The sequence below is a fragment of the Enterococcus sp. DIV0840 genome (genome assembly GCF_050527835.1).
GTDB lineage: Bacteria > Bacillota > Bacilli > Lactobacillales > Enterococcaceae > Enterococcus_L > Enterococcus_L ureasiticus.
The window spans coordinates 115,344-173,014 of sequence record NZ_CP172876.1 but is presented as its reverse complement, the minus strand read 5'-3'; the positions used below and the strand labels follow the sequence as shown (position 1 = coordinate 173,014).

Genomic DNA, 57,671 nt, shown 5'->3' with positions numbered 1-57,671 from the left:
CTACCGATGTGCCTGTAATGATCTTCAATGAGATACCTAATTCCTCCAACGCTTGCCAAACACCGATTTGATAAGCACCACGGGCTCCGCCACCACCTAATACTAACGCGGTATTATAGCTTAAATCTTTAGTACTTATTCGCCCTTCATCAACCGTATATCCTTGTTTCAAGAAAACTTCTTGTAAATGTAAGGTCAGCGATTGAGAAAAATCAAATGTGATCGTTGGTTGAAACGATTGTTTAAAAAGTTTCTCAATCATTAGAAATATTGCTTTCCAGCTAATTTTTAATGATTCTCGTATCAAAACATTGGTGACGACTCCTTCTTCAACGGTCAAAAACATATACGGAGTCTTTCCTCTATAGATAACATACGCAGTTCCTGAATTTTCTCGTGTTTTTTTATTAAATACTTGTCTAGCCAAAGTATGAGTACTATAAAAAGGCAGTAATAATATGCTTTTAGAAATCTGTTCAGAAAAGTAGTCCAATTGTGAAGCAACCATCTGTTCAATCTTCATTTCAAATCCACCTCCGTCTTTTTAAGTATACCAAAACTACTAACAAATTACTTTTTATTTAAAGTGTATGAAAAAGAAACAATTTTATTTGTTTTTCACGTAGAATAGAAGCGTTACACTTTTGCTTTAACATTGACTTTGCTAAAAAACGATAGTTTAATAGAAGATGGTGTTTTTATTTCGTCAGTCAAAATTTCGAATCACTTGACCCACTTAGTTAATTAAATACAGATTGCCGACATTTTACGTTTACAATTAGCAACTAAAACGTCAACTTTCCAGTTTATTTATAGAAAAGAATAACAAATTACAAAGGATGTTTATATGAAGAAAAGAACCATTTTACTAAAAATTTGCTCACTAATATTAGTTCTAGGCTATTTTTCAGGTCTCTTCACAGCTGCCAGTGCCTACGCTCAAGAAGATATTCTGACAATCACTAAAAATGCAGGTTATCAAACGAATGAATTTTATAAGCCGAAAGCCTCGATCGTAATTGACGCTCAAACAGGGCAAGTTCTTTGGGAAGACAATCCTGATTTAAAATGGAACCCAGCCAGTATTGCCAAATTAATGTCTGTTTATCTGGTATTTGAAGCAATGGAAAAGGGACAATTCACTTTAGATACAACAGTTAAGGCGACAGACAACGACCAAGCTATTTCACAAATCTATGAATTAAGTAACAATTCGATCGTTTCTGGTGTAAACTATCCAGTTCGTGATCTGCTGTATGCAACGCTCGTACAATCATCAAATGTCGCAACAGTGATGCTGGCAAACCTTGTAACAGCTAATGATGAAGCAAAATTTATCCATATGATGAATGATAAAGCCAAAGAACTCGGTATGACAAATTCGACATTTTACAATTGCAGTGGTGCTGAAACAGGTTCATTCAACGGTTACTATAAACCTGAAGGGATCGACCAAAACGCGGATAACGTCACGACAGCAAGAGATTTAGCGATTCTATCTTATCACTTACTGAAAAATTATCCAGATACGGTGACATACACAAGTCCAACTCAAATCACGATCATGGAAAATACGCCTTACGCTGAAGTTTTAGAAAATCATAACTATTCATTACCTGGCCTCGCTTATGGCTATGAGGGGGCAGATGGCTTAAAAACAGGTTCTAGCCCAACAGGTGGCTTTAACTATGCAGCAACTGCTAAACGGGAAAATACGCGTCTGATCGAAATCGTATTAGGCGTGGGAGATTGGGAAGATCAAGAAGGAGAGTTACAACGTCATGCTTTTGGTAACGCGATTTTCGACAAAGCTTTCGCGACATATGAATACAAACAATTACTTACTAAAGGGAACAATACCATAAATAAAGAAGAAATAATTTTAGATCAAGATTTTTATGGTCTTATTCAAAAAAATACCGAACCGACTTTTACTTTATCCGCTGACAAAGTAACAATCGATAACGGGCTTGCACAAGTTTCACCTACAATCAAGGCTCCAAGCGCTACTTTTAAATATGAGAAAAAATTAAAGGCATTACAAAATTCTGTGCTTAAGAAAACAGGTAAGAAAAAAAATGCCTTATCTACTTTTTTTGTTAATGGCTTACTAATTATTTTAGGACTCTTATTTGCAGCTTTATCAAAATTGTTTAAAAAGGGACCTAACCAGTCTAAAAAATTCAACCTTCTATCCACTTTAAGTGTTCTGTTTATTCTTGCAGGAATTATTTTGAGCATCTATACAGTGGTCGTTGGCCCTTGGATTTAACTAAAAAGAATGCAGCTCCTTTATTAGGCAGCTGCATTCTTTTTAGTCCTTCGCCAACATGACTTGACGAAAAATATAGTTTTATAATATTCACACAAATTTGGGTAAGAAAATTGAGAATTAGTCGTTAGTTATTAGGGAATTATTTATTTTTTTTAAGTTGCTTAATTTCTTTTTCGATTTGGTCGATTTGTTTACCTAAAGCTTTTTGCTCATTTTTATCGCGAGATACTTTTTTCTTGTTGATCAATTCTTGTTTTTCTTGGATCAATGCATTGATTTTAGCTGTATTGTCTTCTACAGGTGCTGATGGTGTCGTATTGCCAGTTGATCCACCTGTTGTGCTACCATTTTTTAACGCTTGGATTTCGCGTTCGATTTCGCCAATACGGATACCTAAAGCTTTTTGTTCTTGTGGATCACGGCTAACTTTTTTCTTGTTGATTGCTTCTTGTTTTTCTTGGATCAATGCGTTGATTTTTGATGCTGTGTCTTCACCTGGCGTTGTTGGTGTCGTTGTGTTTCCAGTTGATCCACCTGTTGTACTACCGTTTTTCAATGCTTGGATTTCACGCTCGATTTCACCGATACGGATGCCCAATGCTTTTTGTTCTTGAGAATTACGGCTAACTTTTTTCTTGTTGATCACTTCTTGTTTTTCTTGGATCAATGCATTGATTTTTGCAGTGTTATCTACAAGTTGAGCTGAGTTTGCATGCGCTTGAGTAGCGGTTGCAATAAACCCTGTTCCTCCGATTGATAAAGCTAAACCAGCAACTACTGCACCTTTTACAAATTTGTTCATTCTAAATTCCTCCAAATTTTTTATTCGAACACTACTGTTCATATGATAATAGTTTCGATACACAAATTATACCCACTGTTTCAAAAAAAGTAAACTATTATTTTATAAATAGTAGTATCAGAAATTTTTATAAGTACCGAAAAAAATGATAAAGACTGATTCAACAAGGTTTTTCAGCTTTATTTTTGTAAAAAAATAACTTTAGAAAATAAAAAAATCTAACCTTTTTACTCGAAATCAAGTAGAAAAGTTAGATTTTTACTAGTAATTTTTTAATACTCGTTACATTGATCCTTTAAAGACGTTTGCATTTTTCACAAAATAATCGACTCCAGAATAAATTGTAAATAGCAGACAAACGTACAACATAATTTGATCTAATGGAAACCCAATTGCTGCAAATGGGATATTATTGATAAATAATAATATAATCGCAACCATCTGTGTTGCTGTTTTTACTTTACCAGGCCAAGCAGCAGCCATCACTTCGCCGCCTTCAACTAATAGCAACCGTAATCCAGTAACCGCTAACTCTCTACAAACAATGATCGCTACTACCCAAGTTGGTGCTTTTTGTTGCCCCACTAAAACGATAAAAGCCGTCATCACAAGCATCTTATCTGCTAATGGATCGGCAAACTTGCCAAAGTTGGTAACTAAGCCTCGTGCTCGAGCAATCTTTCCATCTAACCAATCGGTAATACTTGCGACTGCAAAAATAATCGCCCCAACTAACTGAGTAATTGCTAAAGATGTTCCCGCTATTGTAATCGTACCCCAATCCATTGGTATGCTAACGACAGCAATAAAAATTGGAATCATAAATATTCTAATAACTGTTAATTTATTTGGTAAGTTCAATGCCTGTTGCCCCTCTCTTCTCTTCCTTATTTTACGTTATCTTGTAGAAGGTGTCACGAAAAAAGACACATTTTTATTTTAAAGAAAACCTTGTTAGGTATATTTGGTCACGATCTCAATAAATGAGCGAGAAAAATACTTACAACAGCTTGTCATCTATCGTAAATTTTTCTCGCTCATCACCTATGAACAAATAAAATCATTTATTTTCTTTATTGTGGTTGAGACTGCTCTGATTGTTCAGTTTGTGCATACGCTAATGTCAAATTAATATTTCTCGGCCCAATTCCAGCATTATTCGGATTGAAATCAGCTTTTTGACCGTCTAATTTGAATTCCATATACTCTGAAGCACCTAAACTAATAACCACTTGCGCCGTTCCAGCTGGAATCTCAACAGATTTTGGCTGCCCAGGTTGAATGGTTTCTTGGTAAAAGTAGCCATTATCGTTGTTAGCCGCTGTAGCGATATAAACACCGACCCAACAAGGTCCGGTCACAGCGCTAAATTCAAGTTTCCCTGGATTTGCCACATTAACTGCACTCATATTAACTGTTACACCAGATTCATTTTCAAATTTCACTTCTGTTGGTGCCTTTGGCTCCGAAGAAGAGCTTGAACTTGATGCCTCTGTACTACTTGAGGTAGGGGCTTGACTCGATTCAGAACTTGCTTGGGAAGAAGAATCTCTGATGATTTCAGAAGCTGGCGGTTGGATCATTGGTGCCGCCTGCCGATCTTGCCATGTAATGTAAAAAACAACGATTGCAATTGCTAATCCGATCAACGAAAAAATAACTGCAGGTAAACTACGCATAAAGCGTTTGGTTTGGCTGTTTTCATCATACAATTGTGTACGTGACTCATCTAATGTTTCATATTGGATCGTTGTCTCTATGTCTTCTGGTTCATCTATTCCATCGTAAATCTCGACTAATTCATTGCCGTCTAACCCGACCGCGCTTGCGTACTGACGAATAAATGCACGTACGTAAAAAGTCCCCGGCATAGAATCAAAATCATTTTCTTCGATTGCTATTAAATAGCGCTTTTGTGTTTTAGTAATTTGCTGCAGTTCGTCTAATGACATATTCTGCTGCAGTCGTGCATCTCTTAATTTTTTTCCTATATTTACGCTGGCCACTCGTCCATCTTCTCCAGTCTTTCTAATTTATCAGTTTCACCTAAATCGATCAGGCGATTTTTAATCTGCAGTTTATTGTTAAATAAGATACGGTACTTCTGAATAGCTCCCTATCTAACTGCTTTTTTGTAAGTTTGTGATTGTCTTATGTAAAACGTTAGAGTAAAAATAGCACAATTCACTATAATTACTGAATAAAATAGTCGGAAGCATCTATTCATCCAACTCTTCTAAGGATAACATAAAAAAATACTGATGAGGATAACATTTTTGAAAGTTTTTGTCTAAATATCGGACTTTTTTTATTTCGTATACCTGTCACTTCAAATACTTGCATTTCAACTTTAACATCTGATGATTTTTCTCACTCATAAGAAAAATCATCAGTGTCAAAAAAATACATTATTACCGCACTAGCCGTTTCTAATAAACACTTATTATTTTTTAGGATACATGTAAAAGCGGCTCAATCCATCTTTGTTGATAAATGCTTGTGCTACTGCTTTCACGTCAGCTAATTGAATACTTTCAATCACTTCGGGTGTATCAAACAACGTCGTTTCACCATAAAGTGATTGTGAAAATTGGTTTGCGATATATTCTAGTGAGTTTAACGATTGGAAATATTTCCCAATCATTTTCTTCTTCAACAATGATAAGTTCTCATCTGTTACTTCAGAACTTTTGTCGACAGACAGAAGGATCTCTTCAATTCGTTCAGCTAATTGTTCCGGATGGTCACTGTCTCCTCCAAAATCAGCAAAGTGGAAGCTACGGTCTAAATTAAATTCATAGCCAAAACTATCATCTAGTAAACCTTTGTTATACAAATTCAAATAATTTTGCGATGTATTGCCAAATAACAATTGGAACAGTAAATTCGCTGTGGTTTTGTATTTAAGCAACTCTTTGCCATCCGTTGGAACTTCATCTAACCCTTTTAAGCCAACAATAACTTTTGAACGGCTGATAGCCATGGAAAGAGAACTTTCTTTAATGATGTCTGTTGCTGTTTCTGTTGGAAAATGACGTTTGATCGGTTCAGCTTTAGCAAATGTTTTTGCTGACTGGTTTTTGCGGATAAAGGCCATCATTTCTTCTGGATCCATTTTTCCAACAACAAATAATGTCATGTTACTTGGGTGATAAAATGTATTGTAACAAGTATATAAGTCATCTGCTGTGATTTCGCCAATACTTTCCACGGTTCCTGCAATATCAATATGCAGAGGGTGTTTTGGATAAAGATTACCTAATGTGCCGAAAAATAAGCGCCAGTTAGAATCATCCAAATACATTTGGATTTCTTGTCCAATGATTCCTTTTTCTTTATCGACTGTTTCTTTTGTAAAGTAAGGCTCCTGAACAAAATCGATTAAGGTTTCTAAGTTTTTCTCTACTTGATCCGTTGTTGAAAACAGGTAGCTTGTTTTTGTGAAACTTGTAAATGCATTGGCAGAAGCCCCTTGACGACCAAATTGTTGGAACACATCGCCATCTTCTTTTTCAAACATTTTATGTTCTAGAAAATGAGCAATCCCATCTGGTACTTTTACAAAGTCTTTTTTGCCGATCGGCACAAATTCATTATCGATCGAACCATAATTTGTCGTAAACAAGCCATACGTTTTGTTGTACTCTTTTTTAGGTAGTAAATAAACAGTTAATCCATTTTCAAGGACTTCTGTATAGAGAACTTCGTTGATTTGAGGATATTCTTTTTTATTCATCGACTTTTTCTCCTTCCAAAAAGAAAATGGCTTGTAGTTGCACTAATTTTGCAACACGCTGAACATCAGCTAATGTGACAGCTTCCATTCGGCGGATCCACTCGTCATCTTTTAAACGAAGGTGAGGAATCAAATCATTCAAATATTCATTTTCTAAAACTGCACCTGCATTGTCTAAAGAAAGTAAATATTGATTTTTCAACATTGCTTTGGTTTGTTCGATTTCTAAGTCTGTCACATTACCTTGACGGATATTATCTAATTCTACTGAAATCAAGCGTAAAACTTGATTACGATTCTTGCCGTCGATCCCTGTCTGAACACTTAAAAACCCACGGAATGTATCGATACTGCTAGATGCATAATAAGCTAAATTTTCTTTTTCACGTACATTCATGAATAATTTAGAATGTGGAAATCCGCCAAATACACCATTGAAAATTTGTAGCGCAAAATAGTTTTCGTCACCATAATAGACATCCGTATGATAGCCTAAATTTAATTTTGATTGTGCCAATATTTCTTGTTCAGAACGTTCTTCGATCACATTTCTAGACGGTTGTGCATAAAAAATATCTGCAATTCCAGATGCGCGATCTTCAAATGGTAATTTACTAAATAGTGTTGTTACTTCAGCTTCATCCACATCTCCAAGGACAAAAATATCCACTTGGTCCTCTCGGATCATTTGTTGATGATATGCCGCAATACTTTCAGCGGTTTCTTTTTCTAAATCAGCGATAGTGCCGAAACTCGGAATTTTTTGGTCTTCAGATCGGCTGAAATATAAATTTTGTAAAGCCAAAGAAGAATAGACTTGTTTGTCTTCTGAAATACTTTCATAATAAGCTTTTAAATTCTCTTTTTCGCGTTGGAAAGTCTCTGTTTCAAACTGTCCATCAATGACGTTTGGATAAAATAAAATTTCTTTCACAAAATCAACCGCATCCGCTAAGACATGGCTATTTTCCAAGTATTTATCATTAACTAAGTTCATGGAAAGATTCAACCAATGCAAGTTACCTTTCTTGTTCACATTGATCCCAAAACTAGCACCGTATAACTCTGCTAATTTTTCACTTAATTTTACTTGGTCTGGATAATTCAAACTATTGGTTTCCATCAAGCTAGATAGAAGAGTCCGTTTCGTAATCGTTTCTTTATTCAAACGCGTATTAAAACGAACTAAAATACGCACTGTTTTATATTTTTCTGTTGGAACAACATGTAAGTTGACCCCTTTTGCTAATCTGATCGGCATCTTGTCAGCTCCTCTTTGTTTTCATCATAATAAAGCCCAGTCTGAAATACAATCATCTGGCCGTTTTTAAATGTTTTTTTAAGATTTTCTACATCCAATTAATTATAGCACAGCTCAACTGTCTTTCCTTGATGTAAGAGTCTTTCATTTCAGTTTTTTTCATTTTTTCTGTATACTGGATTTGAGAAAGGGAGGTTAAACTTATGATCAAAGAATTTAAAGAATTTATTATGCGTGGAAATGTCCTTGATTTAGCTGTTGGGGTCGTTATTGGTTCAGCTTTCACTGCAATTGTTACACAAATCGTTAACGGATTGATCACGCCGTTAATTAGTTTGATATTCGTATTTACTACTGGAGAAAAAAGTGCAGATGATGCGCTAGGCGCCCTTGTTTTTAACGTCAAAGGTGTAGCTTTCAACATTGGTGATGTGATTAGTGCCCTTATTACATTTTTAATTACTGCCTTTGTGTTATTCCTAATCGTAAAAGCTGTTAATAAGATGAAGAAAACACCACAACCAGAGGAAGAAGAAGTTACTGGTCCTACAACGGATGATCTATTAGAACAGATCCGTGATTTGTTGGCAGCTCAAAATGCCGCGAAAACAACGAATATTTTGAAAGATAATGCTGAAGAGATTAAAAAGTAGCTCTCAACGATTAACACTAACTCAATTTTGTGAATTAGCTTTCCCAACAAATGCATCTGCATTTATTGGGAAAGCTTTTGTTTGTATTAAAATAGTCCGAACATTCCAACAAAGATTGATGTATACTAAATTGATACCATACATCAAGGAGGAAAAATAGTATGAAAAAAAGTTGGATTACATCTGAATCTCTTGTCTACATACTTATTCTGGGGTTTGTCGGGGAAATCATTTTGAAAGATAGCTATCCACGGTTAGGAACACTTATTTTCAATTGCGCACTAGGTATCGCGCTCATAGTTGGTGGCTGGCAATTGAAATTAAAGTCAAATTTGTTAGCTCGAATTGTATTTGCATTAGGTGTATTGTGGTTAGGATATTTATTTTTATATTATGTAATTGGTTTTAATAATCCTCAATTTTAATTTCTAGTACTAATAAAAAAATTGACACACATTTTTCATGCGTGCCAATTTTTTTATTTAGTTTCTCCTCATATGGATATGAGGAATATCATCTTCCAAATACACATCAGAAATAGCTTCAAACCCAAAAGTTCCATAAAAATTTATTAGATGCGCTTGCGCACCAATAATAATGGGACGATTTGGATATTTCTCTTCGACTACTTTCAACGTTTCTTCTAAAAGTCTGTTTCCTAATTTTTTCCCACGATACTCAGGATTCACTATTACTCTACCAAATGTTACCGTATCACCTTGATCAATGATTCGGGTATAGCCTACAATATCTGATCCTTCTTGCAGCCAAGTATGCCAAGCAAACTCGTCAGCGTCATCCACCTCTTGATAAGGACAGTTTTGTTCAACCACAAATACAGCGATTCTAAGCTTTACGATTTCTAAAAATTCTTTAGTCGTCAATTTTGTAAATTCTTTTACATGATACTCCATTTCATTGACCTCCTCAATACGTCAAATAGTGTAAAATAATCGTTTTTAATAATCAAATAAACAACTGTACACCATTCCATAAATTTAATAGCAATACCAAAATAATGACAAGTTGAAACACTTGAGTCACTCGTTTAGAGGAAATTTTCCCACTGATCAACGCTCCCACAAAACCACCCAAAACAGCAGCTGGGATCACGTATAATAAGATAGAGAGATCGAACCGCCCAAAACCCGTTGTTTGTGCAATCGTAAATAATTTTGCTACCTGCGAAAAGAAAATCGTAATAATCGAATAAACCGTTGCTTCTTTGATTGGAATTCCAAAGCACAACATCAATAATGCTACATTGATCGGTCCACCGCCAATTCCTAATAAAGTAGAAATAAATCCTAAAAATAAGCCGACAATCACATACCAGATAGGATGAGATAAATCAAATGAGCGCTCATTGCCAACTTTTGTATAGAAATAAGCAAATAGCAACGTTATGATTGTCAGAATGATTTGGATCAATTGAACATATTTTTCATCAGAAAATAATCGCAACAAGGATTCGAACAACGAATTTCCAGAAATCCCACCTATTATAGAACCTAAAGATACTAATACCGCAATTGGAATTTGCAGCCTTAATCCATTTTTCATCTGCCTAAGCGTAGAAACGATCGACATAGTGAACACTGCTACGCTAGAATAAAATGAAATTGCTGCTACTGGATGGAAGTCCAGCGTATCTAGTACGGGTTTGATGATCACACCACCACCCATACCTGAAATTGCACCAACTGTATTCGCTAAAATAATGACAATAAAATAAATGGTTCCTATATGCACAATTTTTTTCCTCTCCTAAAAGTAATCAACATTTCTTTAGGCTTTTCTTCGTCTGGCAAAATCGACGAATTTGAATTTATCTAATCTATGCCTAGATTCTGTGTATTCAAAACAACGTGTGTCTTCTAAACTCACTACACTACGGACAACGACCACATGAGTATCTTCTTGAATATCCATTAATTTGCGGTCATCTTCCGTTACTGCTTCCACTGTAATTTCTTTTTGAGCGTAGCTGATTGCTAGTCCTAAATCATTTTCAAAATAATCATAGATAGAATCTGCCGCACGTTCTTCAGGCAACTCCTTAACGATTTCTTTAAGTAAATAATCGATATCCACGATCACCACTTCTCCGTCAATCTCCCTTTGTCGAACTAAACGCCAAACCTCAGCATCTTTTTTCCATCCCGTCAAACGAGCCAAAGATTCACTAACAGTCTCTTCTTTTAATTCCACAACTCTAGTGACACTATGTATTTGTTGGGCACTTTGTAGCTCTCTATAACTGATAACACCAGAAATCGGCAAATCGAATTTCCTTACGTTTAAGACGATCGATCCTTTCCCCTGCTGCTTTTGGATATACCCAGCATTGATCAGCAAATTCAACGCTTTACGAATCGTTTCTCTTGAAACGGAATACTGTTCAACTAATTGATTCTCACTTGGCAGCAATGTTCCCGGCTGATAATCTCCATCTAAAATCCCTTTTTCAAGCTCTAAAAATATATCATGAAATTTATTCATGTCCATCCCTCCACCCTAGGATACTCAAAGAAAATGATAGCACATTCTTCCTTAAAAAAATAGCATTCCCAAAAAGTAAGCTTTCAATCTGAAACAATTCTTTTAGATTATCCGACTTGTATTTACAAGCGTTTCATACTATAATGAGAACGAAAACATCAACATGTCTATACAAGTTTAAATAAATCTTAGTCAGGAGCCCTTTATAATGAACTTTCTTTTACTTACACTTACACAAAATAGCTTACATATCCAAGAAAAAGCACAGAACACCTTAATCTCAGAGCACACGTTTCCTTTTTCTGATTTTGAATTTCCTAAAACAGCAGAAATTTTAGCCGCACAGATCAAAGAACTATTCCCAACCGCTACAGGCGCTGTTTTTAGTGAGATAGTCCCTGAATTTTATAGCGAAAATACAAACGTAACAGCTTTAAATGCAAGCATAGAAAATCTGATCAAGCATTTTTCAGAATTATTGAATTTACCAATTCTTACCGTTTCTGAACTAGAAGCGGCTACAGATTTAGCTACAGCATTTAAAGAAAAATCAGAGTATTTAACCTGGAATTTAGATTATTTTGGCTATGCTCCAGGCAAAGAAGAGTATTCAGTTGAATCACTATTAACGATTGGTAATGGCTTTATGGGCTTGCGTGGTACTGTGCCAGAAATGACACTTTCAAAAGAACACTATCCTGCAACTTACATTGCGGGACTTTATAATGAAGAAAAATCAGAAGTCGCTGGTCAAATCGTTGAAAATGAAGATTTTGTCAATACACCAAATAACCAATATATCAGTATCAAAGTAGACGGAGCAGATGACTGGTTGACTCTTGAAAAAGCCACGTTGCATTATTTGCACAGAAATCTAAACTTAAAAACTGGCTTATTTTCTTCTCATATGATTATTGAAGATAGCCACCAGCATCAATTAAAAATAACAGCTAAAAAAATAGTCAATATGGCTAAAAAGAATAATTACAGTATTCAATACTTGATCAAGCCATTGAATTTTTCTAAGGATATTACCGTCAAAACAACAACTGATGGCGCAGTCTACAATTTCAATGTTGAACGATACCGTAATCTAACTGCTAAGCATTTCCATATAACCCAATTGCTTGCAGAAAAAAACAAAGCAATGATTGAGGTCCAAACCAATCAATCGAGAATAAATGTCCAACAAGTAGCAACGATTACGGGTGATTTTTTTGACGCTGATACTGTCAAAAACTCTATTGGTCAAGAAATCATTGAACAAGAAATTACTTTTTATGCGGAGAAAAATACCACGTATACTTTCGAAAAGCAGGTTCAAGTTAAAGCATCTATAGCCAAAGAAAATTGGGAAGCACCTTTACTTCCAGCAACTTCTTTTGATTCAGAATTTACTGAGAGCAAACATGCTTGGGAAACCTTATGGAAAAAATCAGATATTCGCGTTACAGGCGATCTGATGTCCCAAAAATTATTAAGAATCCATACGTATCACTTATTAGTTTCTGCTTCCCCATTTAATAATAATGATCTAGACGTTTCTGTCACTGCTCGCGGTTTGCATGGTGAAGCCTATCGTGGTCATATTTTCTGGGATGAGATTTTTATCCTGCCATTTTATATTCTGCATTTCCCTGAAACCGCGAAACAGCTGTTGATGTATCGTTATAATCGCTTAGGTAAAGCAAAGGAAAATGCTCGTGAAAGCAACTACGCTGGTGCAATGTATCCTTGGCAATCAGGCCTTGATGGTAGTGAAGATACACAAAAGCTTCACTTGAATCCGTTGAATGGGCAATGGGGTGAAGACCACAGTATCCTTCAACGTCATGTTTCATTAGCGATTGCGTACAATGTCTGGATGTATTGGAACAACTCGGGAGATGATCAGTTCATCAAAGAATATGGCGCTGAAATGCTACTAGAAATCGCTAATTTCTGGCGCAGTGCTGCGACTTTTGATGAAACGACCAATCGCTATTATATCGATAAAGTCATGGGACCTGATGAATTTCATGAAGCTTACCCTGACAGTACCGAAAGCGGCTTAAAAAACAACGCCTACACAAACTTAATGGTAGTCTGGTTATTTGAAGAGTTAGAAAATATCCTTTCACTATTAGATACGCAAGAACAAACAGAATTATTTAATAAAACAGGCATCACGCAAGAGCATCTGAAAAAAATGGAAGACATTCGTAAACGTTTATCGATCGAAGTCAATGAAGACGGAATCATCGCTCAATATGAAGGCTATTTTGATTTAAAAGAAATCGATTGGGAAAAAGCCAAAGAGAAATACGGTAATATTTATCGGATGGATCGTATTTTGAAAGCAGAAGGTCAGTCACCTGATGATTATAAAGTGTCAAAACAAGCCGATACCTTGATGTTATTCTACAATTTAAATAAAGAAAAAATTGATGAAATCTTAGCAGAACTTGGCTACGATTTACCTGAAGATTATCTTGAAAAAAATCTTTTATACTACTTAAACAGAACATCACATGGTTCAACTTTATCAAGAATCGTTCATGCGCAATTAGCGGAAGAAGTAGCCTTTCATGATTTGTCTTGGAAGTTATACCAAGAAGCTTTATACTCTGATTATCAGGATATTCAAGGCGGAACGACGGCGGAAGGAATCCACACAGGTGTGATGGCTGCAACTATTTATGTTACTTTGACAACTTACGCTGGAATTGATATCAAAAAGAACCATCTAACGATTCAACCTAATTTACCGCAAAATTGGACTGAGATGATCTTTAATATTGATCATAAAGGGATTCACTATGATTTGATTGTTTCAAAAGATTTTGTTCAAGTTTGTCCATCACAAGATACAACGGTAATTGTCCAAAATCACCCTTACCAATTGCTTGCCCATGACGTCACAACGATCAACTATTAAATATCAGACAGGAGAATACACATGAAAAAAGGTTTTGTTTTTGATTTAGATGGCGTGATTACTGATACGGCCAAATTCCATTATATTGCTTGGAAAGATTTAGCAACCAATTTAGGGATAACAATTGATGAAACATTCAATGAAACATTAAAAGGGATCAGCCGTATGGATTCCTTGGATAAAATTTTAGCTTATGGACACAGAGAAAATGATTTTACTACAGCAGAAAAAGAAGCGTTAGCCAAAAAGAAGAATGATGAATATGTTAAACTCTTAGCTGATCTTTCTGAAGCTGACTTGCTACCTGGTGTTCACGACTTTTTAGTCCAAGCAAAAAAACGTAATATCCCTTGCTCGATTGCTTCAGCTTCGAAAAATGCACCGATGATTTTAAAGAAATTAGGTGTTCTTGATTTCTTCGGACACATCGTTGATCCAGAAACTCTGAAAAAAGGGAAACCTGACCCAGAAATTTTCGTAAAGGCGGCGGAAAGTATCGACGTTGCGCCAAAAGATGCAGTAGGTTTCGAGGATGCACAAGCCGGAATCGAAGGAATCAAAGCAGCAGGAATGTATGCTGTAGGTATTTCTGCAACAGAAGTCTTAGCAGGAGCAGATTTACAGGTTGCTTCATTGACTGAATTAAATATTGAGCAACTAATCAACCAATAAAACCAAAAGAAGAGGTAGCGATAATCTTAACCGCTACTTCTTCTTTTTATCTCTTCATGACGTTAACACAAGTTTCTTCCATTTACGGATTTTAGTTCGGAAATTGGTAAATGGCGCTACAGTGTTGATATGTACCCATTTATATAAGGGCCACATCGCTTTAGTTGTAGCATAGTTTCTCTGACCTGCTTCAAACAACTCCTCATCAGACAATGTTTCCAGCCATATACATACCTGATTGACAGCCTCTCTCAACATTTTCCTTTGCTCCGCGATACTGTATTCACCGTATTTTTTATAAAATGACTGATATAAGCCGCCTAAATTATTCCATTTATATCCTGGCGCAGGAGTTTGTACTATTTTTCCTGCCTGCTCGTCTTGCTCCCACTGAAGAATCAAGTTCACCCAACCAAGCTGATAAGACAAATTTTCAGAAGGCGTTTTATCTACCTCTTCGATCCGTTCATTCTTTAACGCTTCTGGTACTTGTTCAAACTCTTCATCATACTTCTCATATCTCTTTTTTATTTCATCGATCAATTCCTGTTTATTTTCGTATGTACGCATAAGTAGACTCCTTTCGTGTTGCTATTTATTTCTATTTTAAACCTTGTCATAATGTCAAAGTCAAGTATACTAATAAAAAATGACTATCTATTTTAAGGAGTAAAAGAATGTTTAAAATCAGCGAATTTTCCAAACTGACAACGATCAGCCCGCGTATGCTACGGCACTATGACAAGTTAAATTTATTAAAACCTGAGAACATTCAAAAAGAAAATGGCTATCGCTATTACACTCCTGAACAAATCAATCAAGCAAACCAACTTCTTTCACTAAAAAACGTTGGGATTCCGTTAAAAGAGATCAAAGCCCTTTTAGATCATAGTATCGATCAAGAAAACTATTTAGCAAAACATCGAAATTTACTAGAAACTGAATTGGCTGAAAAAAAATTGCAACTGGCCTTTTTAGATCGTTTAGAAGAAAAAAATACCACTTCAAACTTCGACGAAATAAATTATCCCATAGAAATAAAAACGATGAATGATCATTTGGTCCTTTCCTATCGTCAAAAAGTGGATTCTTATTATGATGAAAAACAACTTTGGCAGAAATTATTTTCTAAAGTAAGAGCCCAAGACATCGTGAAATTTGGTCAATCTATTGCTGTTTTCCATAGTGGTAACACTGAAATTATCGATATCGAAGTAATGATCAGTATCCCTGAAAAACTCAGTCCATTTTATCCAGAAGCAAAAATATTCTCCCCAGGATCTACCGCATCTATCGTTACAACTGGCGCTTATTCGACTATGCCAAAAGTTCATGCAGATATGGTTGAATGGCTTGGATTGAATAATTATATACTTGCTGGAAATATGTTTAATATTTATCATTCTAGTCCTGCAACAGAAGAAAGAGAAGAATTATATATTACTGAGGTTTGCTACCCGATAAAATAGTAGCAAGTCACTGTTTTATCGGGTAACTCACAAATAAAAAACTGGCAGAATATTTTTGATCCTGCCAGTTTTTTTAGTTCAATTGTCCTTTTACGATTTTCTCTACCACACAAAATTCCTTATCCAAAAGAATCAAGTCAGCGTCATATCCCACAGCAATCTTGCCTAATTTCTTTTCTCCTAAAATAGTAGCTGGAGTAGTTGAGCCCATTTTGATTGCATCCTCTAGCGGAATTCCCATCTCCACGCTCAGTCTAAGGGCTTCGTTCATCGTGACTGTGCTAGACGCCAATGTGCCATCATTTAAGCGGGCAACACCATTTTCAACAGTGACATGATGTCCGCCAAATTCATAAGCGCCATCTCCCACACCCATAGCTTGTAATGCATCTGTGATCAAAACCACCCCATCCGCTCCTTTTATTTTGTGCAATAGGCGGACGATTCCCGGATGTAAATGAATTCCATCAACAATCGCCTGAACACTGACCGTATCATTTTCAAGAGCTGCAGTAACCAAACCTGGTGCTCGATGATGAATCGGCGGCATTGCGTTGAAACAGTGAGTAATATGCGAAGCGCCTTGTTGAAAAGCCGCTTGTGCCTCTTCATAAGTTGCATCAGAATGTGCAATTGCCACGACTACGTTTTTTTGTTTTAAATAGGTGATCAATTCCAAGCAGCCTGGTAATTCTGGTGCTACGGTAACCATTTTGATCAAATCACCTGCTCGTTCAAAAATCATGTCCATTTCTTTTAAATCTGGGTTTCTAAGATAATTTGGATCTTGCATGCCCTTTCGTTTAACATTTAGATAAGGTCCTTCTAAATGGATACCTACAATCTTTGCTCCAATTTCATGTCCAACCACTTCTTTGGTTCTGTCGATCATCGTCAATAATGCTTCTAACGAAGAAGTGACCGATGTTACTAAAAATCCTGTACAGCCAGTCTCTAAACATTTTTTAGACACTTCTTGAATACTTTTTGTCGTACCATCCATCATATCAAAGTTATTGGCTCCGTGAATGTGGACATCGATCATTCCAGGTATCAACAGTTGGCTTTGACCATCGATTCGATGATCCATGTCCTCATTAGAAAAAGCGTTAGTTTCTGATGCTTCTACCTTTAAAATACTTTCGTTTTCTATCAAGATATCGACTAATTCTAGGCCATCTTCTTGACTTATCATTACGTTTTGAATAAGTGTTTTCATTTTTTTCCACCTTCAACAAGAATAATTTTGACTTCGTTTTTTCGCAATTGTTTGGTGATTGTGTCTGATAGCGGCTTATCTGTGATCAATAGATCGATTTTGGCAAAATCTAGTTTAAAATTGGTCGTATTTCGAGCTTTAGAGCTATCGAGCACTACACACGTTCTTTTCGCATTTTTGATAATGGTGTGTTTTAATTCAATGTCTTCTAATTCAGAGTAAAACAAACCTGTATCACTAATTCCTGACGCACCAATAAATGCGATATCAAAATAAAAATTAGCTAGTTGAGCAATCACTGCTGCACCATGTAATAAGTGAGAGTTAGAATTGAAGTACCCTCCTAGCAAATAGACTTCCTGCTTATTATTGACTTCTGTCGCTGATATGGCATTATCGATCGAATTAGTGACAATCAAGACATTTTCTTGCGTGAGTTCTTTTGCGATAAACTGAACAGTTGTTGAAACATCTAGCCAAATCGTTTGATTCGCTGAAATTTCTTTGACTGCTTTATGAGCAATTCGAATTTTTTCTTGGCTGTTTAAAACTAAACGTTTGGAATAATCTTCAATCTTTGTCTTGATGATTGGTAGAGCAATTCCTCCGCGATATCTTTCAGCTAAACCGTCATTGACGATCAACAAGATGTCGCGACGGATGCTGTCTTTAGATATTTGGAAATAGTCGGCTAACTCGGTTGCATCTAGCTTTTCCTTCTCTTGGAGTAACTCTAAAATTTTTGCGATTCGTTCTTTTTGATTCATACGTTCCCTCCTGATTTATTTTGAGTATAACAAATAAATCATCGTTTGCATATTATTAAGTTTTAAATTCTATTTTTTAAGTTTTGTTAAGTTAAATATTTCTGTGAAAAAAATTCTAATTAAAAAACTACACAAAAAAGCTGAACACCCTTTTACTTTTGGTGTGTTCAGCCGTAATTTTTCTCTATTTAAATGATTCTTTTTTATACCATCCTATTGCTGTTAAAGAAATAAGTAACAGTCCTGTAATCCAAGTCCCGTTCGTGCTTGGATCATTTGTTGCAGGTAATTGTTTCCCAGTTGGTTTTGTTGTTCCGACAGGCTTCGTCGAACCTGTAGTATTTTCAGTGATTTTGACCTCAACCACTTGCGCCCCTTCTTCTACGTAAAACTCGTACCCTGGATATTTTTCAGCCAGCTTTTTCATTGTTTCATCAGACCAGTTATACGTATACATAAATGAGGTAGTACCCGTTTTTAAGGCTTTCCAGTTACCTGCTGAATCAATTTCAATGATCGAAGGGTCCTTGATAATCGGAGCAAATGAACCTGCAGCATCGTTAATTCCTTCAATCGGTTTTACTTTGATTTGTCCAGTATCACCGATTTTTCCATCGATAGAGGTGATATCGATCCTTGGCGTGATATTTAATGTTCCTGCTGGCTTCACTTCTACCTTAACTTGAGTGGCAATATCTCTTGATGTCAACGTGCTACCTGGATTTTTGTCTTGAATCTCTTTACGCGATTCATCTGAAAGTTGGAAATCTAACACAAATTCCACCGTTCCAGTTTTTAAAGCTGTCCATTTTCCATCTACATCTACTGATATTATTCCTTTAGAATTATCTGGAATATAGGCTAGATAGGTTCCTTTTGGATTTGCTACTCCACCCATTGGAGCCACTTTAAATTGCCCAGTTTCACCTATTTTTGCGTTGATTGTTCCAACATTGAAGTTAGGAGTGATGTCGACACTCTTTTCTGTTGCCGCTGTCACTTCAACAGGAACATCCTGAGCGATGTCTTTTTTAACTAATTGTCGATCAGGATATTTTTCTTGGATTTTTTGCAGTGATTCTTTATCCCATTCAAAATCCAATGTTACTATGGTTTTGCCCGACTTCATCCCTTGCCATTGACCCCGTTCATTGATTGAGAGGATACTTTGATCTGCAACAGTCGTTTTGAACGTACCTTTTAGCTCTTTCATTCCTTCGATTTGTTCAACTTCTACGGTACCTTTCCCGCCGATATCTGTTTTAATCTCTTTAGTTTTAAATTTTGGTGTAATATCTATTTCCTTTTTTCCTTCAGTGACTTTTGTTTTTATTTCAGATGTTTTAGTCACTTCTACTTCAGCTTCAGAGCTATTCTCTGTAGCAAATGAAGTTGATGAAAATGACAAACATACTGAATTAAACAAGATTCCCAACATCAAGCCTTTTACTATTTTCATTGATACTCCCTCTATTTTCATTATAATTGATACACTTTCATCTTATCAAATTTTAATTTTAAGAGCAACAACTGTTTTGCAATAAAAAACTGGTCCAAGCTTTTACTTAAACCAGTCGTACATCATTATTTAGGCATTACCTCTGCTGGAATTGCCGATTGATATTTCTTCCCACCAACTGTAGCTTGGTGTTCTGCTTTCGCTTGTGCAACTAATTCAGGATTGATCAATAAATCATAAGCTGTTGTTGCAATTGTTTTACCTGCCGCTAGTAATCCTTTGTGTGCCACAGATGATTTCCCGTTTGCTACCCATTGCCATGAATGCGGCGGCGTTCCTTGAGGTTCACAGCCAACCAACACTTGAGCAGTTGGGCAAACCCAGCTAACGTCACCCACATCCGTTGAACCAGACGTTGCTTCTGAGAAAACCAAGGGGCTGATTTGGTCTAAGACTGGCATTGTTCCAAGTCGTTCTATTTCTTCTTCACTAGCAGTTGGATTGCTTTGTCTTGCTCTAGTTATTAAATTTGCTTTTGTCGCTTCATTTAAGCTGTCATAATATCTTTGGCTATACTCTTGGTCTTCTTTTGTTAAATTCAAGTTGCCGAATTCTTTAAAATTCTCATACATGGCTGTAGTAACCGCTTGGTTTGGCAAGTAGTTAGCACAGGCAGAGTCAAAGACGATTTCAAGCTCTGTTTCAGTCATTAACGCCGCACCTTCTGCGATTTTGTTGACACGTTTGTAGATTTCTTCTGCTTGTTCTAGTTTTGGTGCGCGAATAAAGTAATATAAGCTCGCTGTCGGTTGAACTACATTCGCAGATTCTCCGCCAGCATCCATAAAGGCATAGTGAACACGGCCTTCATCAATGATATGTTCGCGTAAAAATTGAACCCCAATATTCATTAATTCTGCTGCATCAAGCGCACTGCGTCCTTGTTCAGGAGCTGCTGCTGCATGAGCCGAAATACCCTTGAAGTTATAATAAATTTGATAAACAGCTAAACTGCTCAAGCCCCAAGCCATATTTGTGTCCATTGGGTGCCATGAAAGAGCAACATCAAGACAATCAAACACGCCGTCCCTTGCCATGAATGCTTTACCATAACCACTTTCTTCAGCTGGACAACCAAATAATTTAATCGTCCCCGTTAACTTTTCTTGTTCCATCAAATCTTTAACGCCAATAGCACCAGCTAATGCACCCGTTCCAAGCAAATTATGGCCACAGCCATGTCCATTACCGCCTTCGACTTCTGCTTTTTGTTCCCCTAAATCAGCGACTTGACTTAAATTACCTAACGCATCGTATTCAGCTAAGATGCCAATAACAGGGTTGCCACTGCCGTATGTTGCAACAAATGAATATTCCATGTTAGCAACTCCCTTTTCAATTGAAAAGCCCTCTTTTTCTAAAATTTCTAGAAAAGGTTTTACAGATTCTGTAGTAGCAAATCTCGTTTCTGGTGTTCCCCAAATCTGATCTGCCGCTGCGATAAATTGATCTTTTTTTGCATCGATCAATGTTAAAATTTGTTGTTTTGCATTCATTCTTAGTTCTTCCTTTCTTAATTGTATTCAATAGGCTATTTAGTTAAATCATATATATTTTAATTTATCGATCGATCCCAAATAATTCTTTGGCGATTCGTTTTCCAGTTTTTGTTCCAGCTAATCCGCCGATCCCAGTCTCACGAATATCGGCTGGCATACTCCGCCCAACACGATACATTGTTTCGACCACTTCGTCTGCTGGGATCTCGCTTTCAATTCCTGCTAAAGCCATTTCTGCTGCACTGATGGCATTTGACGTTCCTCCTGCGTTCCGTTTAATACAAGGAATTTCTACTAGCCCTGCAACAGGATCACAAGCTAAACCAATCAAGTTATTCAAAGCAATCGCAAAGGCGTGACTGGCTTGTTCTGGTGTGCCGCCCACCATCTCGACTAATGCCACTGCTGCCATTCCAGATGCCGAACCGATTTCGGCCTGACAACCGCCTTCTGCACCTGAAATCATAGCATTATTCGCTGTGACAAATCCAAAAGCCGCCGCTGTAAATAAAAAGTGCAACATGTCCTCTCGCGTTGAGGTGAATTTTTCACTAAAGGCTAACAAAACGCCTGGAACAACGCCTGCCGAACCTGCTGTTGGTGTGGCGCAAATCATGCCCATTGCTGCGTTGACTTCATTAGTTGCGACCGCATAACATAAAGCTTTAACAAAGGTATTATCTGTCAGAACACTTTTATTATCTAAATAAGCTTGTAATTTTTTCGCATCATACCCAGTTAAACCAGAATGCGAGCGCACACCTTGCACACCTTTGGCAGCGGCAGTTTCCATCGTTTCTAAGTTTAGCATCATTTGGTTCATGATTTCGGTTCTACCGCGTCCGGATGTTTCTATTTCTTGTGCGATCATGACCTCGGATATTTTACATTGGTTCTCTTTTGCTCGTTGTACGAGTTCTTCAATTGATTCAAACAAAAAATTCACGTCCTCTAATTTAGCCGGTCGTAGGCAAAACTGCTGTTATTCCCGGTATTTCTCTGATTTTTGCTACTAATTTTTGACTGATGTCACTGACCGTTTCCACAAAGAAAACCGTTTCTTGATTTAACTTCTGAACCTCTATAAAAGCTGGACTTTCCAATGCATTTTCTACACTTGGAAGAGCCGATTTTAGATCTGCGGTAAAAACTAAACCATTGCCTTGGTCTTGATTCAATAAAGTGGAGTGATGGTTGAGCTCAATCAGTTGAATACTACCGCCACCGATAGAAATAGCTGTTAGATTCAATTTTTCTTGTTCATCGATCAACTCTAAATTGACTGTATTCGCATGTTCTGTTTCCTTTGCACTAACTAGAAATTCTATGCTGACTCCTTGTTTTTCCGCAATTTCAATAGCGTCTGGAATACGTTCATCATGTGTTTCGAAACCTAAGACGCCTGCAACGATTGCAACCGCTGTACCGTGTCCTTTATAGGTTTCAGCAAATGAACCGAAAAATGTCACGATTAATTTTTTAGGTGTATGTTTATAAAGTTCTCTTGCCATATTACCGATCCTGACCGCTCCAGCTGTATGAGAGCTGGAGGGACCGACCATGATTGGACCGATGATATCAAAAGCACTTTTGTATTTAAATTTTTTGTCTGACATTACGCTTCTTTTTTCACTCCTAATACACAAAGTCCGCAAAGTAGACTTGCTACTGCCATAAAACCGAATGCCAACGTAAATGAACCACCAGCGGCTTTGATCAATTGGCCTAAGATCATCGGTGCTAAGAATCCACCTAATGTTCCACCAGTGTTGATGATTCCGATTGAAGAACCGATAATCGATGGGTCCATGATTTTATGCGGCCATGTGAAAATCGCGGTAAAAGCACTAACGGAAACCATGCTGACTGAGATCAAACAAATCATTGATACTACTAAATTATTTGATGCAACAAAAGCTGCAACTAGAATAGCTGCTAAAACAGTGGCACTAATTATAAAAATGCGCTCTTTACCTAAAAATAGTTTAGATAATAGTTTTCCTGCAAACATCGTTGCTATGGTTTGAAAAATTGCATTCACAGCTAATAAGTAACTGATTGTTTTAATATCTATCGCAAATTTTTTCGCTAAGAAACTTGGCAACCAAGACATATTTCCATAAAGTAAAAAGTTCAATAATAACATTGCAACAAACAAAACTAAGACATTACGATTTGTGATTACCTGACTAAATTTGATTGCAGGTTTATTGCCACTCGTTTTTTCGCTTGTTGCTTGTTTAGGAACAAATACTCCTACAAGAACTAACGCAACCGCAAATAATGTTCCTAACGCTAAGTAACCATAACGCCAATTTATGTTAATCAAATTGGCTCCTAACGTAAAAGCTAAAATTCCGCCAATACCTGATGTTGATAGAATCAATGATTGAATAAAGGTTCTACGTTCTTGCGGAAAATTATCGGCAATTGATTTTGAACAACTCGGCGGATAGCCGCCATGGCCTAATCCCGCAAAAAAGCGGATAACCATAAATAACATCAAACTGCTAACTGCACCAAATGCGAATGAGAAAATTGAAATAATTGCTAGTGACAACATCAATACTTTTTTTGCTCCGATTTTATCGGCTAACCAACCACCAGGAATTTGCATCAGTGAATAGCCCAAGAAAAAGAACGACATAATCAACCCTGTTTGACCTGTATCCAAAGAAAATTCTTCTGCCATTGTTATAATTGCTGTAGAAATCATGCTCTTGTCCATGTAGATCATCGAATATCCAGCCATTAAGGCAAAAATCAACCCAGCACTACTTTTGTTTACTACTGTTTTTTCAACTTGTGTCTCCATTTTTTTCCTCCATAGCTCAATTATAAGAAAACGTTTTCTATGAATTCATTATATTAAACAATTCACAAATAAAAATTACTTTAATTGCTTGATATGGTCTTAATATTTTGAATATGGAGAGAAATAAACAGGAAGAGCAAAAAAAGACTAGTCTTTTTTGCTCTTCCTTGTACTAATTTAAGTTATTCATTTCCTTTTAACCTCACCTGAGCGACGTTCATTCATTTCATGTTCTTCCGAAATATTTTTTTGTTGTTGGGCAACATCATAAACTCTTGTAGTAGGATCCTGATTAATACCACCTGTTCCTGTATTTACCATCGTTCTCCAGCCTTTTTTAACAGGCGTTTTCCCTTTTGCTCGTAGCTTATCATTTTTTTCTCTAATCCGTTTATGCTTTGCTTGTCGTCGATCATCAAAAAAATCTGAAATTTTATCCATTTTTTCCAATCCGATCACTCCTTAGTGGCCCTATTCTAAAATTCGATTATTAAATCAACGCTGAGAATCGAAGCCTATTTCGTATTTTTCATATTACTCTTTAGATCAGTACAAAGGCTGAAACAAATACAACTGACACGCATTCAACGTCAATGTTGCTTCCAACTCATAACCAAACGAATCAATCTGCTCTTTTTTCAATTCAAACTTAGGGACGATCTTTTGCTCCAAGTATTTCTGCAGCTCATGATCTAACTCCGCTTGACCGCCAACTCTGATCCAATCATTATAAATCCCGCCATGATCTTTATCCAAGACATATTCCCGAATCAAATAATTCCCTACAGGCAGCTCGCTTAAATGAATCCTGACTTTTTTTGTCTGATACTGAACTTGAAATGTATCGACTGAATAAAGCGGATCTAAATAGCTTGAATTGTAAAGTAACAGCTGATACTGCCCTTGATTTCGTGTCAAAATATAGCCGTCTCCGCTAGCAAGCAGTTCTCCTTTTAAATGGTTCAAAAAACGCAATGAAAAGAATAATGGACGCCGTAATTCCTCATAAAGAAAAACAGATAAACTACTGTCTTCTCTTGTATGAGTTTGTCGTTCTTTTACCTTGATGTTCAACCAAAAAGCAATTCCCGTCACTTCTTTTGACAATTCAACAATTGATTCTAAGATCAGCGCTGAACGGAAAAACGTGCCCGAAAAGGTATTGCCTTCGCCTACTAATGTATTCCAATCTGTTAAAAACAACTCGGGGGCCCAATCTGAAAAAACGGAATTAGCTTCTGATTGATGTGCAGTAATGACCGACTTTACTCTACTTAAAATAGCTTGTTGGTACTTTTTAAAATGCAACGCATGTTCCTCTTTGATCAGTGCTGTTGCATAAGGATCTGCATGGAAACTAATAAATTCCGGGAGACAATGCTGGATTCCTTGTTCATCAATAAAAGCTTGATATTGCTCGTATTCTGTTTCATCTAACGAACGCAGTGACATCAATCCTAACTTACAGCAAGGAACTAACTGTTTCAATTTACGATAAAAATAATGATAGCCCCAACGACTACCATGGTTCCAGATCCCGCTTACTTTAGGCAATGACCATTGAAGGTACCACTGATTTACTTCCTCTCGGCCATAGCGATTAACGAAATGACGAATGATTTTCAACTGCTTATCACACCATAACTGAACCTCTTCTTTTTCAGTATACTCTTCAGGTAAATAAAGCTGAATCATCGGTTTCAGCTGGATCTTCACTAAAAAATCGAACCATTGGTTGTTTAAAATATACTCTGATACCATCAAAATATCATTTTCAAAATTCGTTTCTTCGCAAAAACCTTCAAATTGAACTAAATCAAAGGTCAAATCCTGTTGTAAAATGCACAATTCACGCTGTACACCATTTGCTAAGCCTTCTCCAGCAGGACCGATTTTGATGATTTTTTTACTACTGTTATAATTTGGTTGAGGCTCCGAGGGTAACACTAGCTGCATACGTTGCTCAATCGCAGCATTTTCATCAACGATATCTTTTTCTACTAAATACTTTGCCAGCTCTTGTAACGCTGCTGCTCCAGTTATTTCTTGATAATCTGCATTTCCTGCCGTCTGTTTTATCTGATTGCTCGTCAGAGAAAATTTTTTACGAAAACTTGCAGGCGTTACCCCATACTGTTTCTTGAATACTTGGTGAAAATTTTTCGTATTTGAAAAACCACTATTCAAAGCAACCTTGATCACTGATTGTGACGTCAAAATCAAGTTTTCCGCCGCGTGCATCAGGCGAATTTGATTTAAATACTTAGTGAAATTGACCCCCACCTGCTTTTTAAACGAACGAGACAAATGATAATAAGATAGCCCACTTTTTTCAGCTAATGACTCCAATGAAATCGGCTGATCGTAATTCTTTTGAATTTCTTCTAATAATTGATTCATTCGATCATCGGCTAATTCGGTCGCAACTTTTGGAACCGTAACGACTTCTTTTTTAAACTCTTTGACTAATTGTTTCAATACAGTAAATAAATGCTGATAAATTTCCAATTCAGCCTCTTCGTTTTGTTTAAAATAGGCAGCCATTAAATGGACCAAAGCCTCACGCAATCGCTGGAATTTTTCTGCATCAGCGGATTTCGCATCTGTTGAGGCGCAATCGATGTATGGTAGCCAATTTTCTTTAACGTGAGCGATCAATGGGGTTCTCGAAATGCGTAATGACAACAATAGATTTTTATCAGAGCTTTTTACTTGATACTGTTGATGCGGATTAATGACCAATACATCATCTGTATTTAGCTGATAGTCCTTTTCCCCTATCGTTACGATCATACTGCCACTAAGCATGAGAAAAAGTGTTAAATACTCACTGATTTGCGGTGGTGCGTAACTGACTTTCATCAACGACAGATGAAATGGAAATTGCTTGGTCTCTACCATAAACAGCCCCTCCTTACTACTTTGTGTTTTCTTTAACAAAATATAGCATCAAATTCTCGTTGAAACAAGCTGTCTTTTTGGTGGGAAATTGTCTATACTATGGATAATTTAAAAATGATAGCGTTCCAAGATGGGAGGAAAAAATGAAAATCAGTCAGGGCGATGTCTTTAGAAGAAGGGAAAATTTAATTAGACGATTAAAAGAAAGTGACAGTTTGACTGTTAAAGAACTCGCAAAATTTTTTAATGTTTCAGCCGTAACTATTAGGCGGGATTTACTATTTTTAGAAAAGAAAAAGATGATCGAACGTTTTTACGGCGGAGTGAAATTGATTCCTACTAACGAGTTGAAACAACCAGTCCAACTAGAAAAAATAACCTTTCCCGTTATGATTTTTGTCGAGGAAATCAAACCTTTTTTAGTGGATGGTGCACAGCTTTTTATCGGTGCAGGCCTTTTTTCTACTGAACTAATTTATGCACTCTCTTTTTTTGACATCGTTATTTTAACTAATGATGCTACCGCCTTTTCTATTGATCATTCTGATAAAAAAGCCTTGATTTCAATCAGTGGCGGTGAATTGGAGAAAAACACGAATGCCCTTGTTGGTGATTTTGCTACCCATTCCTTTAATAAGGTTGCAGCAGATCTTTGTATTATTGAAGCAGCAGGCTTTAACACACATGAAGTAACGACCAAAACATTGAACGAATCCTTTGTTTATCGGACCATGATCCAGCATACCAAAGGACTAAAAATCGTTTATACTCCTTCCGTTAACTTAGAAACCGTCAGCTCATTCATGATCGATCGAACGTTTTTGTTTGATAGGTTATATACAGATACGTCGATTTCACCTTCCATTTTAACAAGCTATCAAGCACAAGAAATCCCCGTTAAAGTGTTATTTGAATAAAAAAGGTATACTGGGTAGGTTAGCTTTTTCTTAGGTAATCGGTAAAATGAACGCAGACTCTCCTCTTGAACTGTTCATAAAAATTCTTTCATGAACAGTTCTTTTGATTGTATTGAATTTACTCAAACAATCACTTATTCTAGAGCCAAAGAAAACGCTTTATAAAAAAGACAGAATGGAGAAACCAATGACACATACATTTCCAGAAAATTTCCTATGGGGCGCATCGATTTCCGCCCATCAAACAGAAGGTGCCTATACTATTGACGGCAAAGGCTTGAGTGTACAAGACACGCGCCAAAGAGATAATCATGATATCGCAGATTTTACAGTCGCTGTCGATCATTATCATCATTATAAGGAGGATATTGGTTTATTAGCTGAGATGGGCATCAAGGTTTTCCGTTTCTCGATTGCCTGGACACGAATTTTCCCAAATGGACGAGGAGACATCAATCAAAAAGGATTACAACATTATAGCGATGTCATTGATGAATTACTAAAATACGATATTCAACCATATATCACATTGAATCATTTTGATCTCCCTCAAGCTTTAGAAGACGAAGGTGGTTGGAGCGTTCGCAGTACAGTAGATGCCTTTAAAATTTATGCTGAAACCTTGTTTGATGCTTATGGAGACCGCGTAAAACATTGGTTAACGATCAATGAGCCAAACATCATGCTATTAGTCGATAAAAAAATTCTAGGAAAAGAAATTCCGCTGCAAGAAAAATACCAACAATTTCATCATCTAATGATTGCTGAAAAATATGCATTCAAACGATGCCACGAATTAGTTGTTGGCGGACAAATCGGGCCTGTTCCAAATATTTCCTTAGTTTATCCAGCCACTAGCAAACCAATGGACAATCAAGCCGCACTTTATTTTAATAGCGTTCGAAACTGGGCCTATCTGGACTTTTCTTGTTTTGGTCGCTATAACGCTGTCTTTAAAGATTACCTGAACCGTAATAACATAACGATCGACTTTGCCCCAGAAGATAAAGAGTTGATGGAAAATAATTTCCCAGATTTTGTTGCAATGAATTTTTACACGACGGTTACAGTTGAAAAACCAACAGAAAAAGAGGGTATGGCAAACGGGATCAGTGATCAGCAAAGTGAAGACATTATGGAATGGGGCTTTTATAAAGGCTTTACCAATCCTTATTTGAAGAAAAACGAATTCAACTGGACGATCGATCCTGATGGGTTGAAAACAACACTTCAAACACTTTACGATCGTTATCATTTACCGATCATTATTACCGAAAATGGTTTAGGGGCAAAAGATGAACTTACCGAGGATGGCAAAATTCATGATCATTATCGCATCAACTATTTGGAACAACATATCGATCAATGTTTACAAGCAATCGAAGCTGGCGTTGACTTGATTGGTTATAGTCCGTGGTCCGCCATCGACTTGATCAGCGTTCATGAAGGGATTAGTAAACGTTATGGCTTTATTTATGTAGATCGCACAGAACATGATGAAAAAGAACTCACTCGCTACAAAAAAGATAGTTTTTACTGGTATCAAACCTTGATCGAAACGAATCAATTGCCTTCATAAGGAAAGACTAACTATAAGAAGTCAAGTAAAGAATAAAAGAATTAGTCCAAAATTTAATAACAAAAAAGTGCATAACAAATAAGAGAAAGCAAAGGTATTTTTTTGAGTTACATTCGTATTTCGTAAGGTTCGTTCTTTTTGAGAATCGCATGAACGATGTAACATAACTTTCTGGAAACTGCTCCAAGAGCTGTGAGGTGGTGTTTCCCTTCAGAACGTTTCTTTTCGTAGAAGGCTTTAAGAACAGGATCATGTTGTACTGCAATTAAAGCAGCTGAAAATAAGGCTTTTCTAAGATAAGGGGAACCACGTTTACTCATAACGTTATGTGTTGCTTGATATTGACCAGACTGAGAAACAGTCGCGTCTAGACCAGCGTATGCGACTAATTTTGTAGGATTGGAAAATTTACTAATGTCTCCAATTTCCCCAAGAATAGTAGCGCCATTGATTGGTCCGATCCCTGGGATCGTTTCAATGACAGAATGCAGAGTAACCATGATTTTTTTGATTTCAGTTTCAGTATCTTTAATTTGGGCTTCCAGAAATTTAAGTTGTTCAATCATTGATCGTAATTGGAAAGTAAAGGTCTCTTGAGCAAAAGTAATACCAAAAGATCGACTCGCAGCACTTTTTAAGGCATTGGCTTTATCTATCCCTAAACGATTGTGACTCGCTTCTTTAAGTAGTTTCGCAAGAGTATTCGCAGAGATATCATGGAGTGTTTCAGGAGAACTAAATTCAAGTAAAATTTCTTTTGATGCTTTACCAAAAACACCTGATTTACCGAATACTGAGTCATACTCAGGGAAAACTTGGTCTAATACGGCAATGATTTTACGTTTAAAGTCACTCGCTGTCCCAACTAGGTAAGTACGATAACGGGAAAGCTGTTTAAGAGAAAAAATATTTTCATCAGAGAGTGTCATTTCAACAAAGGAACCGAAGCGAATCAGATCTGCAATTAAAACTGAATCAATAATATCATTCTTACGTTTACGAATTTCTGTCCCTTTACGCCACCCATCCGTTTGGATGGGGTTAAGAACATGAATTAAAAACTCTTTTTCATGTAAGTATGAAAAAACCGTTAACCAATAATGACCGGTAGCTTCCATACCTACAGTAAAATCATCTGATGAAGAAGAAAAATCATGAATTTTTCCAAGTAATTTTTCTCCACCTTCAATGGTATTCGGAAAAGAAAATCCTTTAAGAACAACCTTTCCTTCATCATTCATGATTGAAGCAACATGGGAACGTTTCCCAATATCAATTCCAATGTAGAACATAATTATACCGCCTTCATAAGGATTTGGATTGAAATCCACTCAACTGAAAAGCGTTACTACCTTGTTCTAGATACGGAGTAAAGCCAGAAGGCTTTCAACATCTAACTCATTCGTAAACAGCTAAACAGAGAGAGGTGTCAGTCTTTCGATGACGAGCTCATAGACTCAAGGAGAAAACGACATAGCCTCTCAATCCAGTAATTATATTATCTCAAATTTATTGAGTTAATACCTAATGAAAAATAACAATGGTTCATAAGGTTATCCACTAAAATCGGAAGATTAAAACCTTAAATATAATATACAAGGAGAAAAAAATGAATAAAGTATTTACGTTTTTGGAAACAAAGTTGATGCCGCCTTTGAATAAAGTTGCAAACTTGCGCTTTATTCGGGCTATTATGCAGGCTGGGATCATTACGGTGCCATTTACGATCGTCGGATCGATTTTCCTGATCATTAATAATTTACCGCAAATCATTCCGCCATTGGCACCATTTTTTGAGAATACGATCTTGAAATTCGCACCGATCTATAGCGTGGCTACTACTATGTCGATTGGATCGATCGCCATTTTTTATTGTTTGGCGACTGCTTATTATTTAACGGATATTTACCGGAAAGAAGAAAGTGACGGGCTAAGTAGTTTTGTTGGGGCTATTTTAGGATTGTTTGCCTTTTTGATGACGATTATCCAAACTGATATCGTTGATGGCGGTGCCCAGTTGATTCAATCAGAAAGTGAAACGTCAATTGTTTATAATGGGGTCGCACTTGGTGGTTGGGTCACTCGTTTTAGTGGTGTTGGGATTTTTATTGGGATCATCACTGCCGTGATTTCAACTCAAATTTATCGTTGGTGTGTGAAAAAAAACGTTACCATTCGGATGCCTGAAGGAGTTCCTGATGGTGTAAGTAAAGCTTTTGCTTCATTGATTCCTGCTATTTTTATTGCGTTCGTGATGATATTTATTAATACGATTTTAGCGATATTCCATACTGATTTACACGGTTTATTATCAAAACCGTTTGAGTTTGTTAAAGATTTGACCGGTTCTTGGTTGGGTATCATTGTTATTATGTTGTTGATTCATCTGCTTTGGGCTGTTGGGGTTCATGGGACTGCCGTGATTAAAAATAGTTTTATCAATCCGATTTTACTCGTTGCGCTGACTGAGAATGTGAATGGCGGAACCAATATTTTTGCTGGGGATTTCATTAATATGTATATCTTCATCGGTGGTGCTGGTAGTACACTTGGCTTGGTTTTACTGATGATTTTTGTGGCAAAGTCAGACCAGCTTAAGGTACTTGGTAAAGCGGCGGTGCTTCCTGGTTTGTTTAATATCAATGAACCTGTGATTTTTGGGGCACCGATTGTTTATAACCCTTATTTGATCATTCCGTTTATTGTGACACCTTTGATCAATGTGACGATTGCTTATTTTGCTTCATCCGTTGGTTTCGTGAATAAGGTGACGACTGGGATTCCTTGGATTTCTCCTGTGGGAATCGGGGCATTTCTGGGAACTGGTGGCGATTTTAGAGCAGTGTTACTTGCATTGATTAATTTGGCAGTTTCGATTGTTTGTTATTATCCGTTTTTCAAGATGTATGATGGGAAGTTGTACGTAGAACAGATGGCGGCTGTGAAAAAAGATTAAGCTGAATTGAATAAAGATAAAAAAGATAACAGCTCTATTACAGAAACTGTTATCTTTTTTGTTATTATAATTTGTTCTCTACCGAAAACAAACTGCCTTATCCTTCTCCATAAATCTTAGACGCCGTATATCTATTAATCAACGGCGTCAACAAATTCATCACCAAAATCGCCACACCGATTCCACCAGGTAAATCAATACAAATTCTCAACACTGCTGCCAAAACACCACAGCCTATCGCAAAAATATACTTCCCCTTATCCGTCAGCGGCGAAGTCGTATAATCTGTCACCATAAAGACTGCGGCAAAAATCAACGCGCCACTCAACAAATGAGCATTCGCAAAGTCAAAATCAAATGAACTATACAGCAAGATTGCCCCATAAAATGATCCTAACGTGAGAACTGGTACCAACGGATTGATGATTTTACGTGCAATCAAATAAACAGCTGATAAAAGCAAAGCAAACTTACACGTCTCTCCAATCGGTCCACCTAACCCAAATCCCATAAATAAATCAACTAAATCAGGCGTTGATGGAGAAACCTCTCTAGCAAAGTGTCCTAAGTCAACCAATGGCGTAGCTGTTGCCACAACATCTGGTTGTGGTGTGACCCAATTTGTAATCCACGGTGAGAATAATAATTTCAATAACACACGGGCAGCAACCGCTGGATTGAGCCAATTTCTACCAATACCGCCAGTCAATTGTTTTACTACAATAATTGCAATAAAATCGCCAATAAGAAGTGTCCATAGAGGAGCTGTAACTGGCAACGTCAATGCCAAAAGCCACCCTGTGATCACTGCACTATAATCCGTTATCGTCACTTTTCTCCAAACGATTTTCTGAAAAGCAAACTCAAATCCTACACATGCAACAATACTCACAACCACCATCACTAAAGACCATAATCCAAAAAAGTAAGTCGCCGCAATTGTCGGAAACATCAAAGCAATCAATACTTGCTGCATGATCCACTGTGATGTCCATTTTTCTCTAATATGAGGTCCCATAAACGATCCTGTACTTGTATATTTTGTATTTATCATTATCTGCTCCCCAACACTTTCTGTTTTGCTGCTCGGATATCTCCTAAAATATCAATTTTTGATGGACAAATATAAGAGCAGGCCCCACAATCGATACAATTCAATACACCTAATCGCTCTGCTTCTTCAATATCACCTGCTCGATACGCATTACTGATCGAAATCGGCTGTAAATTGACGGGGCAAGCATTCACACATTCTGAACAGCGGATACAATTTTGCTCTTTAGGAATATTTGCTTCTTCTCGAGTCAAAGCAAGGATCAAGGACGTTGTTTTAGTTACTGGTTCATCCAAACTTTGGATCACTTTTCCCATCATTGGGCCGCCATTGATCAGCTTCATTGGGCTGTCAATAAAACCACCACAGGCTTCAATGACATGTTCAATCGGCGTGCCGATTCTTACACGTAAGTTTTGAGGATGTTTGATTGGTGTACCAGAAACCGTCAAAACGCGATCAATCAACGGGCGATTTTCTTTCACTGCATGAAATGTGGCTAATACGGTAGACACATTCATGATTCCAACATTTAAATCAATTGGCAATTTTCCAACTGGTAGTTCTTTTCCAAGGACAGCTTTGATCACGATTTTTTCAGCCCCTTGAGGATAATGATTCGGTAAAATTTTTAGTTTGATCCGCTCATTGTCGATTTTAGCCTCCAAGTCACGGATTGCCTCTTGTGATGAACTTTCTATCGCGATCACACATTGCTTGATCGACAGCATTTCTTGAAGCAGACTGATTCCTTCGATAAAATCATTCATTTGTTCAATAATGATTCTTCTATCAGCTGTTACAAAAGGTTCACACTCGACTGCATTTACAATCAAGGTTTCCATTTGCTGATGCTCTTTTAAAAGAAATTTTACATCTGTTGGAAAACCAGCTCCACCCATTCCAACGATTCCGTTATTTTTGATTGTTTCCACGAGATTTTCACTACCTGATTGCGGTATTTCATATGTATCTTTAAAATCATTTTTGATGACCACAACGGACACTTCATTTACTCCAATGACTCTCTGCTCAATTTTCTCAACGATTCCTGAAATCGAACTATGTATATTGGCTGAAATCAAGCCATCTTTTTCTCCGATCAGTGTTCCTATTTTCACTTTTTGCCCGATAGAGACGATGATCCTTGCTGGTTTACCGATGTGCATATTCATTGGTAAAATAATCTGCTTAGGTGCGCTTAAGTCATTGATGGATTCTAACTTTGTTAACCATTTATTTTTCGGAACCTTGACACCGCCGAGTTTTCTTTTTATTCTAAAAAGCATTGATTTATCTTCCTCCCCGTTCATTTTTGTCTATCTGTAAATAAAAAAGTAATAGACTAACGCGATAGCTACAACAACTAATTGTGTGGTCAAACCCCAAATTTCATATTTTTCTCTTTTCATGACTACTCCTTTTGCATTTCTATTTTTACTATGTATAACACTATTTTGCATATTAAAATTAGCATAGCATCAAATCATATAATCCATAATTATTTTTTTCCACTAGTTGCCCAAAGATGAACTTGCGATTCTTCTATGAATCAATTTTTCCTGAATTTTTATAAATAAAAATCAATAAACCGTTTTCCTACTAGCACAGTTGAATAATTGGATTGAATTTATTGAAAATAAATGATTAACAATCAATATTTTCCTGTTATAAAACTAAATCTGACACTTTCGCATAAAAAAAGCCGACAAACATCATTCTTCTGCATTTTTACATACAGAAAAATAATGTCTGTCGACTTTTATTGATTGATGTTAACGACGTTTCGTTTCAAACAATGGACTGACTGGTTTGTTTTCATGGATACGTTTGATCGCATCACCAATTAATTCACCCACACTGATTTCATCGATTTTATCGATTTTGCGATCATCAGAAAGGTAGATAGAATCTGTTACAACTAAACGTTTGATCGCAGAATCTTCAATGCGCTGTAAAGCAGGTCCTGATAGTACTGGGTGTGTACATGAAGCATACACTTCTTTTGCGCCAGCTTCTTGTAATGCATTGGCAGCTAATGAAATTGTCCCAGCTGTGTCGATCATGTCATCGATCAAGACACATATTTTGCCTTCTACATGTCCAATAATGTTCATCACTTCAGCAACATTCGCTTTTGGACGGCGTTTGTCGATGATTGCAATCGGTGCTTTCAAGTATTCCGCAAGTTTGCGGGCACGTGTCACACCACCATGGTCAGGAGAAACAACGACAACGTCATCCCCTTGAATGCCATGTTCCATAAAGTAATCTGCAATTAATGGAGCGCCCATCAAGTGATCCACTGGAATATCGAAGAATCCTTGGATTTGGACGGCATGTAAATCTAATGTCAACATTCTAGTTGCTCCTGCTTTTTCAAGCATATTTGCTACAAGTTTCGCTGTGATCGGTTCACGGGCACGGGCTTTACGATCTTGACGTGCATAACCATAATAAGGCATCACAACGTTGATTGTTTTTGCACTAGCACGTTTTAACGCATCGATCATGATCAACAATTCCATCAAATTATCATTGACAGGACTACTTGTTGATTGGATGATATAAACGTGAGAGCCACGAATACTTTCTTCAATATTTACTTGAATTTCACCATCACTGAATTGAGTGACAGAAGATTTTCCTAATTCTACACCGACCGCTGCAGCGATTTTTTCCGCTAATGGACGATTCGAGTTAAGAGAAAAGATTTTCAATCTAGGATCAAAATAATGTTTTGACATGAGGACCTCCACTTTCTTTTACTGAACAATAGTTTCCTTATAAATAGTAGTCACTTTTTCAAAATAAATCAAGTGATTTTGAAGCATTCCTCTAAATTAATTCGATTTTCTAATAAAAATCAGCAAGTCTTCACGTGAAAAAAATGAACTCAGTTAAAATATGTGGATTTTGTCATTTACTTTTGAAAAATTAGAGCATTTTCTAATGACAACACACAAGAAATATATTACTATTTAGTTGGACCTAAAAAATGAAAGCGCATTACTTTTCTGTAACGAATCTTGATTAATGTGCTTCGGATTATCTAGTTTTACGAGCTCGTTCAACTTTTACTGTGAAACATAATCAACTATTGTTTCATAGTAAAAGAGTTTCATAGAAACTGTTGATCAATACTTATTATTAAGAGGAGGATTTTTGTGAAAAAGTCAGTTTTGAAAAAAGTACAACTTGGTTTACAGGTATTCATGGTTTCCACTTTACTCGCAGGTACTGGTGCAACGACCGTCTTGGCTATTGAGACTGTATCAAGCACTGAAACCCAAGCAACAAAAGGAACTACTACAGAAAGCTCTACTGTTTCAAGTACAATGCAAGAGGAACAAGAAATTACTCAACAAGTAGCCGCAGATTCAAAAATCAATGCTCAAAAATTGACAATTTTAGGAACCTCAGATGTCCACGGCCAGCTCTGGGACTGGTCATATGAAGATGACAAACAAACACCAGTAGGTCTCTCTCAAGTTAGTTCGGTCGTAAAAAATATTCGTTCAGAAAATCCTAATGGTACTATTCTAATTGACAACGGAGATATGAATCAAGGGACGATTTTAACAGATGATTTGTATAATAAAGCCCCTTTGATCGATAAACCAAATCCAATGATCAAAGCGATGAATTACATGAAATATGATGCCATGGTTTTGGGGAACCATGAATTTAATTTTGGCTTGGACTTGATCAAAAAACTTAATACTGAGGCAGAGTTTCCTATCTTATCTGCGAACACCTATGTAAAAGACTCAAACAGCCGCTTTGTCGGTGGTACGATGAAAAAAGACCTTGACCTAGACGGAGATGGACACAATGATTTGACTGTCGGCATCATTGGCCTGACAACACCACAAATTCCATTATGGGACGGAGCTAAAGTAGACAGCCTGTATTTTAATCCGTTAAAAGAAGAAGCCGAAAAAGCTGTAGCTGAATTAAAAGACGACACGGATATCATTGTCGCTTCGATCCACGCCGGACGTCAAAACTCTGTTCCTACCGCAAGTGCTGATCAGGTCATTAATAATGTTGCCGGCATCGACGCTTATATTTTGGGACATGATCACCGCTCTTTCGCCGAACAAGTTCAAGGACCAAATGGACCTGTTCCTGTCGCTGGACCAAAAGATACTGGAACTGAAATGATCAAAATCGACCTTGATATCGAAAAATCTGCTAATAAATGGCACGTTAAAAATAGTAATGCAGCAATCGTCAATACGAAAACTGTTCCAGCAGATGAAGCGTTAAAAGCCGAAACAAAAGAATACCATGACAAAACAAGAGAATTCATCTCAGAAAAAATTGGAACAGCCACGGGAAATTTTTTACCCGCTGAGGAAGTGAAAGGCATTCCTGAAGCGCAACTTCGACCTACTGCAATGATTTCACTGATCAATAATGTACAACGAAAAGCAACTGGCGCACAACTAGCTGCCTCTGCGCTCTTTAAAGCAGACAGTAAATTAAATGCAGGAGATATTTCTTATTCTAATATTTTTGATATTTATAAATATCCTAATACACTAGTTAGTGTCAATATTACTGGAGAAAATCTACTAGAATACATGGAAAATCAAGCAGATTACTACAATACACTTGGCCCTGACGATTTAACAATCAGTTTTAATGAAAAAATCCGTGTGTATAACTATGATGTTTTTTCTGGCATTTCTTATAAAATCGATATTTCCAAACCGCATGGACAACGTATCATCAATCCCACGATCGACGGAAAACCAGTTGACCTTGAGGCAAACTATACGATTGCTATGAATAATTACCGCTATGAAGGTTTATTGGCACAAGGTCTTGTTAAGGATGACCCAATCAAATCCACTGATCCTGAAACATTACGCGGATTGATTGCAGATTATATCCGTGAAAAACAAACCCTTGATCCAGCACAAGAAATCGAGCACAACTGGGAAGTTATCGGCTATCATTTTAATAACAACTGGCGTAAATTAGCTGTTCAATTAGTCAATGACGGGACATTGCAGACACAACCTGCAGCAGATGGTCGTACCCCAAACGTTAAACCAATCACGAAACAAGATGTACGCAATGCTAGTTACGCTCCAGACTCAGAATCATTTACGATTATGCATACCAACGATGTTCATGGACGATTAGAAGGCAACGGCAAAGATGTTTTAGGTTCAGCACGTTTGAAAACTTATAAAAACGTGATCAATCCAGATCTCTTAATCGATGCAGGAGATTCATTTCAAGGCTTGCCGATTTCCAATTTCTCTAAAGGCAAAGACATGGTCAAAGTGATGAATGAAGTGGGCTACGATGCCATGGCTGTTGGAAATCATGAATTTGATTTTGGCTTGGAAACAGCACTAGAGTATAAAGACGAATTGAATTTCCCAATCTTATCAAATAATACTTTTAAAGATGGAAAATTAGTCTTTGAACCTTCTACAATCGTTGAAAAAGGCGGCAATAAATACGCTATTATCGGCGTAACCACACCTGAAACAGCGACAAAAACACATCCAAACAATGTAGTTGGTGTGACTTTTGCTGATCCAATCGCTGAAACAAAAAAAGCCATCCAAACATTCAAAGATTCAGGGGAAACAATCACTGCCTATGTCGTTACTGGACACTTAGGTATCGACGAAACGACTCCACATGAATGGCGTGGTGATACTTTGGCAGAGACATTAAGCAAAGAATTTCCCGATTTGAATATTACTGTTTTAGATGGGCATTCTCATACAGCCGTTGATGGCGGAAAACAATTTGGAAATGTGATGTACACCCAAACAGGGAATTATTTGAATAATGTCGGTTTAGTAAATGTGGATTTGACAGACCTTAGCAAAAAAACAGCTTCATTAACTCCTGCAGAAACCTTAGCAGATTTAGAAGAAGATCCTGCCGTTAAAGCCTTAGTTGACCAGGCCAGAGCGAATTTTGAAGCATGGGGTTCAGAAGTTGTCATTGAAAATAACCCTTACCAGTTTAATGGTGAACGCGACAATGTACGAACAAGAGAAACAAATTTAGGGAATCTGATTGGCGATGCCATGTTAGCTTACGGACAGCACGGTTTTAAAAATCAAGCTGATTTTGCAGTAACAAATGGTGGCGGTATTCGAGCAAATATCGAACCTGGAAAAGTGACACTAGGAGATATTATAGCTGTAATGCCTTTCGGTAACAGCATCTCCCAAATCAAAGTGACAGGTGCAGAGGTCAAAGAAATGTTTGAGCTTTCACTTCGTTCAATGGCACAAAAAGACGAAAACGGTGCAATCATTTTAGACGACTTTAATCAACCAAAACTTGGTGCAAATGGTGGCTTCCTACATGTCTCCAGCACCATCCGAGTCCACTATGATTCAACGAAAACGGGCTCATTACTATCTGCAGATGAAGGCAACGGAACGGACAAAACGATTTTTGGAGAACGGGTTCTGCAAGTAGAAATCCAGGATCGTACAACTGGAAAATTTGCACCGATCGATGAAAAAGCAACCTATCATATGGCAACGAATGACTTCTTAGCAGCTGGCGGTGACGGCTACGATATGTTAGGCGGCGAGCGTGAAGAAGGACCTTCTTTAGATACTGTCTTGATCAATCATCTAAAACAAGGAACAAACCTTCGTCTATATGATGCCGCTACAAATATTGACTTGTCTCAATACAAAGAAGCCTTTCCAGGCGAACGGATCATTTCTATTTCAGAAGCTGAGTTCAATAAGAAAAACAAACCCGAACCTGTACCAACGCCAGATCCAAAAGATCCGATTGTAACGAAACCAGATGAGTTCAAAACAGCTAAACCTGTCGGAAAAACAGCAGATTATCCGAAAATGGGTGAAAGGATTGTTTCATACGGCAGTTTGGGTTTACTTATCATTGGTCTTTCTGGCTATGGCTTTTATGAATATAATCGTAAACGGAAAATAGGATAGCTAAAAAAGATGACTCCCAATAAATGGCAGTCATCTTTTTTTATTTCTCGTTATTCATATAAGGCATGTTTTTCCCATACCCTTCTTTATTCACTTGTCTTGCCCGGGCAATCGCCAAGTCAAATTCTGCCACATCATCTGTAATCGTGGAACCTGCTGCGATCACTGAGTTCGCTGCAACGCTCACAGGTGCGATCAAACTTGCTGATGACCCGATAAACGCATGATCCCCTACTGTTGTACGATGTTTATCTTTTCCATCATAATTAACGAAAACCACACCGCAACCAACATTGATATTTTTCCCTAAGTCTGCATCACCAACATACGTCAAATGACCGACTTTAGTGTCTTCTGCCACTGTCGCATTTTTGATTTCCACAAAGTTCCCTACATGAACACGCTCACCGATTTCAGCTTTCGGACGGATATGAGCAAATGGACCGACATCCGCATTTTTGCGAATAACACTTTCTTCAATCACAGATTGTGAGATTTTTACATTATCCTCAATCACGCTATCAACAATTTCAGAATGTGCGCCGATAAAACAATCTTCACCGATCACTGTTTTTCCTTTTAAATGCACGCCAGCTTCAATCACAGTATCTGAACCAATCACAACACCTTCATCAATGTACGTTGAATCAGAATCAACGAATGAAACACCATTTCTCATATGCATCGTATTCAAACGACGGTGCATGATTTTATTCGCCTCAGCTAAAGCCACACGATCATTGATCCCCATTGCTTCTTCAAAGTCAGCCATTTGGTATGCCGCAACGGTCTTACCTTCTTTTTTAAGGATCTCAATAATATCCGTTAAATAGTATTCCCCTTGTGCATTGTCGGTATTGATTTTAGATAAAGCATTAAACAAGGCTTCATTATCAAAACAAAACGTTCCAGTATTGATTTCCTGCACACGAGCTTCTTGCTCAGAAGCATCTTTTTGCTCTACGATTTTTTCAACGATCCCTACATGATCACGGATAATTCGACCGTATCCAGTTGGATCTTCGGCATGAGCTGTTAAAATCGTTGCACTCGCGTTTTTCCCTTGATGATAGTCAAATAGATTCGCTAATGTTTCAGCAGTTAATAGCGGCGTGTCCCCTGTAATAACAAGGGTTGTGCCTTTTTTGCCTGCTAAATGTGCTTCTGCTTGTAACACGGCATGTCCTGTTCCTAATTGTTCCGCTTGTAAAGCATATTGGCTACGTTCACCTAAATGGCTTTTGATTGCCTCAGCCCCATGACCTACAATCGTCACAACTTCACTTGGATTCGTTTTTTCTACTTGATCCATGATGTGTTCCACCATTGGTTTGCCAGCGACAGGGTGCAACACTTTATAAAGTTTTGATTTCATGCGTGTTCCTTTACCGGCAGCGAGGATGATGACATATCTGTTTTCCAATTGCTTCACTCCTAAGATTTGTTTTATGTTTAATCGTTTATTTTCAATTTAAAATAGCGCCATGTTTTAGTTTAGCCTACTCTTTGCGGTTTTTCAACTGAACCAATTGCTTTTTTGCTATACCAATTTATAATTTTGCGTGTTTGCGTTATAATAAAGGAAAATTATGTTAGCGGGGTGATAATATGATACCAATTCAAAAACACGTATCTCGATCAAAAGCCCATTCAGGTTTGAAATAATAAAGTACTTTGGTTGTTGAAGGATTGCCTTTACGCAAAGTACTTTATCACTTGAATGATAGAGAGGAAATCCATTATGAATAAACAAATACAACCATATCAATTTAATTTTATTAGAAAACAAGCCAATATTTTGCTACAAGCTCATTTGTCTGTAAATGACAAAAATACAGTAAAAACACTGCAAGCAATCGTTCTTGAGAAAATCAATGATCAGTTTGGTGCAGATAAAGATGCTTTACAACCATTATTAGATGGATTTATAGAAGCTGCAACTTCTAAGCCTAGACTGGAACAATATTTGGAAGGATTAAAAGAAGCGGTTATTCCGTTTGATCCGCCTTCAAAACAACAATTGACAAAGCTTTTTAAAAAGACCAAGAAGTTGAAAATTCCAGACTGGGAAACGATGGATTTGCGAAATTATACCTTTTATAGTTGGAATGATAGCGGGAAACAGCAAAAATTTATTATCGCTTCAATTGACGGACAGCTAGTCGGTGTTTCAGGAACGATTTCTCCTACGACTCAAAAAGGCATCTGCCCGATTTGCCATGAAACGTCAGAAGTTTCAATGTTTCTGTCTAAAGTGAAAGAATCTGGTGATGGGATGTATACCAAGCGTGGAAATTATATTTGCTACGATAGTGAGAAATGTAATCACAATATTGAACGTAGAGAAGAATTAGAAGCGTTTGTTCAGAATGTGCAGTTTATGAAATAGAATGTTACCTAGAGGAAATCGCCTCTAGGTTTTTATTTTTTTGATCTCCTCAATTTTGCTATTGGCAAGGAAAAGTTCAAAAAATAATATGTATAATTTAACTAACAATCAAGAGGGTCTCAAAAGTAAACTATGACATACTATAAGAGTAGGTTCCTAATAGAGTAGCATGAACTTCGAAAGGGGTGATTGCCTATGAGAAATCATTGATACACTTTAGAAAGGAGACCCACACTTTGTTTGAATGGCTTGCTGTCAAAACGGACACGGTAGTTACTTACGTTACTTTTGTAGTAATTCCCGTTGGACGTTTGGTGCTAGACTACATCGAACATTTTAAACGCAAAAAGTAGTTCCGTCGTTTGACTGATTCCTGGCAGAATCAGAGACGTGAACTACTTTTCGGATGATTTGACTGTCTAGTTACTCTAATGGGACCTACCCAAGATAATCATCTGGAAGGCGTTGGCTTCAAGGTGCTAAGCAATAGCCCTTGGAGTTGTTTTTATTTTTAGGATATTTTGAGGTACAAAATTTATTCATTATGTACAACAATTAATATCTAAATTCTAACAGCCTTCCTGCACAGCTATTATACCATACGATATATAATTTTGTAGATAAATTGGTTGACAATTTTTTTCATTTTAAATTTCATACTCTTTTAATCGTTAACATTCACTTTCAATCACTTTTTTTGATTTTATAGATAATTAAAAATTATAAATTTTGTATACTAATAAGGAAAATGGCGCAAATAAATTCTTATTTAAACATATAATTTATTAACAGTAAAAAATTCTGACTCAACCGCTAATTTCGTTAGCGCATTAAAAAACATGTTATAATGACATTGAAAAGAAAGTAATGCGCTAACATAATTCTCTAATTTAGATTATGCCAGTGAAAAGCTGGCAGGCTATTTTCAGGTTTATTTTTTTGATTAAATTTCAATAGTGTAACCACTAACAGCGCAAAACTAATCGCAAGGGTCAAGGCTTCGTATACATACAACTCTATTCTTTCCCAAGTACACAGCCATTAATCATAAGGCCTCACCCCTTTTTCAACTAATTGATTAATTTTTCAAACTAATTAGTCCTTAACAATAAAGATCATCATTTTTGAGGTGTATCTTAAAATGAAGATAATTGTGTCTAACTGTTTGTTTTGTTATACTTTTATTAATCTATAACAAGGAGACCAGCATGTCAATTAATAGTAATTCAAGTTCGTTGAAAGCGCTCCGACTTCAGTTATCCTATCTATAATTCTATTGAACAGAATAGATGTTGTTTCAAATGCTTCAAGAATAAATATCTCAGGTAATACTTACATTGAGTAGTTCATCTCAAATTTTTCCAGAATGAATTAAAACAAGTGTCGAATGGAAGAAAAATTTTATCATTACCAACTATATTTAGAACAACTGCATGACACTTAGCTAGAGATATGAAAACAGAGACACGCAATAGAAACATTACAAGAAGATTTCTTCGATTTAAAAAATTTGCTCAATGGTAATATTGAGAATTTTAATCTAGACAAACATGCTTTTTTTAAGAACATAGCGATGCTAGTCTGCATCGGGAAGGGAAAATTTAGAAGAAAGAACCACCTTTCGCTAGACTGTCATTTTTCTTTTTAAATGGCATGATTTTTATCTCGATAAATGGCAAACCAACCATAGAATAACTTACTGCTTATAATAATAAGTTATTCTATGGTTGATTTGTCAACTAATGATTAGCTTCCAAATTATTCTTCTAATTCCCGCCTAATTCGATAAATTGTCGGTCGAGTTATACCTGTCATACTTTCAATAGTAGTAATTGGAAAGCCACTTAGCAACATGTCCTTAACTTGAAAATAGGTAGCTCTTGCTTTAAGATTTTTTGAATTTGCAGAGTACATGGTGGGTCTTCCTTTGTATACGCCATTTTCTTTGGCCCGCTGAATGCCTAGCAATTGTCGTTCTCTGTTCCACCCTTCCTTTATGCGAGGTATCTCTTCCAACAAATTTACAAACAGTTGGAATCCCAATTCATTAAATTGAGTATTGTCAGTTTCAAAATTTAAAAAATTAGAATTTATGACTGTTAGGTGCACTTTTTGAGAATGGATAGAAATTACTCGATCACGAATTTCACGATAATTTTCCCCTAAGTGATTAAGACTGACAATAATTATTCTATCCCCAGGTTGTACCATTTCCAGCATTAATTGGAACTCTTTCTTGCTTTTACCTTTAGAAGGTAGGTCGATAAATATTTTCTGTATATCAAATTCAGCTAGTTGATTTTTAAACAATGAAATCTTTTTTTCATTTTTATACATAGATGTATAGGCTACGTTCATTGACTCACTCCAGTTTTATTTTATCCCAATCACTAGGCTATCGCGTGCTGCTTCCACAACTTCTACAGAAATAGTCTTTAATTGATTTATTTCGAGTATTCGATCAATTTGAGTAAAAAGTCTATGAATTAAACGGAAATTCCCACCGGTAATTTTTACAATGCTAGTAATTGCTTCGTAATCTGAGAAGTCTTCTAATTTTATGGGAATACCTAATTCTGACCATTTATATTCTAATATATGATGGGTTTCGTCTTTACTTAATTTATCAAATTCATGTGAAAATCCGATTCGAGAATATAGTTGTGGGTAGCGAGATAACCTTTTTTCTATACCAGGCATTCCAATAAATATCATAGCTAAATTATGCTGATCATAAATGTCCCTAAGTTGTTCTAAATGTTGTAGTTTCAAACGATCAATTTCATCAATGATAATCAATTCAACTTCTTCGAATTCACTGAGTTGAATAGGCTCAATTTCACTTTCAGTTATTTTTGATTGGTATATTGATTTGCCATAAGACATTTTATAACCCAGATCACGAATATCTCCACTTATTTTTGAACCTTTCTCAGCAGGTGCTGTATAGAAAAGTTTGTTGGCCATTATTAGTTCTTTAGTGGCATATTTCCCTACTTGTGAAAGTAGTTGGTAGTCTAACTGCGAACCTATCATGTCCCAATTTGTATAATGACGAGAAGATAAAGTTTTACCTACACCTGGCGTACCGTAACAAATCCCAATATATTTATACTTAATACATGCATCACAAAACTCAGCAAACCTTTTATATTCTTTTGTTTCAATAAATTGCTTTGTATTAGTCATTGAAGTACCTCTTTATTTTGGATTTATTAGATTTTTCACTTTTTACAGTTAATTCTGACATTTTATCTTCTATTACAGTCTGTGCCACTGAGTTTATTTCTATAGATTCTTTTTTTAACTGACGTCTTCTTTTATTTCTAGCAGCTACGATATCATTTAAATCAACAGTGAGATTTGATAGATCGGGAGCTATAGCTGTACATAAATACTTATTTTGGAAAAACACTCGAATCTCTGCTAAATCTTTAGGGTTATATCGGATTTGAACAGATTCACCCACATACGCAGATAAGTTACTATTTATATATCTAAATCCTTGAAAATATATACCATCCGAATGAACCTTTCTAGCTTTGGATATATACAGTAACAGTAGATCCAAGTCTTCCAAAGTATCAGGCATTTGTGGTAAGAAACCAGAAGCGTTCCAGAGGTTAACGGGCGTTTCTTGAATACTTGTATGAATTCTATGATTGTAATTATAAATAAGAAACTCTTCGAGCTTGCGCTCTAATTCTTGTATTGTTAATAACGATTCTGACTTACGGTTTTTAATATATCCAGGTAAATTTTCCAGAAGTAATTGATTCACACTTTGAAAAAAACGCTCTATTTTTCCACGGCCTCTAGGAACACCAATTTTTGAAAAAATAAGTTGCATTTTTAAATCTATAGCAACTTGTTCCAGCTGTTTAGACGTAAAATCACTTCCATGATCCGTATAGAATTTTTCAGGTATACCACAAACAGGCCATTTGGGATTTTCTTTTCTCCATATAGCCTGGTAAAGCATTAGAGCTGTATTAATTGCTGACGGATTTTTAAACGAAATATAATATCCTGCAATTGCTCTACTGTAGTCATCAATAATGATTGATAGCCACGGCCTACATATTCTGTTTTTTTCGTCTAAAACTTCAATGTCTAATAAAGTGTGATCTGCTTGCCAAATTTCGTTTGGTCGCTTCGATTCTCTTGTATAAACCAAGTCATATTTCTCTGAATAAAGTTTCTGACCATTATGAGCTAATTCAATCATTGAATCTGGGAGTTCCTTCACTATTTTGTATACCTGTTGATAGCTAGGAGCTGTTAAATCTTGTCGTTCACACTGAGAAATGATTTTCCGATGTATTGTAGCAATGCTAATTCGTCTATTACTCAAGCGAGAATTTTTAATTAACGATTTTATATGATTTTCAACCTTTATCTCTCCTAAATCTGATCTCTTCTGCCGAATCAATCCCTTCAAACCTTTGGTATTATATTTTTCTTTCCACCTATATAAAGTCCTTAAAGGAATGCCAGTATCGGAAGATATTAGTGATAAAGGATGGTCATTCAGTATATTAGGCTCAATAGTTTTATACTTCTTTTCAGCACTTTCTCGCTGACTATCTGTAAAATAGCTCAAAGGCTTAAAGTTATTCATACTCTTTCTCCATCTTCTCTAAATAGCGATAGACAGTTGTTCGAGAGATATTCCACTTATCCGCAATAGCTTTAATTGGTGTTCCATTATCCACCAAAGTTTTCAATAATTCCAAATCTTGTTTCGTTAATTTTTCTGGTCGTCCACCAAAGCGCCCTCTAGCTCTTGCAGCGGCTCTACCAGCAGCAGAACGTTCTAAAATGAGATTACGTTCAAATTCCGCAAATGCTGCAAATAGATGAAAAATCAATTGACCAGTAGAACTGGACTTCTCCATTGTAATATTCTCTTGTGTGCTGTGAAAACTAATCCCCTGTTCATTCAATCGATTCACTAAAGAGATTAAATCTTCCATATTTCTCCCTAATCGATCTAATCGCCACACAACAATTTTGTCCCCAGCTCGCGCATAGTCGATCGCAGCTTCTAAACCAAGACGTTTGCTTTTTGAACCGCTCAAATGATCAGTAAAGATTTTTTCGCAGCCATATTTTTTTAGACTATCTTCCTGAAGGTCTAAATTTTGTAATCCAGTTGATACTCGTGCATAACCAATATTCAAATTAATCAACTCCTTTCCATTTGATTGTACCATATCTTTAATAAACACAATTAATTGAACATAGAATTTGTTACGGCTTTTTGAACATGATATATTCGAAAATAGTTGGAAAAAGCTTAAAAAAACTAAGTGTACAGAAAATGGATATTTTCTGTACACTTAAACAAATTAATTGCTATCAAATTACATTAGTTAAAATGATTAAGGAGCGAAAAACTATTTTCATACGTCAGCGAATTTAATTCGCATATAGGCTATTATATATTGACTTTTTCGAGTTTGTCATTTATAATGATTTTAGCATCCAGAAAATAGTAATTATTTTCTTGGTCATATCCTTTCAATAAATTGGAGCATAGTATGCTCGAGGAGTATGATACATATACTCTACCACTTTAAACTGCTCGGGTTGAGTCCCAAAGAAAATCAGGCTAAGCGGTAAACCGCTTGCCGGGCTCCGAGGAAAGGCTCTCAGAGCCCGAAATAATTAATCAGGTCAATTCTGTCTTTAACCAACTCCTTCTGACGAAAGGTAGCCTCTACAATATGGCTATCAGAAAGGAGATTTTCAAAATGGAAAATGAAAACTTTGAAAATTCACGGATGCAAAAGAGAGAGAGTCTCAAGGATAAGAAACAGGCTAAAAAACTATTCTGGTTTAAGACCTTTTTTAAACTATTAGAACTTATCCATCTGATAATAAAAATTGTAAAAACTTTGTTATCAGTGTAGTAAGAGACGCCTGGTTAATTTATTTTATTAAGAAGGAATGAACATTTATGAGTATTGGAGATACATTAAAGAAATTACGGATGATATATGGATTTACTGCTAAAGAAATGAGTGCAGAATTAGAAATTTCTCCCAGCTATTTATCTGAAATTGAAAATAATAAAAAAGAACCATCTTTAGATATTCTAAAAAAATATTCCAATATTTTAGATATTAAGTTATCTAGCCTCCTATTATTTTCTGAGCAGTATTCGGATTCAGAAAAAGATGGTGAAAAATGGATAAGAAATAAAATGGCAAAATTAATAAATAGCTTTTCCAAGGAGACTGATTAACTATGAAAGAATATAGTATTGATCAGTCTCCTTTTTTCAAGTGTCAACAAAAAAAGAAACTTGCTAAAATACTTGGAGTACAAGTGAGTGAATTAAAAAAAATAGAAAAAAACAGAAGGTATAGGGAATTCACTAATAAAAAGGGACGGCTTGTTTATGAACCAAGCCCTGACTTAAAAAAATTACAGAGTAATGTAAATGACTTATTAAGTAGATTGGAAAAACCTATTTGGCTTCAAGGAGGCATAAAAAAGCGCAGTAATTTGACGAACTCGAAACGTCATATACATTCACATTATTTTTTGGTCTTAGACATAAAAAAATTCTATGAACATTGCCATAGAGAATACATTTATCTTTATTTCAAAAACAAAATGTTAATGTCTTCTGATTGTTCGAAAATAATGACTGATATTTGTACTTTTAAAGGAAAACTAGTTACTGGAAGTCCTTCTAGTGTTTTGATAAGTTTTTTTTCTTATCAGGACATGTTTGTGGAAGTTTGCTCGTTGTTAAATGAGGATCAAATTCTTTCTGTATATATTGATGATATTACGATTTCCAGTGTCTCCCCGATTGGAGCTCCCAATATTTTAAAAGATAAAATAGATCGAATACTTAAAAAGTATGGTCATTCCCTAAATTTAGAAAAGTCACGTTATTTAGGTAAAACAAGGTTTAAAAAAATCACAGGTGTAGTTGTGACACCTGACAATGAGCTTCGTGTTTCTAACGAGCATAGAAAAAAAATCATTGATGGAATTAGAAATATTGATAAAACTGAAGACCATAAAGAAATATCTAAGTTATCCGGCAGATTAGCATATGTGGGACGAATCGAAACTAATATATTCCCAAATATCAAAGCTAAATACAAAAAAAGAAAACATTGAATCATCGGTGTTTTCTTTTTTGTGTAAATTTATACATCAAATTTTTTTTAAGATATTAGTAACTATAATAAGTCTCACAATGGTACGGTAAACGAATTATGCCATTTATCAAAATAAAAACTGTGCCATTTAAAACGAAAAATGACACTCATGTTAATCAATACTCAAAAAGTGTCTGATATGGGCGTACCCTAATTAGACATTTTTTGATACCTATGAAAAAATGATTTTAAGAGAGGGGGTGAGAACATGGAACAGAGAAAAAACTTGATTCATTATTCTGAAGAAAAACGATTTGCAGCAATGAAGAAATATAAAATTATAGAACCCTATTTATCGAAGCAATGTTCGTTAAGTGAAGTTGCAACTAATTCCAACTATTGTATTCGGACGTTAAGGACCTGGATATCTAATTATAAGAAAAATGGATTAGTGGGACTTATTACAAAAGAGCGTTGTGATAAAGGGAAAATAGAAATTTCTAACGAAGTTGAACAAATGATTAAAAAGTACACTCTAATGAATAAAAACATATCAATTGCTTCAATACAAAGAAAGATAGCCGTGTGGTGTAATGAAAATCAAATTACAGAACCGTCATATTATCAAGTTAGAAAAATTATTGCTAATATTCCGAAAAACTTAACAGTATTAGCTCAGGAGGGAGCTAAAAAATATTCTAATCAATTCGATTTGATATATTTGAGGGAAGCAGATTATCCAAATCAGATCTGGCAGGCTGATCATACTTTACTTGACATAAATATATTAAATTCCAAAGGGAATTTAGTGCGGCCGTGGTTGACTATTATTTTAGACGATTACAGTAGAGCAGTGGTTGGCTATTATATAGATTTTGAAGCACCTAACTCTTTAAAAACAGCTTTGACTTTGAGACAAGCGATTTGGAAGAAAAAAAATCCTAACTGGCCTGTTTGTGGTATACCTGAAACATTTTATACGGATCATGGTAGTGATTTCACTTCTATACATTTAGAGCAAGTGGCTCTAGATTTGAAAATGTCACTACTTTTTTCTAAGGTAGGGGTGCCACGTGGTAGAGGTAAAATTGAACGTTTTTTTGATACAGTCAATACTATGTTTCTAGAATCATTACCAGGATATACAAAAAATAATAGTACAAAAAAATTGCTAACTGAAGAAGAACTTTTGATAGCATTTAATGATTGGTTGCTGAATACTTATCACTACAGAATTCATGGAACAACCAAACGAAAGCCAATAGACATGTGGAATAGACCTGATTTTTTACCAAATATGCCAGATTCTTTGGAAAATCTCGACTTACTATTATTAGAAGTCAAAAAAGAACGTGTTGTACACTCTGACGGAATTCATTTATTTGGCTTGAAGTATATTCAACCCAATTTATCTGCATTTGTCGGGGAATCTGTAGAAATAAGGTATGATCCTAGAGACATTAGTGATATCCGTGTATTTTATAATAGAGAATTTTTGTGTACAGCTGTTTCGACTACATTAGAAAACTATTCAATCAGCTTAAATGATATAAGAAAAGAACGAGATAGCGTGCGCCGAAAACTCTCTAATAATCTTCAAGTAACTACAGAAACTGTTATAGCACATATGCAAGAGAATAGAAAGGCTGAAACAAATAGTAAGAACAAACATAAAAAATCAACTCTAAGGAGCTATAAAAATGACTAGTACTTTTCAGTTTATTGAAACAAAAGAGTATCATAAATTTGTTGAATTTTGCGATTCGTGTGCTAAGTACAAATATATTGGTGTTTGTCATGGTCTACCAGGAGTTGGTAAAACAGTAGCTGCTAAAAATTACAGTAAATGGGAAATAATAAGTCCCACAGTTACAAAAGCACGATCATTAAATCAACGGAAAAATGATAAAATACCCATAGAAATAGCACACGCAACTACAATATTTACTACAGCACCTCCTGTAAAATCTGCAAATTTATATAATGAGCTTAAAAATTTGGCTATAAACCTTAGATATTCTAAAGAATCCTTAGGTATCCAAGAAAATAAAATACCTGAAGAAGAAGCTCAAAAAATGACCAAACACCTATTGTATGCAGAGGATAATGAACCTTATAAATCGGTAGAGTTAGTAATTATTGACGAAGTAGATCGGTTGAAACTACAAACTCTTGAAATTTTAAGAGACATATATGACCAAAATAATATTGGCATGGTTTTAATTGGTATGAATGGGTTAGAAAAAAAGTTGTCTAGATACCCTCAACTTTATTCACGTATCGGTTTTTCACATGAATTTAAAAAAATAGCCAAAACTGAACTTCAGCATATACTGGAATATAAATGGCAGGAAGTTGGTCTTGCACTATCTTATGAAGATTTTGAAGATTACGAAGCAATTAATAGTATTCTAAAGTTGAGTAATGGGAATCTTAGATTACTTCAACGTTTGTTCACACAAATTGATCGCGTTATGGAAATAAACAATCTTCAAAAAATTACTACTGAAGTAATTGAGGTAGCAAGAAAGCTATTAATAATTGGTACTGTTTAATAGAAGATAAGCACGCTGTTTTTTCAAACGGTGTGTTTATCTTTTTCGTGCAGAATTATTCTTAAAAAGTGTGCAGTTTATCTTCAAAAGTGACAGATTTTTATTTTAAATAGCTCTAAATGCGTTATTATGCTAAAATATAGCTATAATAACGCATTCTATCAGGGGGTAAATTCATGAGTTACAACGTGCAGCCATTACGATCAAATGACGAAATTAATGACTTTCTTTTTTTCCTACGTCGGCATCGATATGCTAAAAGAGACGTGTTTCTTTTTTTGTTTGGGATCAATACAGGATTAAGAATGTCAGACATTGTTTGTCGTAAAGTAAGTGATATTAAGTATTCCAGTACGCCCCAAATCATCGAGAAAAAAACAGGAAAAAAAAGAACCCTCTATTTAGAGAGTATGCAAAATCAGATTGAAGACTATATAAAAGACCTGGACGATAATGATTGGTTGTTTCCGAGTCGAAAGGGAACAGATCACCTTCAGCCAAAAGCTGTTTACAAGATTTTTCAAAAGGTTGCTACTGGATTGGATCGAAGTGATATCGGAACCCATACCTTACGCAAGACATTTGGCTATCACTATTACAAACGTACTATAGATATTGTCTTTTTAATGGAGATATTCGGTCACTCAAATCAACAGATCACTAAACGATATATTGGGATCACGCAAGACGAAATAAGTGATTCGTTGAAAAATTTTCGTTTGGGTTTTTAATTAAATCCCCACTAAAAATCTTTATTTATTTTCCAACTAACATTGATAAATTCCATTGAAAAAGATCATTCAGAAAATCCAAACGATCTTTTTAAACGGTGCTACTATTATTAGTTAGAATCTTAGAACTACAAAAGAATTCCATGAACTTGTGTCAAGATTATTCCAAAGTGCATCTTTTCTATCCGTGGTATGTTGTGTAATATAAATATTTGATCCTGATTTTTTACTTACATATGCAATGTGTGTAAATTGATAAGTATTATTTTTAAAATAACCAATAAAATCTCCTTCTCGGGCATAAGATTGTGCTTGCGCTTTAGAAGTGAATTGGCGTGTAGTCATCCCATCAGCAGTCCAAAAAGTCATAAATCCGTGAGCTAAAGTCCACGCACGTGTAGCATTAACACCGGCGTTATGATTCCAGTTCAATCCACTTCCATTTGCATTAGGACGAAGTGGTTTTCCACCGTAATATGCAATCTGTGAGGCAAAGTTGGTACAGTCACTTGAATAACTTGGAAATAACATATTTCGTCTAGTTGCCCAAGTTCTAGCATAGCTAGTGGCTTTAGCAACATTAAATCCAGCTCTAGAATTTAGATAATTAGGTTTTGAATTTTCAGTTGAAAGAATCATATTCATATTTTCTTGTTTTATTTCATCGAAAGATTTACTTAATAATGTCTGTTTTTCTTGAGTAACAAAATCTATATCTTGTTCAGTAGGTTCTACGGGTAATATTGAACCTATTCTATTCAGATATATCGATGCAAACTCACTATATTTTAAATTTTCCTCTTCAACAGAGCTCAAAGTTAAATCGCCGAATTCTATATTTTGTAAAAATTCAAAATATTCCTGTTCTAATTGTGTTTCAAATTTTTTATTGAATTGATTTTCAAATAAAACTAATAGCTCCGCTTGTACCTGCCCTAAATTTTGATCTAGATCAATCTCACTATTTTCATTTTTGATATCTTCTTTTACAACTTCTGATATTTTCATACCTTCTGATTCATCAGCGTTCGCTTGAAATCCAGTCAAAATAGCAGTACTTAATACTGCACATGTAGTTACCACAATTCTTAACGTCGTCTTTTTCATAATTTTAAATCTCCCCAATTATTTTTTTATGCTTCTCCATAGTATTCCGCAAAATAAAAAATATAGTTTTTACTTACATGATACGTTTTCAATTCTGAATTAGTTGCCATTTCAACAGGAGCTGGAGTAATCGTATAGAATTCGTCATCAATTTTCTCGATTTTTGAATTGTTAGCTATACTAAAATATCCCGCTGAAAAAACTGCTGTCCTCACAGATACTTCTGGGCTCCTGTGAGTGTACCAAAAGAAACAAAAAAATACTGTCCCACCCACCAAAATCCATTTGAATTTATTTGACAAACTTTTCCTCCCTCCTCTAACAAATCTCCAGAACACAAAGAGAGCACTTACAGTAAAATAATATCATGTAATATAATCTAATTCAATAGTAATTGAAAAATCTCTTTAATATTAGTTAAATTTCCAAATAATCATATATACAACACGCCTTATTTGTTTGAATTGATATTAAAATTTTTTTCAAGCGACTAAATTAATCATCTTTTATCCTTCAAAAACGACTGTTTTTAGGACACAACTAATTAAGAAAATCTGATTAAACATGCTATTGTAAATACTGATCAGTCACATACATATAAATTAAAAAAAGTGATCTCGCTGCAACTGTGCAAAATCTCTTTTGACTACTTACTAATTTGATATAAAATGGATCGTTCTTTCCTTCACCTAAAACGAATGTTTTTGGGAAACATACATTTAAGAGAATCTGACACAATCCGTTTGTGTCAGATTTATTCATGTTTTCCTGCTTAATTTTCTCATGACTTATGCTTGCAACTTTTGATATCTTGGCGTCCTGATTTTTCGTGTCTCCATTTTTTGATTGATACTTTTAAGTTTTGATAGTCACCCATGAAGAAAAAATGAGTAATTTTTTTACTCGTTAAGAATACAGATCAATCATTTCTAACCCGCTGATTTTTTATCCTTGAATAATAAAGAGCTTAGAGCACAAAGCCCAAACTCTTTATTATTCTTTTATATCAAAAACATCAAGATACATTTCAGAGCCTAAATCCGTATATTTCAAATGCTTAAATTTTTCTAACAAAATTTCTAGTTCTAAATATATTTTATTACTGATGGGATAGATAGATTTTTTTTCCAAAAAATCATTAGCCCATAATAGTATGCCTATTATTCTTAAAGAGGATTGCTTGTTGATCTCTAATTGGAATTAGCTGTAATTTATTTTTATTGTCATTATATATTTCATCCATTACCTCACCAAAGTAACTCGAATTATAATGAGGTAGTGGGTATACATCTATCTCTCCTAATCCTTTATAATCATTTAGTAAAGGTGCTTTTTCTTTATCATCTGCCTTAGATATATATTCAATATGAGGTGAAACAATAACAGATCCTGCTGACTCCCCGATATAAACTTTACCATTTTTAATTTCTGATTTAATCAGAATGTCAATATTTTTCCTTTTCATCTCTTGCAAAAGATAAAATGTATTACCTCCTCCTACATATATATATGAATTATTTCTAATGCTTTTTTCTATTTCTAAATAATTTCTTGTAGCTATATCAATTATCTCTACCTTTAATCCTAAGGTTTTAAAAGTTTCAAGTGCATCATCAATATATTGTGTGTATTCTTCAACCTTACTTGCTGTGTTAATAAATGTGACTGTTCTGTTTAATAATGATTCTTCAACAAAATCTGCTAAATACATATAAGAATCTTTAAAAGAAGACGTTAAAAATAATTTTTTCATAGTAAATTCTCTTTTCTTAATTATATTTTTCAACCAATGTGTTACATAATAGTTTTTTCTAAAATATAAATATCATTGCATCACCTCGTATATGTTATGAATATACTATAACAGCTAACGGGGTCAAAATATGACACTTTTGAAAAAATTCAATATAATAAATCTGACTCAACGTGCTTAAGTAATATCCTGAATAGTTACACCTACAACTTACAACAAAAAAAGTGATCTCGCTTCTTCTAAGCAAAATCACTTTTAGCTACTTACTAATAAGTGAATAGAATAGACACACCTTCTGATCTTTTCACTTTTGAGCAACTCTATTGAACACTTTTTATTATTGTCATAGCAGCATTCCTATTCTGCCCAATAAGGTATACTCTATTGAACATTAAAAAGTCAAAACAATTCGTTTTGACTTTCTTCATATATTTTTAGTTGGGGAAGTTCTCATTTTTTGTTGTATCTATTCTAATCACCTAAACTGTCTAATTTCTTTTCTTGCTTATCAAACGCTTCTTTTACTGATTTTCCAAATTGTCCTTTGATTGACCCTTCTAAGGAACTTGTCGTTCTTGAAAGTGAAGTCTTCGCTTCTTCTAGGATAACCTTTCCTTTTTTCTCAGCATTTTTTTGATTGTTTTCACTATTTTGTACCCCAGCCATTCCAATAGCTCGAACACTTGCAGCCTGGTACCTTTTTCGTATCTTTTTTAATAATTCATCTATTAAATCCGTCATGTTTCTTCTCCCATATTTTGTGTTTCTTCTCTAAGCTTCTTTAACTGAGTGTAATAGGTATTTTCTGCTGCTTCTTCTTTTTGCTTTAATATACGCTTTTCATTTTCTAATTCCTCTAGAAAATGGTGGTTTTCGTTTTCCATTTCACGTCTTGCTTGATTAAAGGGTTCCCCGTCCAATGCTAAATCTTTCAGAATATAAGAAAGCTCTTGTAAAGAATCCTCTAAGAGATACTCCCCTTTTTTCCGTTCAGCCTTTAGTTCATCCTCTTGTTCTTCAAGTGATTGACGTGTCGCTCGATATGAGTTTATAATAGTTTCTTCATCCATAGTGGTCCTCCAATACGTTTAAAACTGAAGTTGTCTTGCTAAATCTTGATCCTGTTGAACAACCGCTGAAATTTTACTATTTATTTCGGAAACGAACGTGTCAAACGTTTCTCCTACTTTTTTGGCTTCTTGTATCTTTTGCTGGTATTGTTCATTTGGTCGATTCACAATTCGGTCCTTAGTGAATCCAACTGCAGACAATTCACTCTCCATCTCAGTTTCAGATAGTTCAGAAGAAGCTCCTCGTGCTTTAGTTAAAATGTTATTCCATAATTCTTCTGTTTTGTCCATTTCTCCTTGATAGTGCGTAATTACTTTACTCATGGCGACTTTCAATAGACTAGAAGCTGTTGTCACAATCGATCTGGCTAATGTAGCATCCAAATAGATTTCCTCTGTACCGGACAGGCCACCGCCACTTGCTCTGAGCTTTGCCTCTAAAGTCTTCAGTAAATACATACTCGTTACAA

The 57,671-nt window shown here is 35.8% G+C and carries 51 protein-coding genes (2 of these 51 cut by a window edge); 16 read left to right on the top strand and 35 right to left on the bottom strand.

Going from position 1 to position 57,671, the window contains the following annotated elements; genetic code table 11:
- On the bottom strand, nucleotides 1-523 hold the beginning of the coding sequence (locus IGL98_RS00790; protein ID WP_206912405.1) for a patatin-like phospholipase family protein. It extends 1,172 nt beyond the left edge of the window; 523 of the gene's 1,695 nt are visible here — the first part of the coding sequence; the start codon lies at nucleotides 521-523; the stop codon falls past the left edge of the window.
- A gap of 324 nt (nucleotides 524-847) precedes the next feature.
- Here IGL98_RS00790 and IGL98_RS00785 point away from each other — a divergent pair, with 324 nt between their 5' ends.
- On the top strand, nucleotides 848-2,272 hold the full coding sequence (locus tag IGL98_RS00785) for a DUF1958 domain-containing protein (protein ID WP_206912407.1): 1,425 nt from the start codon (nucleotides 848-850) through the stop codon (nucleotides 2,270-2,272).
- Nucleotides 2,273-2,414: 142 nt separating this feature from the next.
- On the opposite strand, the gene IGL98_RS00780 is transcribed toward IGL98_RS00785, so the two are convergent.
- From IGL98_RS00780 to yfmF, 5 genes are all read right to left on the bottom strand, one after another.
- Nucleotides 2,415-3,077, bottom strand: coding sequence for a hypothetical protein (locus tag IGL98_RS00780; RefSeq protein WP_206843964.1), 663 nt, complete (start codon nucleotides 3,075-3,077; stop codon nucleotides 2,415-2,417).
- Nucleotides 3,078-3,359: 282 nt separating this feature from the next.
- Nucleotides 3,360-3,938: a CDP-diacylglycerol--glycerol-3-phosphate 3-phosphatidyltransferase gene (pgsA, locus tag IGL98_RS00775; protein ID WP_069646932.1), complete on the bottom strand. Its 579-nt coding sequence runs from the start codon at nucleotides 3,936-3,938 to the stop codon at nucleotides 3,360-3,362.
- A gap of 212 nt (nucleotides 3,939-4,150) precedes the next feature.
- A complete protein-coding gene (locus tag IGL98_RS00770) occupies nucleotides 4,151-5,083 on the bottom strand; it encodes a helix-turn-helix domain-containing protein (RefSeq protein WP_206843961.1) in 933 nt (310 codons plus the stop codon).
- Nucleotides 5,084-5,520: 437 nt separating this feature from the next.
- Entirely contained in the window at nucleotides 5,521-6,813 is a 1,293-nt protein-coding gene (yfmH, locus tag IGL98_RS00765) for an EF-P 5-aminopentanol modification-associated protein YfmH (RefSeq protein WP_206912409.1), read from the bottom strand.
- Nucleotides 6,806-8,074, bottom strand: a complete 1,269-nt coding sequence (yfmF, locus tag IGL98_RS00760) for an EF-P 5-aminopentanol modification-associated protein YfmF (protein WP_206912410.1) — start codon at nucleotides 8,072-8,074, stop codon at nucleotides 6,806-6,808. The genes yfmH and yfmF overlap by 8 nt, the downstream gene beginning before the upstream one ends.
- Before the next feature lie 203 nt (nucleotides 8,075-8,277).
- Between yfmF and mscL the strand changes: the two genes are divergently transcribed.
- A complete protein-coding gene (gene mscL / locus IGL98_RS00755) occupies nucleotides 8,278-8,727 on the top strand; it encodes a large conductance mechanosensitive channel protein MscL (protein ID WP_206843952.1) in 450 nt (149 codons plus the stop codon).
- Nucleotides 8,728-8,888: 161 nt separating this feature from the next.
- Nucleotides 8,889-9,152: a hypothetical protein gene (locus IGL98_RS00750; protein ID WP_206843951.1), complete on the top strand. Its 264-nt coding sequence runs from the start codon at nucleotides 8,889-8,891 to the stop codon at nucleotides 9,150-9,152.
- Nucleotides 9,153-9,209: 57 nt separating this feature from the next.
- Here the strand turns inward: IGL98_RS00750 and IGL98_RS00745 are convergent, their stop codons facing one another.
- From IGL98_RS00745 to treR, 3 genes are read right to left on the bottom strand one after another with little or no spacing between them, the layout of a single operon-like run.
- Nucleotides 9,210-9,641, bottom strand: a complete 432-nt coding sequence (locus IGL98_RS00745; RefSeq protein ID WP_206843949.1) for a GNAT family N-acetyltransferase — start codon at nucleotides 9,639-9,641, stop codon at nucleotides 9,210-9,212.
- 52 nt (nucleotides 9,642-9,693) lie between these two features.
- The gene (locus IGL98_RS00740) at nucleotides 9,694-10,479 is read right to left on the bottom strand and encodes a TSUP family transporter (protein ID WP_206843947.1); all 786 of its coding nucleotides are present in this window, start codon (nucleotides 10,477-10,479) and stop codon (nucleotides 9,694-9,696) included.
- A 36-nt stretch (nucleotides 10,480-10,515) separates the two neighbouring features.
- Nucleotides 10,516-11,229: a trehalose operon repressor gene (treR, locus tag IGL98_RS00735; protein WP_206843946.1), complete on the bottom strand. Its 714-nt coding sequence runs from the start codon at nucleotides 11,227-11,229 to the stop codon at nucleotides 10,516-10,518.
- 208 nt (nucleotides 11,230-11,437) lie between these two features.
- Here treR and IGL98_RS00730 point away from each other — a divergent pair, with 208 nt between their 5' ends.
- Both IGL98_RS00730 and pgmB read left to right on the top strand, forming a co-directional pair.
- Entirely contained in the window at nucleotides 11,438-14,146 is a 2,709-nt protein-coding gene (locus tag IGL98_RS00730; RefSeq protein WP_206912412.1) for a glycoside hydrolase family 65 protein, read from the top strand.
- Nucleotides 14,147-14,167: 21 nt separating this feature from the next.
- Nucleotides 14,168-14,818 (top strand): beta-phosphoglucomutase, encoded by a 651-nt coding sequence (gene pgmB, locus IGL98_RS00725; RefSeq protein WP_206843942.1) that lies wholly within the window; start codon nucleotides 14,168-14,170, stop codon nucleotides 14,816-14,818.
- 54 nt (nucleotides 14,819-14,872) lie between these two features.
- Here pgmB and IGL98_RS00720 read toward each other — a convergent pair whose 3' ends face one another.
- A complete protein-coding gene (locus IGL98_RS00720) occupies nucleotides 14,873-15,388 on the bottom strand; it encodes a ClbS/DfsB family four-helix bundle protein (RefSeq protein ID WP_206843940.1) in 516 nt (171 codons plus the stop codon).
- Nucleotides 15,389-15,495: 107 nt separating this feature from the next.
- Between IGL98_RS00720 and IGL98_RS00715 the strand changes: the two genes are divergently transcribed.
- Nucleotides 15,496-16,287 carry a MerR family transcriptional regulator gene (locus IGL98_RS00715; protein WP_206843938.1) on the top strand — a complete coding sequence of 264 codons (792 nt, stop codon included), beginning with the start codon at nucleotides 15,496-15,498 and terminating at the stop codon, nucleotides 16,285-16,287.
- Between the two features lie 73 nt (nucleotides 16,288-16,360).
- Here IGL98_RS00715 and nagA read toward each other — a convergent pair whose 3' ends face one another.
- From nagA to IGL98_RS00670, 9 genes are all read right to left on the bottom strand, one after another.
- Nucleotides 16,361-17,506, bottom strand: a complete 1,146-nt coding sequence (gene nagA, locus IGL98_RS00710) for an N-acetylglucosamine-6-phosphate deacetylase (RefSeq protein ID WP_206912421.1) — start codon at nucleotides 17,504-17,506, stop codon at nucleotides 16,361-16,363.
- On the bottom strand, nucleotides 17,503-18,273 hold the full coding sequence (locus tag IGL98_RS00705; RefSeq protein ID WP_206843932.1) for a DeoR/GlpR family DNA-binding transcription regulator: 771 nt from the start codon (nucleotides 18,271-18,273) through the stop codon (nucleotides 17,503-17,505). Before IGL98_RS00705 ends, nagA begins: the two co-directional genes overlap by 4 nt.
- A 184-nt stretch (nucleotides 18,274-18,457) precedes the next feature.
- On the bottom strand, nucleotides 18,458-19,732 hold the full coding sequence (locus IGL98_RS00700; RefSeq protein WP_206843931.1) for a cell wall protein: 1,275 nt from the start codon (nucleotides 19,730-19,732) through the stop codon (nucleotides 18,458-18,460).
- Nucleotides 19,733-19,857: 125 nt separating this feature from the next.
- Nucleotides 19,858-21,288 (bottom strand): amidohydrolase, encoded by a 1,431-nt coding sequence (locus IGL98_RS00695; RefSeq protein ID WP_206843928.1) that lies wholly within the window; start codon nucleotides 21,286-21,288, stop codon nucleotides 19,858-19,860.
- A 64-nt stretch (nucleotides 21,289-21,352) separates the two neighbouring features.
- On the bottom strand, nucleotides 21,353-22,228 hold the full coding sequence (gene sdaAA / locus IGL98_RS00690) for an L-serine ammonia-lyase, iron-sulfur-dependent, subunit alpha (RefSeq protein ID WP_206912423.1): 876 nt from the start codon (nucleotides 22,226-22,228) through the stop codon (nucleotides 21,353-21,355).
- A gap of 19 nt (nucleotides 22,229-22,247) precedes the next feature.
- Nucleotides 22,248-22,907 carry an L-serine ammonia-lyase, iron-sulfur-dependent subunit beta gene (sdaAB, locus tag IGL98_RS00685; RefSeq protein WP_206843922.1) on the bottom strand — a complete coding sequence of 220 codons (660 nt, stop codon included), beginning with the start codon at nucleotides 22,905-22,907 and terminating at the stop codon, nucleotides 22,248-22,250.
- A complete protein-coding gene (locus tag IGL98_RS00680) occupies nucleotides 22,907-24,106 on the bottom strand; it encodes an MFS transporter (protein WP_206912425.1) in 1,200 nt (399 codons plus the stop codon). Before IGL98_RS00680 ends, sdaAB begins: the two co-directional genes overlap by 1 nt.
- A 186-nt stretch (nucleotides 24,107-24,292) precedes the next feature.
- Entirely contained in the window at nucleotides 24,293-24,547 is a 255-nt protein-coding gene (locus tag IGL98_RS00675; RefSeq protein WP_242590246.1) for a hypothetical protein, read from the bottom strand.
- A 105-nt stretch (nucleotides 24,548-24,652) separates the two neighbouring features.
- The gene (locus tag IGL98_RS00670; protein ID WP_206843914.1) at nucleotides 24,653-27,007 is read right to left on the bottom strand and encodes a helix-turn-helix domain-containing protein; all 2,355 of its coding nucleotides are present in this window, start codon (nucleotides 27,005-27,007) and stop codon (nucleotides 24,653-24,655) included.
- A gap of 143 nt (nucleotides 27,008-27,150) precedes the next feature.
- On the opposite strand from IGL98_RS00670, the gene IGL98_RS00665 reads away from it, so the two are divergent.
- Together IGL98_RS00665 and IGL98_RS00660 are read left to right on the top strand one after the other, a co-directional pair.
- Nucleotides 27,151-27,924, top strand: coding sequence for a DeoR family transcriptional regulator (locus tag IGL98_RS00665; protein WP_206843911.1), 774 nt, complete (start codon nucleotides 27,151-27,153; stop codon nucleotides 27,922-27,924).
- Between the two features lie 187 nt (nucleotides 27,925-28,111).
- On the top strand, nucleotides 28,112-29,503 hold the full coding sequence (locus IGL98_RS00660) for a glycoside hydrolase family 1 protein (RefSeq protein ID WP_206843907.1): 1,392 nt from the start codon (nucleotides 28,112-28,114) through the stop codon (nucleotides 29,501-29,503).
- Nucleotides 29,504-29,610: 107 nt separating this feature from the next.
- On the opposite strand, the gene IGL98_RS00655 is transcribed toward IGL98_RS00660, so the two are convergent.
- Nucleotides 29,611-30,795 carry an IS110 family transposase gene (locus IGL98_RS00655; RefSeq protein WP_339099391.1) on the bottom strand — a complete coding sequence of 395 codons (1,185 nt, stop codon included), beginning with the start codon at nucleotides 30,793-30,795 and terminating at the stop codon, nucleotides 29,611-29,613.
- Between the two features lie 317 nt (nucleotides 30,796-31,112).
- Between IGL98_RS00655 and celB the strand changes: the two genes are divergently transcribed.
- Nucleotides 31,113-32,459: a PTS cellobiose transporter subunit IIC gene (gene celB / locus IGL98_RS00650; RefSeq protein ID WP_206846930.1), complete on the top strand. Its 1,347-nt coding sequence runs from the start codon at nucleotides 31,113-31,115 to the stop codon at nucleotides 32,457-32,459.
- 97 nt (nucleotides 32,460-32,556) lie between these two features.
- On the opposite strand, the gene IGL98_RS00645 is transcribed toward celB, so the two are convergent.
- From IGL98_RS00645 to IGL98_RS00635, 3 genes are all read right to left on the bottom strand, one after another.
- Nucleotides 32,557-33,513 carry an RnfABCDGE type electron transport complex subunit D gene (locus tag IGL98_RS00645; RefSeq protein ID WP_242590110.1) on the bottom strand — a complete coding sequence of 319 codons (957 nt, stop codon included), beginning with the start codon at nucleotides 33,511-33,513 and terminating at the stop codon, nucleotides 32,557-32,559.
- Nucleotides 33,513-34,802 (bottom strand): electron transport complex subunit RsxC, encoded by a 1,290-nt coding sequence (gene rsxC / locus IGL98_RS00640; RefSeq protein WP_206846923.1) that lies wholly within the window; start codon nucleotides 34,800-34,802, stop codon nucleotides 33,513-33,515. Before rsxC ends, IGL98_RS00645 begins: the two co-directional genes overlap by 1 nt.
- Nucleotides 34,803-35,288: 486 nt before the next feature.
- Nucleotides 35,289-36,260 (bottom strand): ribose-phosphate diphosphokinase, encoded by a 972-nt coding sequence (locus IGL98_RS00635; RefSeq protein ID WP_206846921.1) that lies wholly within the window; start codon nucleotides 36,258-36,260, stop codon nucleotides 35,289-35,291.
- A 420-nt stretch (nucleotides 36,261-36,680) separates the two neighbouring features.
- On the opposite strand from IGL98_RS00635, the gene IGL98_RS00630 reads away from it, so the two are divergent.
- Entirely contained in the window at nucleotides 36,681-40,472 is a 3,792-nt protein-coding gene (locus IGL98_RS00630) for a 5'-nucleotidase C-terminal domain-containing protein (RefSeq protein WP_430604917.1), read from the top strand.
- A 40-nt stretch (nucleotides 40,473-40,512) separates the two neighbouring features.
- On the opposite strand, the gene glmU is transcribed toward IGL98_RS00630, so the two are convergent.
- Nucleotides 40,513-41,895, bottom strand: a complete 1,383-nt coding sequence (gene glmU / locus IGL98_RS00625) for a bifunctional UDP-N-acetylglucosamine diphosphorylase/glucosamine-1-phosphate N-acetyltransferase GlmU (protein ID WP_206846920.1) — start codon at nucleotides 41,893-41,895, stop codon at nucleotides 40,513-40,515.
- Between the two features lie 318 nt (nucleotides 41,896-42,213).
- Between glmU and IGL98_RS00620 the strand changes: the two genes are divergently transcribed.
- Nucleotides 42,214-42,861 carry a FusB/FusC family EF-G-binding protein gene (locus IGL98_RS00620; RefSeq protein WP_206846919.1) on the top strand — a complete coding sequence of 216 codons (648 nt, stop codon included), beginning with the start codon at nucleotides 42,214-42,216 and terminating at the stop codon, nucleotides 42,859-42,861.
- Between the two features lie 885 nt (nucleotides 42,862-43,746).
- On the opposite strand, the gene IGL98_RS00615 is transcribed toward IGL98_RS00620, so the two are convergent.
- From IGL98_RS00615 to IGL98_RS00595, 5 genes are all read right to left on the bottom strand, one after another.
- Nucleotides 43,747-43,875, bottom strand: a complete 129-nt coding sequence (locus IGL98_RS00615) for a putative holin-like toxin (RefSeq protein ID WP_422851625.1) — start codon at nucleotides 43,873-43,875, stop codon at nucleotides 43,747-43,749.
- 744 nt (nucleotides 43,876-44,619) lie between these two features.
- The gene (locus IGL98_RS00610; protein WP_206846918.1) at nucleotides 44,620-45,219 is read right to left on the bottom strand and encodes a recombinase family protein; all 600 of its coding nucleotides are present in this window, start codon (nucleotides 45,217-45,219) and stop codon (nucleotides 44,620-44,622) included.
- A gap of 15 nt (nucleotides 45,220-45,234) precedes the next feature.
- Nucleotides 45,235-46,050 (bottom strand): AAA family ATPase, encoded by an 816-nt coding sequence (locus IGL98_RS00605; RefSeq protein WP_206846917.1) that lies wholly within the window; start codon nucleotides 46,048-46,050, stop codon nucleotides 45,235-45,237.
- The gene (locus IGL98_RS00600; RefSeq protein WP_206846916.1) at nucleotides 46,043-47,482 is read right to left on the bottom strand and encodes a Mu transposase C-terminal domain-containing protein; all 1,440 of its coding nucleotides are present in this window, start codon (nucleotides 47,480-47,482) and stop codon (nucleotides 46,043-46,045) included. The genes IGL98_RS00605 and IGL98_RS00600 overlap by 8 nt, the downstream gene beginning before the upstream one ends.
- A complete protein-coding gene (locus IGL98_RS00595; RefSeq protein WP_206846924.1) occupies nucleotides 47,475-48,053 on the bottom strand; it encodes a recombinase family protein in 579 nt (192 codons plus the stop codon). The genes IGL98_RS00600 and IGL98_RS00595 overlap by 8 nt, the downstream gene beginning before the upstream one ends.
- A gap of 770 nt (nucleotides 48,054-48,823) precedes the next feature.
- Here IGL98_RS00595 and IGL98_RS00590 point away from each other — a divergent pair.
- The 5 genes from IGL98_RS00590 (at nucleotide 48,824) to IGL98_RS00570 (ending at nucleotide 53,271) form a co-directional block, all read left to right on the top strand.
- A complete protein-coding gene (locus IGL98_RS00590) occupies nucleotides 48,824-49,111 on the top strand; it encodes a helix-turn-helix domain-containing protein (RefSeq protein WP_206846915.1) in 288 nt (95 codons plus the stop codon).
- 2 nt (nucleotides 49,112-49,113) lie between these two features.
- Nucleotides 49,114-50,004 carry a reverse transcriptase family protein gene (locus IGL98_RS00585; RefSeq protein ID WP_206846913.1) on the top strand — a complete coding sequence of 297 codons (891 nt, stop codon included), beginning with the start codon at nucleotides 49,114-49,116 and terminating at the stop codon, nucleotides 50,002-50,004.
- Between the two features lie 249 nt (nucleotides 50,005-50,253).
- Nucleotides 50,254-51,693, top strand: a complete 1,440-nt coding sequence (locus IGL98_RS00580) for a Mu transposase C-terminal domain-containing protein (protein ID WP_206911680.1) — start codon at nucleotides 50,254-50,256, stop codon at nucleotides 51,691-51,693.
- Complete coding sequence (locus IGL98_RS00575; protein WP_206911679.1) at nucleotides 51,686-52,540, top strand: AAA family ATPase; 855 nt, start codon at nucleotides 51,686-51,688, stop codon at nucleotides 52,538-52,540. Before IGL98_RS00580 ends, IGL98_RS00575 begins: the two co-directional genes overlap by 8 nt.
- Before the next feature lie 176 nt (nucleotides 52,541-52,716).
- Nucleotides 52,717-53,271 (top strand): tyrosine-type recombinase/integrase, encoded by a 555-nt coding sequence (locus tag IGL98_RS00570; protein ID WP_206911678.1) that lies wholly within the window; start codon nucleotides 52,717-52,719, stop codon nucleotides 53,269-53,271.
- Nucleotides 53,272-53,385: 114 nt separating this feature from the next.
- Here the strand turns inward: IGL98_RS00570 and IGL98_RS00565 are convergent, their stop codons facing one another.
- The 6 genes from IGL98_RS00565 to IGL98_RS00540 all read right to left on the bottom strand — a co-directional run.
- Nucleotides 53,386-54,378, bottom strand: coding sequence for an amidase domain-containing protein (locus IGL98_RS00565; protein ID WP_206846911.1), 993 nt, complete (start codon nucleotides 54,376-54,378; stop codon nucleotides 53,386-53,388).
- A gap of 26 nt (nucleotides 54,379-54,404) precedes the next feature.
- A complete protein-coding gene (locus tag IGL98_RS00560) occupies nucleotides 54,405-54,680 on the bottom strand; it encodes a hypothetical protein (RefSeq protein WP_206846910.1) in 276 nt (91 codons plus the stop codon).
- An 836-nt stretch (nucleotides 54,681-55,516) separates the two neighbouring features.
- A complete protein-coding gene (locus tag IGL98_RS00555; RefSeq protein WP_206846909.1) occupies nucleotides 55,517-56,131 on the bottom strand; it encodes a Type 1 glutamine amidotransferase-like domain-containing protein in 615 nt (204 codons plus the stop codon).
- A 471-nt stretch (nucleotides 56,132-56,602) separates the two neighbouring features.
- Entirely contained in the window at nucleotides 56,603-56,872 is a 270-nt protein-coding gene (locus tag IGL98_RS00550) for a hypothetical protein (protein ID WP_086282338.1), read from the bottom strand.
- On the bottom strand, nucleotides 56,869-57,201 hold the full coding sequence (locus IGL98_RS00545; protein ID WP_206843592.1) for a hypothetical protein: 333 nt from the start codon (nucleotides 57,199-57,201) through the stop codon (nucleotides 56,869-56,871). The genes IGL98_RS00550 and IGL98_RS00545 overlap by 4 nt, the downstream gene beginning before the upstream one ends.
- An 18-nt stretch (nucleotides 57,202-57,219) precedes the next feature.
- Nucleotides 57,220-57,671 carry the end of a lipase gene (locus tag IGL98_RS00540; protein WP_206843594.1) on the bottom strand. Its footprint extends 757 nt past the window's final position, so only the last 452 of its 1,209 coding nucleotides appear in the window; its start codon lies beyond the right edge, outside the window — the gene reads right to left on this strand; the stop codon is at nucleotides 57,220-57,222.

Coding starts and splice junctions, on each gene's coding strand:
- IGL98_RS00700 (WP_206843931.1), bottom strand. CDS start 19,732: ATGAAAATAGTAAAAGGCTTGATGTTGGGAATCTTGTTTAATTCAGTA.
- sdaAB (WP_206843922.1), bottom strand. CDS start 22,907: ATGTCAGACAAAAAATTTAAATACAAAAGTGCTTTTGATATCATCGGT.
- IGL98_RS00675 (WP_242590246.1), bottom strand. CDS start 24,547: ATGGATAAAATTTCAGATTTTTTTGATGATCGACGACAAGCAAAGCAT.
- treR (WP_206843946.1), bottom strand. CDS start 11,229: ATGAATAAATTTCATGATATATTTTTAGAGCTTGAAAAAGGGATTTTA.
- mscL (WP_206843952.1), top strand. CDS start 8,278: ATGATCAAAGAATTTAAAGAATTTATTATGCGTGGAAATGTCCTTGAT.
- IGL98_RS00585 (WP_206846913.1), top strand. CDS start 49,114: ATGAAAGAATATAGTATTGATCAGTCTCCTTTTTTCAAGTGTCAACAA.
- IGL98_RS00780 (WP_206843964.1), bottom strand. CDS start 3,077: ATGAACAAATTTGTAAAAGGTGCAGTAGTTGCTGGTTTAGCTTTATCA.
- IGL98_RS00720 (WP_206843940.1), bottom strand. CDS start 15,388: ATGCGTACATACGAAAATAAACAGGAATTGATCGATGAAATAAAAAAG.
- rsxC (WP_206846923.1), bottom strand. CDS start 34,802: ATGCTTTTTAGAATAAAAAGAAAACTCGGCGGTGTCAAGGTTCCGAAA.
- IGL98_RS00570 (WP_206911678.1), top strand. CDS start 52,717: ATGAGTTACAACGTGCAGCCATTACGATCAAATGACGAAATTAATGAC.
- IGL98_RS00660 (WP_206843907.1), top strand. CDS start 28,112: ATGACACATACATTTCCAGAAAATTTCCTATGGGGCGCATCGATTTCC.
- IGL98_RS00785 (WP_206912407.1), top strand. CDS start 848: ATGAAGAAAAGAACCATTTTACTAAAAATTTGCTCACTAATATTAGTT.
- IGL98_RS00620 (WP_206846919.1), top strand. CDS start 42,214: ATGAATAAACAAATACAACCATATCAATTTAATTTTATTAGAAAACAA.
- IGL98_RS00565 (WP_206846911.1), bottom strand. CDS start 54,378: ATGAAAAAGACGACGTTAAGAATTGTGGTAACTACATGTGCAGTATTA.
- IGL98_RS00600 (WP_206846916.1), bottom strand. CDS start 47,482: ATGAATAACTTTAAGCCTTTGAGCTATTTTACAGATAGTCAGCGAGAA.
- celB (WP_206846930.1), top strand. CDS start 31,113: ATGAATAAAGTATTTACGTTTTTGGAAACAAAGTTGATGCCGCCTTTG.
- IGL98_RS00550 (WP_086282338.1), bottom strand. CDS start 56,872: ATGACGGATTTAATAGATGAATTATTAAAAAAGATACGAAAAAGGTAC.
- IGL98_RS00695 (WP_206843928.1), bottom strand. CDS start 21,288: ATGAATGCAAAACAACAAATTTTAACATTGATCGATGCAAAAAAAGAT.
- IGL98_RS00635 (WP_206846921.1), bottom strand. CDS start 36,260: ATGTCAAAACATTATTTTGATCCTAGATTGAAAATCTTTTCTCTTAAC.
- IGL98_RS00745 (WP_206843949.1), bottom strand. CDS start 9,641: ATGGAGTATCATGTAAAAGAATTTACAAAATTGACGACTAAAGAATTT.
- yfmF (WP_206912410.1), bottom strand. CDS start 8,074: ATGCCGATCAGATTAGCAAAAGGGGTCAACTTACATGTTGTTCCAACA.
- IGL98_RS00580 (WP_206911680.1), top strand. CDS start 50,254: ATGGAACAGAGAAAAAACTTGATTCATTATTCTGAAGAAAAACGATTT.
- IGL98_RS00605 (WP_206846917.1), bottom strand. CDS start 46,050: ATGACTAATACAAAGCAATTTATTGAAACAAAAGAATATAAAAGGTTT.
- IGL98_RS00645 (WP_242590110.1), bottom strand. CDS start 33,513: ATGATAAATACAAAATATACAAGTACAGGATCGTTTATGGGACCTCAT.
- IGL98_RS00655 (WP_339099391.1), bottom strand. CDS start 30,795: ATGTTCTACATTGGAATTGATATTGGGAAACGTTCCCATGTTGCTTCA.
- nagA (WP_206912421.1), bottom strand. CDS start 17,506: ATGAAAACACTTATTCAAAACGTAATGATAAGTCAAGAAGATGGCCTA.
- IGL98_RS00730 (WP_206912412.1), top strand. CDS start 11,438: ATGAACTTTCTTTTACTTACACTTACACAAAATAGCTTACATATCCAA.
- yfmH (WP_206912409.1), bottom strand. CDS start 6,813: ATGAATAAAAAAGAATATCCTCAAATCAACGAAGTTCTCTATACAGAA.
- IGL98_RS00555 (WP_206846909.1), bottom strand. CDS start 56,131: ATGAAAAAATTATTTTTAACGTCTTCTTTTAAAGATTCTTATATGTAT.
- pgmB (WP_206843942.1), top strand. CDS start 14,168: ATGAAAAAAGGTTTTGTTTTTGATTTAGATGGCGTGATTACTGATACG.
- IGL98_RS00610 (WP_206846918.1), bottom strand. CDS start 45,219: ATGAACGTAGCCTATACATCTATGTATAAAAATGAAAAAAAGATTTCA.
- IGL98_RS00575 (WP_206911679.1), top strand. CDS start 51,686: ATGACTAGTACTTTTCAGTTTATTGAAACAAAAGAGTATCATAAATTT.
- IGL98_RS00705 (WP_206843932.1), bottom strand. CDS start 18,273: ATGAATCAAAAAGAACGAATCGCAAAAATTTTAGAGTTACTCCAAGAG.
- IGL98_RS00680 (WP_206912425.1), bottom strand. CDS start 24,106: ATGGAGACACAAGTTGAAAAAACAGTAGTAAACAAAAGTAGTGCTGGG.
- IGL98_RS00545 (WP_206843592.1), bottom strand. CDS start 57,201: ATGGATGAAGAAACTATTATAAACTCATATCGAGCGACACGTCAATCA.
- IGL98_RS00750 (WP_206843951.1), top strand. CDS start 8,889: ATGAAAAAAAGTTGGATTACATCTGAATCTCTTGTCTACATACTTATT.
- IGL98_RS00590 (WP_206846915.1), top strand. CDS start 48,824: ATGAGTATTGGAGATACATTAAAGAAATTACGGATGATATATGGATTT.
- IGL98_RS00670 (WP_206843914.1), bottom strand. CDS start 27,007: ATGGTAGAGACCAAGCAATTTCCATTTCATCTGTCGTTGATGAAAGTC.
- IGL98_RS00715 (WP_206843938.1), top strand. CDS start 15,496: ATGTTTAAAATCAGCGAATTTTCCAAACTGACAACGATCAGCCCGCGT.
- IGL98_RS00665 (WP_206843911.1), top strand. CDS start 27,151: ATGAAAATCAGTCAGGGCGATGTCTTTAGAAGAAGGGAAAATTTAATT.